This window comes from Paenibacillus xylanexedens (assembly GCF_017874615.1).
GTDB classification, from domain to species: Bacteria; Bacillota; Bacilli; order Paenibacillales; family Paenibacillaceae; genus Paenibacillus; species Paenibacillus xylanexedens.
Genome location: NZ_JAGIKV010000005.1, coordinates 1 through 57,671 on the forward strand (window position 1 = coordinate 1; position 57,671 = coordinate 57,671).

Below are 57,671 nucleotides of genomic sequence, written 5' to 3' on the forward strand. Positions count from 1 at the left end.
CACTTCCATTTTACCAAGGAAAGGCTTCTTTTTGTTTTACAATTTGGAAAACAGGTCTGTCCCTAGCCATTTTTATGACTTATGGGACAGCCCCTTCACTTCGCTCGAAGTTGATCGTCCAGGAACAGGTTCCTGGGGACCCGGGGCTGGATGCACATTGCCCTTCTGATTCACAAATCTCTTCAGATCACCCGTTAATTGTTCCTTCAGCTTGTCCACCAGCTGCGTTTCACTAATGCCTTTTGCCTGAGCAATCTCAGCCAGGGATTTCCCTCCCTGAAGCTGCTCGTGCAGTTGAGCAGGGGTGACTCCAATAAACCGGGCAATTTCGCCCTTATCTACCATGGAACGTTTGCCATGGTGGGCAAATTCACGCCGCAAATCACGCAGCGGTGTATTAATGACCTTTTTCAACTTGGTATCCATGTCTGCCTTCGTGGCTGCAGCTTGTTCCTTGGTGAGACAACCTTCTTCTACAGCTTGATCCAGACGCTGTGCAAGTGTAGGCTTCAACTTCTGCAATAACTGCTCCTCACTTAGTCCCTTACGCTCTTTCGCAATCTGGGACAACGTCTTGCCAAGTTCCATCTGTTCTTTCAGATCCCGAAGTCCAATCCCAAGCAAGTCTGCCGTCTCACCAATCATGAACAGACCGTGTCCTGCCTGCATGCATGGCTTCGCTGGTTTGCCGGAGGAAGAAGCTTTTGACGCATCATCATATTCCTCAGCACGAACGGCTGGGTCAGCAAATACCACATGTCCTGTTGCTGCTGTTATAACTACGGCTGCCAATCCGGCTGCCATCCATGTTTTCCATTTCAAATTCATTTTTTCTGCCGCCTTTCCGATGTCGAAATCCTGTGCCTTCCTAGTTTGAGCCTAAAATCCACTTTTTTATGCCATAAAATACAAAAAGTCATCATTTTTCTCACAATTGATCACAAAAAATCCTATTTTTTTCAGTTTATTTCCGCTATACTGAAAGTAACTTCATGATCTAGTCGAACAGTCCTTAGTCACCTTATCGCAGGAAGGACGAGATGTAACGATGCGGAGAGATTGGTTAGATCCGTTTAGATCCGATCTGGAGGTCGTGTTTGCTTCAGCGGAGCAACTCGTACGGGAATATCCCGAGCCCTTGTCAGGACATGCATTAGAGCAGCTTCGTTCGGTTAATCCGCTGTTACGAGATTCGGGACACAGCTACATCGGGTACATCACTCCACTTTGGATTCAACACTCAGATAAACTACCCCCAGAGAAAGCACACCAATTAAGTACAGCCTGTCTCATTCACATGTTATATTTTCTGAATCAGGACGACGTGATGGATGAACAACCGGAGAATGCCACATTGAAGTTATCCCTGGGTAATCTTTATTACATGGATGCACTTCAATCTTACGCGGTATTATTCAATCCTTCCTCCACGTTCTGGGTCTATTTCAGACAATATGTAGTGGATTGGGCCGTGAGTGTTACGGGTGAGCATTCCATTGATTATTTCCAACAGAATCCCTTGTTGATTGCGCAAAAGGCTGCCCCTCTCCTCATTGGAGCTACTGGTGCACTGCTTCTGCTGAATCAGTCCGACCGGATCATCCCGGTGTGTTCTGCCATCAACATCACACTCATGACACTCCAGATGACCGATGACTTCACAGACACGCAACAAGATGCTGTGCATGGAAACTACAACAGCTACCTCTCCCACATATCCGCAGCACTGAATCATAACTATCCAGTTCATCCTCTAAGCGACCGTATACATGACAATGTATACAATACACAACTCATGAACTCTTACGTAGACATTGCTTATCACTATAATCGTACACTAACATCGTCTAACTTAGGAATATCGCATCTCGAGGCGTTTAATTCTTACTTATGCAGCACTTTAGTACAAGCTGTTCAGGACATTACACAACGGAAGAAACAGCTCCTCCAAGGCGGGTTTCATCACTGGATTAGCGAGCAACAGTTGGGATTCTGAACATAAGGACTAAGCTGGTTCAGTTTAATTTTAAATATGAAGGGAATGTTGACGATGATGGTATCAGAGAAAACGTTGCATGAGGATATTATTGAAAAGGCTTGGACTGACGAGCACTTCAGACAACAATTGCACTCCAATCCGAAGCAGGCGCTTCGTGAAGCGTTCGGCATCGTAATTCCGGAGAACATTCAGGTACGCACTGTTGAGGAGCAGCAGAATGACTATGTGCTTGTCATACCTCCCAACCCTTCCAAAGTAAATTATGATGTGAATTGTGGGCCTTGGAGAAGTTAATTCGGGTGAGCTAATCTTGTAGTGTAAGAAATTAGGGGTAGGAACAAAAAAAGCCGCTGTATCCTTCTGTGAGTTCGTCAATCGACGAACTCGACAAAAGATACAACCGCTTCTGTTCCTACCCCTTTGGTGCTTGTAAAGCTAATCTGTCCTTGCATCGCTTCAACAATTCGGAATGTCACCATCATGCCGAGGCCTGTGCCTTTGATTTTATTGGAGAAATAAGGCTCGCCCAACCGGGAGAGTGCTTCCTCGTCCATTCCTTCTCCGTTATCCCTAACATGCACCTTAATCATTCCATCCTGCTTGTACGCCCAGATATCAATCTGGCCTTGTCCCTGCAGAGCTTCAATACTGTTCTTGATAATATTGATAAAAGCCTGCTTAAACTTCGAGGAATTGCCTCGAATATATAGATCTGGCGGAATGTCGGTGGTGATTTTACCACCTTCCAGATTAGCCATCGGTACAAGAATGCCTTCAATATGATTGAACTCATCCGAGATATTGAGCGAGATAATATGGTCAAACTCAGGTTTGGCAAAGGTAAGAAAATCCGTTATGATGCCCGAAGCCCGATCAAGTTCTTCCAGTGCAATACGCACATACCCCTTATTTTTGTTGTCTTCCTGTTCCGTCATAAGTTGCAAGAACCCTCTTGTCACCTGAAGTGGATTACGTACTTCATGGGCAACGGAAGCGGCCAGTTCGCTAATAATCTCCATCTTTTCGGATCGCTGCAACTCATTGTTGAACAGCTCCAGTTCCTTGGAATACTCTAGAACTTTAGTATGTTTTTCGGCAAAACGACTTCCGAGAATGGCAATCAACGAGATCACAAATGCAACCATGGACCATTTCCACCATAACAGATGATACGTCCCACTCCGCTGATAATACCACAACAGTTCAGCCACACTGATCAAGGCAAATGTACCGAATCCCGTTGCAAGCAGCATAGCTTCCCGATTTCGTTGCAGCGCTTTGGCGATGGTACCAACCAACAGGATTGTCAGCAGAATGACCAGCACAATGCCAACCACACGCTGTACGAGCAGATTGTAGAGGATCTCCCATTGCCCACCTGAAGTAACATAGATAAATAGAGAGAACACAGCGATAACTGAATATATGAATAGTATTTTTCGCAGTTTGGTGAAGATTCCATGCAGTCCTGGCCCGATAATCTGTTCGAAAAAATAACATAGCGCTGGCATACCCAGCAGCATCGCCAGATCAAAGACTACGGAATACAGGTCACCATATACCTGATAGAACGTATACAAAAATTGCGAGTACGTGATGATCATCGTGCCGATGGAACCCATCACAATGCATAGCGAGATCCATAATCCCTTATGGAATTTGCCAAGGAAGAACGTACAACTCAGCATCGTAATCGCTGTGAACACAAAGGTCGCGCCCAGAATTACATCAATAAGTCCGTTATGAATATATTTCTCCTGTAACGCGGCATAAGGTCCAACCTGAACAGTACCTTGTATCCCCAGACGGCCTTTTTCATTTTGCGACCATACATAGAGCGTGTCACCTGAATTTCCGCTGGATAAGGGCAGCAACACCGCATTATTATCATAATTGTAATGATAGTTCTCGTAGACCTTGCGGTCTTCCAGATAGACAACAATATGATTGCCTTTAATGTTCTCAAATCGAATGGCTGAACTTTCCTCACTCAACTCAGGGATGGTCAGGCGAGTCCATAAAGAATTCGATCGATCCGTATTGCTATACTCTAACTTATCGCTGCCCTGCTTTTCCCATATCTCGTCTGCTCCCTTAACCTCACTGATGAATCCTTGGTCGTCAACGTTCCCCCATTTTACTTCCCATCCTGTAATGGATACAGGTTGCTGAACCGCTCCTGTAGTTGCAAAGACTATCCCATGTGGCATGCCTAGAATAATCAATACACTCATCCATAAGATGACGATAGCTTTGGGCACATTTTTCATTCACAGCACCTCAAAGTTCTAATTTTCACTATCTTAGATTCTCTCATTTATCATTCGCCACCGTTTGTCACGTCACCTTCTTGAGATAAAATGAAATTTCACATTTAAGTCGATTTATAGTCTTATTTCCATTTTATTGTTAAAGTTATCCGATTAATCACGCAAGTCTTCGAACTGGTTCACTATCATTTCCCGTTCTTTCTGTTCAACTTGACTGCGAAATTCAAGCCACTGCTCTGTCTCCTCATCATCATAGATGGTCCATATGTCGGAAAAAAGGAAATCCCGTAACTGGACAACTTGCCCGGACCATATACCGCCTACCCAAAACAAACCATCCGGACGACGGATGACGGTACGGGAGAACCCGGGTGTGGACGCCTTTTGCCCGATACGGATGCGTGTGATCATATTACCCAGTGTATACCAGTCCACATGAATCCCTCCCTTACATATTCAAGCTTCATCATAACATAGGCAAAACAGGAAAAGCTGTAAAAACGGTGGCTGCGATTCAATCCTTGGCTCCGGGTGTAATGGTTTCTCAAAGCAAACAAACACGCTAAGGAGATGATTACAATGAATGAGCCCCATCGTACGGTTGAGGTGGAACATAAGGATGTTCAGCATAAATCGGATTCAAGTATGGTCGCTTCCACATTTATTAAATATGCCGCATATATCATTATCTTTTTCGGATTCTTATACTTCTTGGTTAAATATGTATTCCCCAAATTCTAAGGCATTCATATCGTAGCGAACACCCGGAGATAATAACCTGTGCAAGATTACAATACTAGCGCTTTGGGTAACTACGGGGTAAGAAGCATTTGGACAACCGACAATGAAAGGAAGTGTTACTCATGTCTGACAAACCAATTAGTAACGAAGAGAGCGACCGCTATTATGACCGTTATCAGAGGTCCCGCGATATTCCACCAGAGACGGAAGTCCCGGAAGGCGATATGGATACCTTTGATGAAGTTTCCGGCAGACGGATTGTAACGGAAGATTCGGATCTGGCACCCGTAGCCGCAACCGCTGTGGATGAGCCGGAATTGGATTCACGTTTGGCTGAGACACCGCTGGAATCTGTACCTGATGCAGATCTTCTGCAACCGAACAGTCCGGTTGATCCTGCTGCACCCGATCCGGATGCGCTGCATGGTACCGACTTGCTTAATGGTGCTGGTGCGGATGCCAAACCGGAGAACGACATTCCACCACGACATTAACAGCTGTTATGACATCCTGAATGAGGAGGTGCATACACGATGAAGGAAGATCGCCAGAAGCATGTGCATGAACCGGATAATCTCGTGACCGAACGAGATATTGACCCGGACTTCGGACTTTTCACTGAGGACTCCTTCCCCGAAGCACTTGAGGATGAGGATCAACGTGATGCGGTCGAGCATGCCATTCCCAAAGAGAAGGCTTCTCGTAAGCCCTCTTCGGATGACTAACTTATATAGATCCGTAGTAGACTTAAAAAAGATGACGTCTGTAATTTCACAGCGTCATCTTTTTTGTTACCTGTAAGTTCACTTACACTCAGTGATTTAGCATCATCGCTTAGCGGAAACCTTACTTGCCACGGGCAGTTTGTGATCCAATCCTGACCACTTTGCTACCATCGCAGTGATGATCAATGCAACTCCATTAATAATAAAAATCCAGCGTATCGGCAGCCAGCCACCAAGTACACCACCAATAATCGGTCCCGCCATCGTCCCGATCTGGGCAGCCGATTGATTCAGACTAAAAGCCCTGCCCCGGAAACTCGATGCGGTAGCCTGCACAATCATGGCGTTAATTGCCGGAAATACAGCCGCAAAGAATAAACCATACACAAATCGTAAAATGCCGAATGCGATATAACCTGTTGTAAAGAACTGCAGAAGATTCCCTACAGCCCCACCAACCAGTCCAATGATCAACACTTTACCGTATCCAATCCTTGAACCAATCCTGCCCCAACGCGGCGCCATAATAACTGTTGCTACCCCCACCGCTGAGAAAATAATACCCGAGCTCAGTGAGGCACGATCCGGCTGAACGCCCATCTCCATCACATAGACCGTCAATAGTGGCTCCAGAATCATGACGGAGAATGTACATATACCCATCATGCCAAGCACCGTCATAAACAAACGATTCGCTCTTGCTTCACGAATGTCATCCATGACGTGGGAACGCGCTTTGTTCCGGTTGAAGTTCTCTTCTTTTACCCAGAAGGTTGCGATGATTGCTGAGACTAACACAACAATAGCCGAAAATAAAAATGCATTCCGGTTGCCATAATAATGACTCACCACGCCACCAATTAACGGTCCAATAATACCACCAGTGGCTCCTGCAGTGGACATAATACCAAGTGCATAACCAGTCTTCTCTTCAGGTGTATTTGTGCCTACCAGAGCAATCGCTGCTGGAACAAACCCTGCAAGCAGACCCTGAAACAATCGAACAACAATCAGAGAATACGGGTCCTGCACGAAATAATTGATTAAATACAAGACGGCAAGGCTGTATCCCGACCGGATCAGCATGGGCTTGCGTCCGTATTTATCAGCCAGTGATCCCCAGAACGGAGACACGAGTGCACTCGCGAGAAACGTAATGCCAAATGCCAGTCCTGACCATAACTCCAGGTGATCACGAACCCCCAAGTCAGCACTTAGAAACAGGGGCAGAAATGGAATTGAGATCGAATAGGCGGTGCTGCAAAAAAATACACCAATCCACAATATGACCAGATTGCGCTTCCACGAGAAGTTCATATACCCGCACGCCCTTTCCGTTACTGACGCCGGGACTGCCGTGTATTGGAGCGGACGGAACAGACCCGTACGTCCCCGATGCGGAAGCATTTTCCTTATTTTACACCCATCATTCCATGAAGGCCATCCCTTGTTCACCACAAACACATGTATTACATTGCCATCCTGTCCACAAAAACGGTATGATAGTTGGGTAAATATCCAAATATGATTTGGAGAAAATATATAATGCAGAGATGCAAGGAGGAACGTTTTCATGTCTTTACGGTGGAAAAAAACAACCGCAGTATCGCTCGTTCTTGCGATGCTGCTTATCGTCATTAGTGGTTGCGGACGCCCTTCAACCAGTGCCGAACAAACGCCGGTCCCGGCCGCACCTGAAGGTCCAAACCCGGTAGCTACCATTGAGATGCAGGATGGTCAAAAGATCGTTATTGAGCTCTATCCCGAGATTGCGCCCAACACGGTGTATAATTTCATCTCCCTTGCGAATAAAGGGTTCTATGACGGCCTGATCTTTCACCGGGTCATTCCGGGCTTTATGGTTCAAAGTGGTGACCCAAATGGTAACGGTTCGGGCGGCCCGGGATACACGATTAAGGGCGAATTTACATCCAATGGCCACAAGAATCACCTAAATCATACTCGGGGAATTATTTCGATGGCACGTAAATCGGATAATCTTGATTCAGCAGGCTCCCAATTCTTCATCATGTTAGCAGATGCTGATTATTTGGATAATGCATATGCTACTTTTGGAAAAGTGACCGAAGGTATGGAAGTTGTGGATAACATTGCAGCTCAGGAAATAGGTGAAAATGACAAACCGGTTACTGATCAAGTCATGAAAAAGGTTACGGTAGATACCCGCGGTCTGGAATATCCAGAGCCGGTAAAAATGCCTTAATTAACTTCCTTGCCAAATGGATGATAATCCATGGTTATGACTTGTAATGAACTCTAAACAAACAAAAGCTCTGTCCTGTGCGTATCTCGCAAGGCAGAGCTTTATTTATTGATTTTAATGATAACGGTTACATATATGACTTTATAAAAAATGACCTCTTCCGGCATCATCCTCAATACATCCATCCCATCAAACGTAACCAGCCGATAATCGCAATCCATAACGGGCAGCTAAAGGCAACGCCCCATGCAAGCCCTTTCAGTAAACCACGGTTTACTTCCACGAACAACGACTCCTTTCTCCAGGGAATAGTCGCAGTATCGGTAATAGTATATGATTTTATACCCGTTTTCATTCGTCACGCAACCCTCGTTTTCCTGCTTTTGTTCCGCAGATTCATGGAATGCTTTACGGGAACCTGATATACTATGACTACTGTACGATAAATGGAACCTGATTCATGTTTGGAAAGGAGATTTTCCTATGGCAAAATCCAAAAAACGCACTCCTGCTCCCAAAACAGCAGTAGCACAGGATAAACCCACAACACTGAAGGATTTGCTTAGCAGTGATGTGCTGGAGAAGCTGAAAGCTCAGGCGGATGAAGCCAAGGCTGCCGAAGCGGCTCTTAAAGAGCAGGAACGTCAACAGGCAGAAGAAGCTCGCCAAGCGGAGCAGAAGCGCCGGGATAACGATTTCGAATATCTGCTCAATAACAGTGCAATGGACTGGAAGAAACATAAGTAAGTATCGGACATGACTTGAATGAGTTTCCAACCATTCACATGCCAAAATAATATTAGAGCAGACAGATCATGATCTGCTCACAGAACAGGGCCGCATTGCGGTCCTGTTCTTTTTGATATATACACATATGATTCACGCGTCTTGAGCCGGGTATGTTAGAAGTAGAGCGTACAACGATAATCTAACTCATGGAGGGATCAGAGATGACAGAACAACGTTTGGAAGGCAAAGTGGCGATTGTAACCGGAGGTGGATCCGGTATTGGTCAGGCTACTGCTATTCGATTCGCCGAACATGGGGCCAAAGTGTACATGCTGGATCGCACACCCGAAAATGCGGAGGAAACCAAGCAGACGATTGAAAAGGCTGGCGGAGAAGCGTATGTGATCGAATGTGATATCTCCAAACCGGATAATGTGCAGAAGGCAATCAATCAGGCCGCGGCTGAAGCGGGTAAACTGGATATCATATTTGCGAATGCCGGCATTAACGGAACGATGGCCCCGATTGAAACGATGGAAATTGAGGACTGGGACCAAACGATGGAGATCAATATGCGCGGAACCTTCGCAACCGTCAAATATGCTATTCCTCATCTGAAAGAACATGGCGGCAGCATCATTATTACCAGTTCCATCAACGGTAACCGGGTCTTCTCAGGGATCGGTTTCTCTGCATACGCTTCCAGCAAAGCGGGACAAACTGCGTTTACGAAGATGGCTGCACTGGAGTTGGCTCGTTATAAGATCCGTGTTAACGCCGTCTGCCCAGGAGCCATCGATACCAACATTGATGATAACACCTACCCGTCGGATGATCTGGAAGAAGTACAGATTCCTGTTGAATTCCCTGAGGGTCACGAACATCCGCTCAAGGGCGAACCTGGAACGTCGAAGCAAGTGGCGAACCTCGTTCTGTTCCTCGCTTCCGATGAAGCCTCTCATGTTACAGGTACACGAATCTATGTGGATGGTGCGGAATCTCTGCTCCGTGGATAAAAATATAATATAAGTTGGCCCTGCCTCATTCAGGGACAACGCCCGAATATCCCGCAAGCGATCTGATCCGGTCAGATTACTGCGGGATGTTTTATTTATAAGAAGTTTATAATCCTGCGCAGTTGCAACTACAAGGATTATCACTACACCGCGGAACTTTTACCTTTTTTCACACGATGCTTCAACCGGTCTGGAATGGCAAAGAGCAAAATGTACATTAGCGAGAACAAAACAAGCGCAAGTATCTCTTCCCCAAGGATGTACATGGGATACGGACCTAACATATCAAGCACCGAGGGTGTACTCGGCTTGTGTCTCAAGAACATGTAATTCGCGTCAAGCATGACATCTACAACGTATACGATTAGTGCTGCCACATTCACAAATATCATCGAACCTGCTACAGATCTCCAGCTAGGTCGCAGCTGTTCTACCCAGGTCATGTAGAGTAAAGCCAGAATGATACAAGCATGAGCAACGAAAAATTGAATGAATCGAAAATGTGCATAACCATAACCCAGATTAGGAGTCAGGATCGCCATAAGGGCTCCAGCAATGCCTGCAAACAGCAGTGCAGAATGTAACAGTCGACTGCGTGTTAGCAGTAACAACGCCGATAACAGCAGCGACAGACTGCATAGTTCGAGTGGCAGGGACGTCTGCAGGCTCCATATCCCTCCATATACATACCAGAGTTGCAGCACGATTTCGCAGGCAAACATGATGCAGGCCAGAACAATCCGCAGTATGCGGCGTGCCCTCTCTGACCATGATCGAAGATGGTGTCGAAGCAAAAACATCAGTACAATTAATGCTGTAATTACGCTAATCGAAACGATATGTGAAGTGGAGAACAGGATAAACGGCTCTGCATCATAAGGGTCCAGCCATGGTGGATACGCCATGCATCTCTTCTCTCCTTTACAAGGATCTCACCAACAGTATCTCTCTTTAATGTTAACTTTTTCATTTTGCCATTGAATGAAAGTACTGTCCAGTTGGAATTCTAAATAAGCATTGTAATTTAAATATCTTTATGTTAAGATAAATTTAGAACCAAAACAAACGAAAAGTTAGTAACTTTCTTAATAAAGAATAAATTAAAATAAACTCAAAAAATGTTCAACTGAACTTTCACACGATAACGGAGAGGACAGAAATAACCGGAAGAAGCAGAGCGTTCGCCTTTATCCCCGGATTTTCCCTTTCAAAAAAGGAATCAAAAAATCTGGGGATAACAGCGATCGGAAGGTTGTTCTGTCATCGGAGTGCCAGTGTAAATAATCCTTAGTTGAACGTATAACCTAAATTAGGAGGAATTATTATGCAAATCAAAGGACTTCACCACGTATCAGCTCTAACAGCACATGCCGATCAGAACTATCGTTTCTACACCAACATCATGGGTCTGCGCCTCATTAAAAAAACGGTCAACCAGGACGACGTATCCGTCTACCATCTCTTCTATGGCGATGAGAAAGGTAATCCGGGTACCGAACTTACCTTCTTCGAGATTCCGATGGCCGGACAGACTCGTGAAGGGGTGAACAGCATATCTGGAACGTCACTTCGCGTTCCAAGTGATGCGGCACTTACGTACTGGCAGCAGCGTTTTGACGAATTCGAAGTTCCACATGGAGAGATTGTTGAACGGGGTGGTCGTGCGACGCTCTCATTCACAGACTTTGAAGGACAACGTCTGATTCTGGTCTCGGATGAAAACAACACAGGTGTCGCTGGTGGTAAACCATGGGATCAGAGCCCTGTGCCTGCCGAGTATGGCATTGTAGGCCTAGGCCCTATCCATCTTACGGTAAAAGACGCCTCCCTTACCTCTCCGGTTCTTACCGAACTGCTCGGTTTCAGAGCTAAAGGAAGTTACCCTGCCTTTACTCCAGGTCAACCTGATGTACTCGTTTTTGAATCCGGTGAAGGTGGCAGCGGCTCCGAGGTGCATGTTGAGGAACGGAATGACCTTGCCCAAGAGCGTCCTGGACGTGGCAGCGTACACCACGTTGCGTTCCGAGTGGATAACGAAGAAGAACTGAAACAGTGGGTGGAACGGGTTCGTAACTTCCAATTCCCTAACTCCGGTTTTGTAGATCGCTTCTACTTCCGCTCCCTGTATTTCCGTGAAGCAAACGGTATTCTGTTCGAACTTGCAACCGATGGTCCGGGATTTGATACAGACGAAGAATTGGAGCATCTGGGTGAATCGCTTGCTTTGCCTCCATTCCTTGAAGGTCGCCGCGCCGAGATCGAAGCGAACCTGAAACCACTGGATACCATTATCCGCTAATATTCGTAACAAAAAGAAAATAAAAACGATGTTCACCAGGCAACTCTGAATACCGGATACGGTTCAGGAATCGCCTAGTGAATCATCGTTTTTTTATGTTTATGCTTGCCTTGCCCCTTCTGTAAGGTCGCAAACTTGCAGATTGTGTTTTACTTCGTCAGATACGATGTTGTGAGCGGTACAAACAGAGCCGAATCCGGATCTTCAGATACAATCTCTACATAGACAGCGTCTGTACCTTTAACATCCACATCTAGACTCATCATACCGCTTTCTGGAGTGATATTGAACTTTTTGAGTGTCGCGAGATCCTGATCATAGATATGAATCTCCTGATTTCCTTTCAGCGCGGCAAGTTCCAAGTGCAGAGAAGAATACTTTTTACCCGTATTAATCTGGATATCATCCCCCTGTTTCGTAGGATCATTATGCAGATAAACATTCTTGTAATCCTTGCCTTTATATGTGGTATCCTTAGGATCTTTGGTGTGCCAAGCGGTAGATCCCAGTACGGATGTTCCAAGTGCACTCAGCGTTACTTTTCCGTTGGTTACGGGCGCAGATCCATTCGTTCCGCCAATCAGGACGGATGAAGTTGCACTGTCATAAGTGATCTCTGTCCCAAGCAAGGATCCCACAGCACGCACAGGCAAATAAGTTGTTCCGTTGTAAGTGATAGGCAACACTGTTTTACCATTGGCATCTTTGGCTGTCACCGTGGCACCATTCATTTTTAGCGTAATCTTGCTGTTCAGATAGGCTTTAATCTGTTCCAGTCCTGTTGCTGCGAGTGCACCTGTTCCGATCCCAAGCGTTAATGTGCCTACCATCAAACCCAGTACAACCTTTTTCTTCATCAAAATCCCTCCTGAATGTTAAAATGATTTGTCCTTTATACATTTAAACGACTAAAGTGATAATGTCAATTGTTTCTCACTTTTTTAGGACACAGTGCCTATTTCCGGGCAGCACAAAACGAGGCTGTATGTCCCCATTTTTTTCAGCCTCGCCCAGTTTCCCACTGTCCATATACGGAGTAAGGAAGATATTCTTGTCAGATGTTCACTTAACTCCACACATGAGAACTTTCAATTCCCGCTGCACTACGATATCAACAGGATGATATCAATCAAAAGTTTCATAATATTCTTCTTCATACACTTCCATGCTGTACTTCAAATCTACGGCCTTCCACTCGCCATCTTGATACTCATAAGTGAATGTCAGATCACCCGCATACAAAGCCGCACCGTAAGATCCTGCTGCTGATACAACAAGCTGGCCATCCTCTACACTGTAATAGGTAACTCCACCGAATCCCAACTCTTCGTTATATACGCCGCCACTCGTATCTTCCTCGATCCGTAAAGGTTCTGCTTGAACGCCATCAACGGCGACATCAACATCCACACGGTCTGATCTAACCGTAACTTTCGACTTCACATGTTGTTTCGCAATCTCATCCAGAGATTGCATCTTCATTTCTTCCAGCGTTACCGGATTAATGATACGTGCTTGTCCCAAATAAATACCTGTTCCATGACCTTCCGTGTACAGAACAATAATTTCTTTCTGGCCGTCTCCATTCAGATCCAACTCGTGCACTTCGGGTTTGTAAGACCCGCCTTCTCCCTGCCAATCACTAAATTCTTGCACTTTGCCGTCCACTTCCAAAATCATTCCGTTATATATATATCCTGAACCCTCAACTTTCATAGGGTATAATCTGACCTTCTCATTCTCTGGAGCTACCGAAACGTATTCCTCTTTCACGGGAATGGATTCCTGTGTTGCCTTCGCTGTGTCATGCAGTTTATCTATATTGGAAGCCTCGCCCACTGCGGTCTGGCTGGATTGATCATCTATATTAAGCTGTTTTTGCGATTCATTCATGGTTCTGGCAGCCGAAGTTGTACTAATCGTAGCTACCGCCAAAATAATCATCAGCAGGATACCTGTCCAAGTTTTCAATATACTGGGCTCCTTTATCTGTTGTGATAATCCTATTATATCTTCATTTATCGCCTGCAAGTTGCGAATTTGTTAATCTTTCATAAAATAATCTTTACAAATTTTCGTTTTCACGAAAGAACGTTCGGCTTTAACCAGAATAAGCAAATTCTCATGCCAAAACTGTTCTCCAAAAACAAAAAAAATCCCGAACACAGCTTAAGGCTGCATCCGGAATGCTTTGGTTTTGTCCAATAACCGATCGGTTAATTGTCTCAGTTCTTCAGCCGAGGATGAAATCTCCTCCATGATGGCTGTCTCTTCGTGTGCGGCATCCATAATTCGTCTCGCCTCATCTGAGAACGATCCGGCTTTCCCCTGGATTTTCTTCACATGACCGTGCGTTTGCTCCACGCGACCGGTCTGTTCTGCAATCTTGGAGCCGATATCATGCGCACCCTTCATAAATACTTCCACTGTGCCTGTCAGTTCATGCAACGTCTGATCCACAGAGACGGTCCGCTCCGATTCATTAACCACGAGACCATGCTGCTCATGAGACAGTTGGGCTGTCTCCCTGATCCGCTCTTGCACACGACTAATCAGCTCATTAATACGGTGTACCGATTCCTTACTTTCGTCTGCCAGCTTGCGGATCTGCTGCGCCACGACTGCAAAACCAGAACCCTCTTCGCCAGCTCGTGCAGCCTCAATGGAAGCATTCAGGGCAAGTAACCCTGTTTCCTCTGCGATGTTTTTGACAGACTGGGTAATTACCTCGATATCGGAGGCTTCCTTCTCCAGCAACAACATAATATCGCGGGAACGATTGTGCGACTCGGCCAGCTCGTCCATCCCTTTCATCAACGATGAGAAAGTCTGTTTGGTATGATCCACCGATCGTTCCATCTGACCGGACATCTCTGTCATGTCCATGGACTGGCTATGCATACGTTGGAAATCGTTCAGCATCTCATCCGCAGTGATCAGAGATTGATGGGAAGTGACCTTCTGCTCTTCTACGCCTACTGCAATATGATCTACCGCATCTGACATCATCTCGATCTGTTCAGCGGCCTGGGTAATCGCTTCACTAAGAGACTGTGCGTTCTGTGAGGTCGTTCTTGTACTGTCAGCAATATCATTTACAATGCTTCGAAGGTTAGAAACCATTGCGCGAAAAGCATCATATAATACAGTAAGTTCATCCTGCGTGCGTCGCTGCGGAATTTCGGTTGTCAGATCCCCCGCTGACACTTGCTGTGCAGCCCGGGACAGGTGAACGATTGGACGAGTCAGCCAGCGTGAGGCAAACCATCCCAGAATCCCGTTCCAGCATACTCCCATGATCAGGATAATCGATATGTATACCCAATTCGGAATATCTAATGTAATCCAGTCTTTGACAAAAAATATAAAAAAGCCGCTAGTTCCGTAGGTAATAATCGAAATCAGTACCAAACCTGCGACAGTCTTTGCTCCTAAAGTCCATTTCATGTGCACACCCCGTAGTCCTTTTTTCCTATTTTACCAATCAAGTACCAAATTTCATGTGATATACATCACTGAAAACGTTCTATTCCCCCTCATACTTGCCGTTCATGCATGACTTCTCTACCATATAGCGCATAATGTATAAGACAAGCTTGGCCACCCCTCCCTTTCTTAAAAATTGAATAATATTCCATTTAATATCCCTAATTTTATTTATTATCGGCACAAGAGGCCAAATGATTTAGATTGGCATCCATTTTGCTTAAATGATATACTGAGTGCGCTTCAGCAACGCTGGAGCCGAACTATTTTTATTGATGCCACTGGAGGCGAACGAGATGTCTACTATGTCCACACGGACGGAGAAAGATTTTATCGGTGAAAAAGAAATCCCGGCTTATGCTTATTACGGAATTCAGACGGTACGGGCCGTGGAAAACTTCCCGATTACCGGCGTTCCGGTACACCGGGAGCTGATCACGGCTCTGGCTGCGGTGAAGAAGGCAGCAGCGATTACCAACATGGAGTTGAAGATGCTGCCGAGCAAGATTGGCGATGTGATCGTCATGGCAGCTGAAGAAATGATGAAAGGCCATCATCTGGATCATTTTATTGTAGACTCCATTCAGGGCGGTGCAGGCACCTCCATGAATATGAATATGAACGAAATTTTGGCCAACCGCGGGCTGGAACTGTTAACCAAAAGCAAGGGAGACTACTTCCATTGCAATCCCAATAATCATGTGAACATGTCCCAGTCCACCAATGACGTGGTACCTACAGCACTGCGCATTGCGGCGTACCGACTATCGGAGACGTTACTCGCTACCATGAAGAGACTACAGGATGCGTTCCGTAAAAAAGAAGTGGAATTTAACGATGTGGTCAAGGTTGGCCGTACCCATCTTCAGGATGCCGTACCTATTCGCCTTGGACAAGAATTCGGAGCTTATGCCCGTGTAATCGGACGGGATATTGAGCGTCTTGAATTCGCCAATCGCCGCTTGCTTACCATTAACATGGGTGCAACTGCGGTAGGTACAGGTCTCAATGCCAAACCCGAATATATCGTCAAGGTTACAGAGCACCTGTCTGATGTTACCGGACTTCCACTACAAACAGCTGAGGATCTCGTGGATGCAACGCAGAACACAGATGCCTATCTGGAACTTTCAGCGGCGCTGAAGGTATGTGCGGTTAGCCTTTCCAAAATTTGTAATGATATTCGCTTGATGGCTTCAGGCCCGCGTGCAGGATTCAATGAATTGCGCCTGCCACCGCGTCAGCCAGGTTCGTCCATTATGCCGGGCAAAGTCAACCCCGTTATGGCAGAAGTCATTAACCAGGTATCCTTCCAGGTGATGGGGAACGACCATACGATCTGTATGGCGTGTGAAGCCGGTCAATTCGAGCTGAATGTCATGGGCCCAGTTATTGCGTTCAACTTGCTGCAATCGCTGAAAATTATGAATAACGGCATCGATGTGTTCACGCGTTATGCAGTTGAAGAGATGGAAGCTAACCGTGAGCGCTGCGAATTAATCATGAAGCAAAGTTTCAGTGTGGTTACGGCGTTGAACCCACACTTAGGTTATAATGTGGCAGCTTCCATTGTGAAGGAAGCACTCAAGACTGGACTTTCCTTGCAAGAGATTATTCTCGAACGCGGATTGCTGACACCGGAAGAACTGGAAGAGATTCTTCATCCGGAACAGATGACTACACCAGGGATTGCCGGAGAACACTTCCTGCGTAATATGGAACGTTTGTAGGTAATCAGGAAAACTGGTTTAGCAACCCAAACTCAAATAATTAACAAGAACCCCCGCAGACCGTTTATCCGGTTTGCGGGGGTTCTTATATTCAGAGATGATAAGACGCCAGCTATTCGATTAAGCCCACCGTTTACGCTCAAGGGAAGGCAGAATTTGAAGTTCCTCCCTGTACTTGGCAACCGTTCTGCGGGAGATGACAATCCCCTCCTTGGCGAGCAGTGTGGCCAAATGATTATCCGAGTATGGACGCTGAGCCTGTTCCGTGCGAATGATTTCTTTTAATCTACGTTTCACTGCTGATGCTGATGTTTTATCCCCTGACGTTGTACTGATTCCCGAGGCAAAAAAAGCCCTGAGTTCATATACACCATGTGGGGTCTCAATGTATTTACCGTTCACCGCACGACTTACCGTTGATTCATGCATGCCAATCTTCTCTGCAATAACAGCCAGATTAAGTGGTTTTAGCGCGGATGGGCCTTTGACCAAAAAGTGCTTCTGCTCTTCCATCACTGCCGCCAGCACACGCACTAAAGTCCTGCGCCGCAAGTGTACACTCCGAATGATAGCCCTCGCCTCTGCCACACGGGTAGACCAGATTGTGTCCGGAGCCTCTTCCCTGATCCAGCGGAAGCACGCTTCATTCATCGATACCCGAGGGTTACCTGCTGCATGCAAACTATAATGGACCTCACCGTTACGCAACCCAACAATGGCATCCGGAATAATGTAATGTGGCCGTTCTGTACATCCGATGGATCGACAGGGCTTGGGGTCCAGACGTGTAATATAGTCATAGGCAGTCTGAGCTTCCCGTGAAGTCATGCCTAATCGTCTCCCTGTTCTACCTGGGTGAAAAGGAACCAGTGCTTCCAATCCCGCTTCCACCATCCACTCCGCATTCAGCGCTGCTGATGGATCACGTCTAATCTGGAGCAACAGACATTCTTGCAGATTCCGCGCCCCTACACCAGCAGGTTCCAGTGATTGGAGAAGCTCCAGTCCCGCTGCAATCTTGCTCATCGGAAGCCCAAGTGTTGCTTGCACCTCTGCCAGTTCAACCGTCAGATAACCATCATCATTAACGCACCCTGCCAAATATACGGCCATATTTTCCAATTCGTCTGGAATTGTCATCACTCGAATTTGCGCAATCAGCAATTGTTCCAGAGTAGGTTCGGCACCTTTGGCCTGAAGCAACGGATCATAGGAATCATACCTGCGCTGATCCATTCGCCGCGGAATCCGGGCGAGGAGCGCGGCTTGTTCTTCCAGTTCGAGTACTGGATTTTCCTCCGCCGCATCCAGCAAGTAACGGGTCAGATCCTGGCCAGACATGGTTAGCAATTGAAAGGATTGTTTCATCTCCGGCGTGATGGACAGCCGAATACGTTGTTCCTGTACCAACTGAACACCTAACATCCGTTTCCCTCCTTATGCGTTGCAGGGATAATAGCATAATATTCAAGTGAATGTAAGAAGTTTTTAGTTGGATCATGGGTTTCTGTCTAATATTTCTCCGATACCAGCTTCGCCTGTGTAAACAACAGCAGATAGTCTCTTCCACCTGCCTTGGAATCCGTGCCTGACATGTTAAATCCGCCAAATGGATGTGTGCCTACCAGTGCTCCGGTACATTTCCGGTTGAAATACAGATTACCCGCAAAGTATTCACGTCTTGCCTGTTCCAGATGTTCACGATTACGTGAGATCACCGCGCCGGTCAGACCATAATCTGTATTATTGGCGATATCCAAAGCATCCTGGAAAGATTCTGCTTTGATGAACGCAAGCACAGGTCCAAAAATCTCATCCTGAGCAATCCGGGCTTTGGGATCCACATCGGCAATTATAGTTGGTTCAATGAAATAACCTTCAACGTTCCCTGTACCGCCACCGTGCACAAGACGCCCCTCACCCTTGCCGATTTCAATATATTCCGTGATCTTTGCATATGCCTTGTCATCGATAACGGGCCCAACCTGACTGCCAACTTCAAGCGGACTACCCATCGTCAGTTTCTGTGTCCGTTCAATCACTTTTTGTAATACTTCATCATATACATCCTTATGAATAATGGCACGGGAACACGCCGAACATTTCTGTCCTGAGAAACCAAATGCCGAAGCGGTAATGGACTCTGCCGCGAGTTCCAGATCACTGTCACTGTCTACTACGATGGAATCCTTGCCGCCCATCTCTGCAATAACCCGTTTGATCCACTTCTGACCTGGAGCTGTACGTGCTGCACGTTCATTAATTCTCAGCCCTACATCTCTGGAACCGGTGAAACTGATAAACCGGGTGAGCGCATGATCCACGAGATAATCACCCACTTCACTGCCTGGTCCTGGTAAAAAGTTCACGACGCCATCCGGCAGGCCAACTTCTGCAAGCAGCTCCATAAACTTCGCGGCAATCACCGGAGTTGTACTGGCGGGTTTTAACACCACTGTGTTGCCGGATACCAGTGCAGCAGAGGTCATGCCTGCCATAATTGCCAGCGGGAAGTTCCAAGGTGGAATAACAACACCAACGCCCAACGGTATATAACTCAGTTCATTATCTTCTCCTGCAATCCGCACGAGGGGCTGCGGTTCACTCAGTCGCTGCATATCCCGTGCATAGTATTCCATAAAATCAATGGCTTCCGCTGTATCCGCATCCGCTTCAGGCCAAGTCTTGCCAGCTTCATAAACCATCCATGCGGAGAACTCATGCTTGCGACGGCGCATAATGGCAGCTGCTTTGTATAGATAACGAGCCCGTTCATTCGGGTCAGTATGTTTCCATGTGTGGAATGTCTGCGCCGCTGTCTGAATGGCCTTTTCGGCCAATTCCTGATCTGCCTGATGGATCGTTCCGACGACTTGATTCTTGGCTGCGGGATTCACGGAAGTTAACGTGCGGCTGCTTGTTATTTTTTTCCCACCAATAATAATCGGGTATTCCTGCCCAAGTTCAGCTTCTACCTGACGAAGTGCGTCTTCAAATGCTTCCTGGTTCGCCTGGACTGCAAAGGGTGTGAATGGTTCGTTAACAAAAGGGATATTCATCAATGATTCCTCCTTCAGGATGTGGGATTCGCTGGCTGCTCGCCTGAATTATTTTGCATGTTACTCATCACCAAATATATGTAGCAAAATCCGTGCCAACTCCGGTTGAGATTGAAATATTTTTCTCGTTAAATTCAACTACTGAAAATTCACACGGGCCACTCCGATTACAGAATAACCTTCCGATCGCTGTTATCCCCAGATTTTTTGATTCCTTTTTATAGAGGGAAAATCCGGGGATAAAGGCGAGCGCGATAATTTTCATGAAAAATAGTAGACCATCGTCAAATCTGGCACGTTTCTTGCTTGAATTAAGGATGCACAATGCTGAAGGAGGAAACGAAAATGAGTGTAGGAACGGAAATATATCGCAAAACCTTATTAACCGTGGCAGGCAACAAAGCTGTAGAGAACCTGTCCATTAGATATGGTAAGAAGCTGGCAGGCAAATTTATTGCAGGAAACACCTTGGAAGAAGCTCTCGAAGAGATCCACATACTCAATAATAAAGGCATTATGGCTACGCTCGACCATCTTGGAGAAGGCATCACCCGACTGAGCGAAGCGGCATTGTACAGGGATGAGTATGTACGACTGGTAGAAGGCATTGCACGTGAGAAAGCAGACTCCAACGTCTCGCTGAAACCGACACAAATGGGCCTCGCACTTGACCCGGAAGAGGGCTATCGAAATATCCGTACCGTTGCCGCACAAGCCAAATTGCATGATCTGTTTGTCCGAATTGATATGGAGGATAGTCCATTTACTCAAGCGACGCTGGATATTGTCCGAAGACTGCACTCGGAAGGACTGCATAATACAGGCACAGTATTGCAAGCCTACCTGCATCGCACCGAAGAAGATACACGTGATATGATTCGGGAAGGCATTCGACTTCGGCTGGTTAAAGGTGCTTACAAAGAACCCGGATCAGTCGCCTATCAGAATACTTCTGAAGTCATTCATCAATTCAAAACGATGATTCGTAATCACCTCGATCAGGGTGTGTACACTGCGGTTGCCTCGCATGATGATCACATCATTAACTGGACGAAACAATACGCCAAGGATCGGGGAATCTCGCCGGATGCCTTTGAATTCCAGATGTTATATGGTCTGCGCATGAGCGAACAGGAACGTCTCGCCAAAGAAGGTTATCGCATTCGCTGTTACGTACCTTATGGCACCATGTGGTATCCGTACTATACCCGCCGTTTGGCCGAAAAACCGGCTAATCTCTGGATGGTCGTTAAGAATATGTTCCGATAATTATTCTCCAGCTGGATCAATATATATGAAAAAATACAAAAGAAAACCATGTTGCCTCTTTTTTTCTGGGCACATGGTTTTTTCTATAGGAACACTTTACGAGAGCATCCAACTTTCCTTTTCTCCGGTTCTTCTCTTAATGTCTAAAAAATTAGCATCCCCAATTTTAAATGTCTATTTTTCTGGACACACTCATTTATTAATTAAAATTACAAGCTCATTACGGATTTATCCCTATACCCAATGGTCCGGAGTTTACGGTAATTGTGTCTGTAACGGTATTGCTATTTCCATCAATTACAGAGATATTGCCACCCGTATTGTTCGCAACGTAAACTCCATTGGTTAAAGGGTTCACGCCGACACCGGATGGTGCAGATCCCACCGGGATGGTAGTAACAACAGTATTGCCACTTCCGTCAATGACAGAAACAGTATTATCGTTGTTGTTTGACACATAGACAAGGTTAGTGTTTGAATTTACCCCCACTCCAAATGGCCCTGTTCCCACCGGAATAGTAGCTATAATGTTATCGGAAAATCCACTAATAACCGAGACGGTGTTATCACCGTTATTTACCACATAAATCCTGTTATCTGTTAAATTCACCGCTACTCCCAATGGCTGTGCGCCTACATTAACAGTATCTACAACGATATTGGTATCTCCATTAATGACAGAAACTGTGCCGTCCCCTACATTAGTAACATAGATGAAGTTTGTGATTGGATTAACCGCCACACCGAATGGTTCAGTGCCCACTGGAATGGTTGCAACAACCGTATTCGTATTTCCGTTAATGACGGAAACTGTATTGTCGCTAAAATTATTAACATAAATCAGGTTCGTGTTTAGATTCACAGCTATCCCCTCTGGCTGAACACCCACCGGAATGGTTGTGACAATAGTGTTGGTATTTCCGTCAATGACCGAAACCGTATCGTCCCCAAAATTAGTCACATAAATGAGGTTCGTGATTGAATTCACTGCTATAAATTGAGGCCCGCTGCCTACGGGGATCGTGGTCACAATGGCATTGGTATTTCCGTTAATCACACTGACATTATTACTTCCAGAATTAGCTACGTAAATTAGATTCACGGAAGTAGGTATGGTTACACCAGTTGCTCCAGTAACTCCAGTGCTTCCTGTGGCACCGGTACTTCCAGTAACACCCGTTGCTCCTGTTGCTCCAGTAATCCCGGTAGCTCCTGTCAGTCCTGTCGCCCCGGTTACCCCGGTACTTCCAGTAACGCCCGTGGCTCCTGTCGCTCCGGTAATCCCGGTAGCTCCTGTCAGTCCTGTCGCCCCGGTTACCCCGGTACTTCCAGTAACGCCCGTTGCTCCTGTTGCTCCGGTAATGCCGGTAGCTCCTGTCAGTCCTGTCGCTCCGGTTACTCCGGTACTTCCAGTAACGCCCGTGGCTCCTGTCGCTCCGGTTACCCCGGTACTTCCAGTAACGCCCGTGGCTCCTGTTGCTCCGGTAATGCCGGTAGCTCCTGTCAGTCCTGTCGCTCCGGTTACTCCGGTACTTCCAGTGACGCCCGTTGCTCCTGTTGCTCCGGTAATACCGGTAGCTCCTGTCAGTCCTGTCGCTCCTGTTACCCCCGTAATACCGGTAACTCCTGTCAGTCCTGTCGCCCCTGTTACCCCCGTATTTCCAGTAACGCCCGTCGCTCCTGTCGCACCAGTGGCTCCGGTAGCACCTGTTATACCAAATGATTCACCCAACAGCTCCTGCGATACCAAACGATGAGCCGTCACCAACTCACCTTCGGCATCTTTGCCCCACACAGAAATTTGTGCTTCTGGAGCAGCTGTGTCTGCAGTAGAAAATATAAACTCGAACGCATCAAAATTAGCCACAAAGTCTTTGGTTACGACCTGATTAGGCAATACATTAAATAACTCTTCAACATATAACGTCCGAACTCCATCTAAGAAGTACCCTGACAGAAGTACACTATACACATCAGTCAAATTCCGGTTATCAATCTTAACAGTAATAAATTGAGTGGGGCGGGTGCCTGTTACACCTGAAATATTATTTTCAATAGGCCCAGTTGATAATATGGCCATTCAGTAACCCCCTTTGTAATTTGACTTTAAATCCTTCCATCGTGTAGCTCGATTCCCATTCTTCTTCAAAGCTCAAGCTTGAGTTAGCTGCTCAATTGTTGAATAAGAATAGAGGCATTGGCATTGATCTGTGTTCCGCCTGCCAGAGTTTGCAGATCAACTGCTGATGCACTGGAATGATTCCGTAATGTCAACACATCACCGGGAGCAGCGGTAATAATGACCATGCCTGGATTCGGTTGAGTGCCAGCTCCTGAACCATATACACTGCCACCTACAGGGGCTCCGTTTTGATAAAGGGTGAATTGGTTTGCCTGCACACCTGCAACGATAAAGAACACCGCATAGTCCCCAGCATTACCAATAATAATCGCAGCGGTATTGGGCGTGTGAGTAATATTATTGAGATTTTGGTTGCTATCAAAGGTTATGTCTGTTTCGGTAGCTACAGTCTGGGCTGAAGTATTAAAAATATAGGCGTACGAGGACAACCCTTGCCCTGCTGTACCGGTTGCTCCAGTGGACCCTGTCACACCCGTAGTTCCCGTAACCCCCGTTGCTCCTGTTACTCCCGTAATGCCCGTGGCTCCTGTCACTCCGGTAACTCCAGTGCTTCCTGTTACTCCCGTAACGCCAGTGGCTCCTGTCACGCCAGTAGCTCCGGTGCTTCCCGTTGCTCCCGTAACGCCCGTGGCTCCTGTTATGCCAGTAGCTCCGGTGCTTCCCGTTGCTCCCGTAACGCCCGTGGCTCCTGTTACGCCAGTAGCTCCGGTGACACCTGTTACTCCCGTAACGCCCGTGGCTCCTGTTACGCCAGTAGCTCCGGTGCTTCCCGTTGCTCCCGTAATGCCCGTCGCTCCTGTCACTCCGGTGGCCCCGGTGCTTCCCGTTACTCCCGTAACGCCCGTGGCTCCTGTTATTCCGGTAGCTCCGGTACCTCCCGTTACTCCTGTAACCCCGGTGACACCTGTTACTCCAGTAGCCCCGGTGCTTCCCGTTACTCCAGAAATGCCCGTGGCACCTGTCACTCCAGTAGCCCCGGTGCCCCCTGTCACACCTGTAACTCCCGTGACGCCTGTTGCCCCAGTGACTCCTGTGGCTCCTGTGACGCCTGTTGTGCTCAGCGTTTCTCCCAATAACTCTTGGGATACCAATCGGTGAGCCGCGACTAATTCGCCTGCGGCACCTTTGCCCCATACGGATATTTGTGCTTCTGGAGCAGCCGTGTCTGAAGTTGAAAATACAAACTCAAAAGCATCAAAATTCCCATTATAAACTTTGGTTATGACCTGATTAGGTGATACATTGAGCAGTTCTTCTACATATAATGTTCTGACTCCATTAAGGTAATAGCCCCGAAGAAGCACGGTGAACATTTCTGTCGCATTCCGGTTATCGATTTTGACCGTAACGGATTGAGTTGGTCGAATCCCCGTTATTCCTGAAATTTTATTCTCAATGGGCCCAGTTGATAGAATGGCCATTTCATCACCCTCCTTTGGTTCTTCTTCATGCGGATGGCCTTCATATAGCATTATTCAGAAGTTTCATAATGGTGTGGACAATTCATGTTCTATACGAATAATCACTTCAACTGCCCGTGTAACATATTGAGAAATAACAGTTCTATCAGATAACCTGAATGTCATTTATAATAACTCAACCCTCACTTTAAATTACTGAAGGGCCCATACAAATTAGCATTAATTCCTTAAAATAATAGTAAAAGGAAATAAAAGAAATGAAAATTCAACATTGATCTCTTCTGTGCCGACAACATGTATGCTTCATGTCAAAAAATATATACACACCTCATTTGGAAAGTTATAATATGGGTAACCATCATTCTCCAGTCATTTCATATGTAGATCACTTGTAAGTAACTCGTGTGAAAGAAGTCGTTTCTAAAAGTTATGTTCTAACTGAGGTGATATCGATGAAACATTTACTTCCAGAATTAATGTCTTTATTACGTACGGATATGGATATTCTGGATACAGACCTCCCCACACTTACCATTCCGTCCTCAACATCGTTGGTAGATGCCTTCTGCTTATTCAACACATCTTCTTATTTATTCATTCAGGATGATGGCCCCCTATTGGGATATATCGCCGTATCCGATGTTTTGCATGCCATGATGCATGCGCATCGCCTAATAGAAGCTTATTTTGAGACCACACTGGAGACAGCGGGTTCAGCTCTGACATTAATTAATGAAGATGCCAAGGTGGCCTACTGGACAACTGGCGCGGAGCATGTTTTTTCGATCAGCAAAAAAGACATCATCGGACAACCCGCAGCGGACTTTTTCCCTCCAGATCGGCTACAGTCTCTCAAAACGTTGTATACCGGCGAAACGGTCTATCGCAAACAGCATCAGCCACGGCCCGACCTGTTCGCCCTGATTAATGCTCGTCCTGTCCAACTGGATGGACATATTGTGGGTGCAGTTGCTGCCGAAGTGGATATAACAACCGAAATCCGATTACATCAGGAACTATTACATATGACCTCCAAAGTCCAGCACCTGGAGAAAGCCGTTGCTCGCCTACGTCCCGAATTAGATCCATTTGCCAGAATCAAGGGCAGCAGCCCGGTCATCAAGCAGTGCATGGAGACCATTCGCAAGATCAGTACCACCTCAGCAACCGTACTTATTCTCGGGGAGAGCGGCACAGGCAAGGAGTTATTCGCCAAAGCCATTCATGATCTCCGTGAATTGCAGACTGCACCGTTCATCGCTATTAACTGCGGGGCAATCCCTGCTTCCTTGTTTGAAAGTGAGTTATTCGGCTACGAAAAAGGCGCCTTCTCCGGAGCGGATCCCAAAGGCAAAAAGGGCAAGATCGAGCTTGCCGAAGGGGGTACTCTTTTTCTGGATGAGATCGGTGAGATGCCATTGGAATTGCAAGTGAAACTGCTTCGGGTGTTGCAGGAGAAGAGTTACTTTCCTGTGGGGGGAACACGTATGAATCAGGCCAACTGCCGAATTATCGCAGCAACCAACCAAAATCTAATGAGTATGATTGCCCGCAATCAATTCCGAGAAGATCTCTACTATCGGCTGAATGTCATTAACCTTGTCATCCCTCCTCTGCGTATGCGCAAGGAAGATATATATGAATTAACCCAGACGTTCCTTCAAGAATTCTCATTGCTCTATAACCGTCATATTGAGTTGGTTCCACCTGAAGTGTTCAAGTTGCTGTTCCAATATGATTGGCCAGGCAATGTGCGTGAATTACGAAATGTGATCGAACGCCTGACCATTCTGACGACAGATGGTGAGGTGAAGCAGGAATATCTGCCCGATACCCTCACTTCCCTCACCATGCAAGAACAGTCCGAAATTCAACTGACATCCGGAATCCATTCACATGAGAGCAACGAATATCAGCAACGTCAGGATTCGGCGGGAGCAGGAGCAGAACAAGAACCTCGAACGGTTGCAAATGTGGACGAACTAGATACCTCGGATGATTCCGAACTTGTCTCCGGTGTTACCTACCAGCAAAAATTGGACACCTATGAGGCGCAACTTCTAATTCAATATCTGAAAGCAGCAGGTGGTAACAAACGAACACTCGCCAAGCATCTTGGCATCTCCAGGGCAACGCTCTATAATCGCATGAAGAGGCTTGGTCTATGACCAGCCTCTTCTTGTCGTTATTATCGGTATATGAATGAATCTAACCCTACAAAATCCGCGCCAAGCGAGTCAGCGCTGTTCTGAGATGGCGATAAAATGTCGCCCGACTCATGGAACACGTCTGGGCTGCGGCAGTTGGATTGCCAGCATGCGTCCAGTAGGCCGCGTATAACAGCATCTGATCCTGTGGAGATAGGCCATGTACTCTGCCTTCCAACAGATCCATGACATACAGCTGTAACTGGATTCCATCCCTTACTCCTCTAACCCTGCCAGCATATTCATGCAATTCTCCCGGGGAACGAAGATTCCCCAACATCTTGCGAACATCCTGTTCAGTCCAGATTACACCATCCACTTCCGTTGTTTCCGGCTGTATCCGATCCTCTGTTGATTCCGGATCAAGCAGAGACATGACCCACTCTCCGAATTGCCCACTACGCAAATCCAAATCAAGTATATCCGCCTGGTCCTCGAATCTATCACAGACACGGGTGCGGGTTCTTCGCATCTGGAATCCAATGCTCTGCAAAAACAGTTTCAGGTGAGGATTCGTTGCAACGAGCATCGCTCGCGCACCATCACCAAGCAGAGACAGTCGATCCAGTGCCATGTATCCCACCAGTTCTTCTCGTGTATAACCAGGCACGTCATCTCTTGCCGCAGCCAACAAAGCAAAGTGAGTATCACTCTGATCCGGGTCATTTTCAAGTTCCTGTGGTGTAAAGCATTCATACATTTCATTTGGAAAATATTTTAGTAACAACTCACTACTCTCCCTATGTACAAGGATGGTAATGAACATGGCGATTGTCTCCCCAAGCTTGTCACGCATTAATACAATTCCTTCGGGATAACGATGTGCCAGTTCATCCAGAAAGGGGCCATAGGATACCGCCTGCCATGGTTCCACGCTGTACTCGCACCATTGCTGTAACAGGCTGTGCAGAACGGGCAGATCCTCGCTTCTCATCGTTTCGAGAGGTGAGAACAAGGAATCACGGGACACATCCGCGTACTTGCGGTATTGAAGCATAGATTCCTGACACAGCAACAGCATCTTCCGGGCGATCTGGCGACGCTCATGTGGACCCGCCTGTTCATGCAGCGGTTTCAGCAACTTCACGATCTTGATACGCATGGTCTGCAACCGATGAGGCTCACGCTGGCGAAAATCTCGTAGTAGATGCACTCTGGCCATATCATGCAAGGCAAGACCATCCGGGCCGGAACGGATAAACGACATCTGTCTCAGCATGTGGTACTCTTCTTTTGTCACGGTCATATCCAGTACTGATGATAATAATTCCTGATTGGCTGTCTCAAGCAGTGTGAGTACCTCCACTACAGGATGCAGACGAGGTGTCGTAAGTTCCAATAATAATCGAGCACTGATCATATGAGACAGTTCAGCCCATTCGGACTGTGGGAGATTCCTCCTCTGATCTGCAGCTTCTACAGCAAGCGCCAGCCCCAGCGGATGTCCATCGGTCATTCTCGTAATGGTACCTGCCATCCCCTGATTCAGAAAGCCTGCCACCGTGATATATTCCGTAATCTCATCAACTGTGAAATGTTGAAGCTGCATCTGTATAAACCTCTGATGTAATCGGGGATGTGTCCGCCAGGTGGACGCCAGTTCCGGGCGTGATGCAAGAATGACAAGTATCCCTCTTAACGGAAGTTTGGATACAAAGACTTCCATGAACCAGCTTTCTAACAGAGCAAGCTCTTCATAATTATCCACGGCCAGGACCATTCTCTTCTCGATCGATGTGTCTCTCAGCAGACTCAATGGTCGCGGGTATGCTTCACTATCCATTGTTTCCAAGCCTAATGTAGAGGACAAATAATCCATAAAAACGGAAGGAGTCGCCCCACATGATCGACCATCCATCCAGATTGCCCTCGCACCTCGATCCCGAGAGACAGATAACATCTCTGAAAGCAAGGAAGATTTACCAATGCCTCCCATGCCCGTAATTGAAAATATGGTTAATGGGGCTTCCGGATGATTGAACCACCGCTCCAGTGTCGTCAGTTCCTTGGTTCGACCAATGAACCGTTTGCCATCCTCAACATATTTGTCGTATTGAGCCTCACTACTGTTTCCCATATATGTCCTCCGTACTAGATACTGGTACTTTTAATATACTTTATTTTCTCACAAAATTGAGACTATATTGAGACGCGCAATTGCATGTGAAGTGATAGAATCTTGTTGAAAGCCAATTTATAGAAAATATTCAAACCAGCGGACATGGAAACGTCTAACACGGTATATAGACAACTCCACGCTTTTTCTTAACTTAATGAATCATTCCGCCGATCAAGCACAGCCAACATGCATATGAGCATTTACTGATCTCGAATTCATGCTTCCCTTTCATACCCTACTACCAGCCGATATTCCAGGAAAGGCGGATTTGTGTGAGAATAAACCTCGATATCTGTAATCTGAGCGGACAACTTGGAATCAATCCCAAACGACTTAATGAATGGCTGCACCAAAGTGGCATTTCAATGGAGGACAATGAAGCAGAACAGGAAGGACGTCACGACCGGTCGTCACCCCCGTATCGGCTGGCTGCTCCTTCTTCATTATCACTGGCACCTTCCTCCGGTCAAACGAAGCTTTATCGGGGCCGACGCTCCACTTCCACTCTGCAACGCCTGCCTGTTTCATTACGACATACCCGGCGGATTAGTAAAAACTGCTAGACTGTGCTCAAGGTAGTGTAAGATCGATGCACAGTCTGTGTTGCATCCCTTTCACCTCATCAAGAGGATTGCCACTGTCCATTCTCAATCATCGCGTGCGCGAGCAGCGCCATCTCCAGACAGATTCTTCTCCCTTGATCCATGTAACCTGGACCCATCAGTTCTTCCAGCTTCTCCAGTCTGTTGTACAACGTTTGCCGATGAATAAATAACTGAGCGGCCGCATCCCGTTTGGAACCAAAATTCTGCAGGTAAGCATCCAACGTCTCTACCAATCGCAGGTGATGCGTTTGGTCATGTGCAATCAACATACCCAAGTGATCCTGGACAAAGGGTTGCAGGAAGGAGTGGGGTAATGCCTTTAACATTTGATATATACCCATACGTTCGTAAAAGTGAACATGTTCCATCGAATCTACCGATCTCGAAACTTCGATCACCTGATAGGCCTCCTGAAGGCTCTCCGGCAGGCTGGTCAAACGGCTGCGTAACTTGCCAAATCCCACATGAATCATAACCTGTTTCAAGTTACGACTGGCAAACCGTTTCACGTCCTGGGCAATCCCTTCCAGCAATCGCAGCAGTTGATGACGTGCAGCGGCCGTTACCGCTTCCTTCGCACAGCACAGATATACCTGGTTGTTCTTCAGCATAATCAGGCTAGGCAGATTGTTCTTCTTGAGCAGGGAACGCAGCAGGACAAGAACATCCTGATGATTCGCTTCCATTCGCTCCCGGCCTGTACCCTTCAATCGATGCTCAATCTCGATGACTCCTCCTGCAAACCAGTACTGTCCCTTCACCAGCAAACGAAGCCCCATTCGAGTCTGAGCCTGTTCCTCCTGATGGATGTTGCCATTCATCAGATCCTGGATCAGTTCATTCTGATTGCGGACCATCTTCTCTTCAAGAAACTGGGAACGAAGCGTGAGCGCTGCCGCCGCCTTCGCCGTATAATCGAGCAACAGCTTGAGATATTCCACTGGAGCAGCGGGATGCACAATCATGCCCACAGCCGAAAATACCTGGCCAAAACAGACGACCGGATGACACAGCAGAGCCTTCTCTTCGTCCATGTGGAACCATAATTCGGTATCTGAATCATTCAAATCCAGATGTTCTACCTCTTGCTCATACCAGGTATAGATGGCCTGTTCCATCTCCGGAACAAGTTCGGGCACAAAACTGCCCGGCTCCATGGACGAAATGTACACCACCGGTTTGGCAGCGTACTCATGCAGCAGGTTCAGCACAGCAGACATATCTGTACTCTGTAATGTTCGTTGCTGAAGCTGACGGGAGTATGCTTCGAGACTTTTCAGCAGTTGGTGTTGATGATTAATGAGCAGAGAGTGAATATCCTGTGTGATCTCGACAAAACGGACCGGTTGCTCAAATACGATCAGCGGAAACTGGTGTCTGTCCGCCAGTTCAATCAGTTCTTCCGGGATTCCGTATATGCTGGTACCAAACTCCACACATAACCCCGCTGCCTCACTGCCAATGAGCTGAAGCAGATACTCTTCGCGCCCTTCTTCCGATTGAAGCCACAGTCCAGTGGATAAAATAAGATCATGGGGGCTTACGAATGGAGATACATTGGTAATCTCCAATACATGAACCCAGCCAACCTGACGGTTCACTCCATCCTTCCCTGCCGCTAGTCGCGCTCGGGCAAATACCGGACGTGCAAGGATATCTTTGATCGTAAACACGCGGTCATTTCGCAATGGCGATCCCTCTTTGTGTTATTTTTTCTTACATTATAATCCATGGACAAATGTCCTGAACAGTCTTTTTCGACAATATGTTGAGTTCAATTCCTAAAGATTAGACATCAAGTAAGGTGCAAAACGATTATCCAAGTCATAAACTTGTAGTATAAGCTAACAACCAATAAATGGACGAGGTGCATGGTGATGAGAATCGGAATTCCCAAAGAAATCAAGAATAATGAGAATCGTGTAGCAATGACTCCGGCCGGGGCTGCTGATTTCATAAGAGCCGGTCACCAGGTACTGATTGAACAAGGCGCGGGGATCGGCAGTGGATTCACGGATCATGAATATCAAACTGCGGGCGCCGAGATTCGGATGGATGCCAAGTCCGTGTGGACCGAAGCCGATATGATCATCAAGGTGAAAGAACCGCTTGCCAGTGAATATGGATATTTTCGTCCGGGACTGATTCTGTTCACATACCTGCACCTCGCAGCGGAACCGGAGCTTGCCAAAGCGCTTATTAAAAGTCGGGTAACGGCTATTGCGTATGAGACGTTGGAGGTCAACAGCGCTCTCCCCCTGCTAACCCCTATGAGTGAAGTTGCAGGCCGCATGGCCTCCCAGATCGGAGCACAGTTATTGGAGAAGACGGAAGGTGGCAAGGGCATTCTGTTGTCCGGTGTACCCGGCGTCAGTCGGGGGAAAGTGGTCATTATTGGTGGCGGAACGGTGGGAACAAATGCAGCCAAAATTGCTATTGGTCTTGGCGCCGATGTGACCATCCTTGACCTGAATCTGAATCGTCTGCGCCAGTTGGATGATATCTTTGGCAATCAGATCCACACGTTGGTATCCAGCCCGTCCAACATTGCAACAGCTGTTGCGGCGGCAGATCTGTTGATCTGTGCGGTGCTGATTCCGGGCGCCAAGGCGCCAACGCTTGTCAGCGAGCAGGTGGTGAAGACGATGGCACCGGGTTCGGTCATTGTGGATGTGGCGATTGATCAGGGCGGGATCGTTGAGACCATTGATCATATCACAACCCACGATGAACCTACCTATGTGAAACATGGTGTCGTGCACTACGCGGTGGCGAACATGCCGGGCGCCGTACCGCGTACGTCCACGGTGGCGCTGACCAACGCCACCATGCCTTATGCGCTGCAGCTGGCTAACCACGGTGCAGCCGCCGCGATTCGCGGCAGTTCGTCCATTCGCAGCGCGGTTAACGTGCTGAATGGACATATCACGTATGAGGCGGTTGCCCGGGATCTCGGGCATGCCTATGTTCCTGCGGGTCAGGCGCTGGAGAATACCGCCGCTGTCCAGTAATCTTGATATGATCGTTCCACCCGGCGCCTTGTCGCCAGGCCTGTGGAACGCAATAGAAGCGCACGTCGGGCAGAAGATGTTCCCGGCTTGCGCTTCTTGTTTTTTTTCACATATTGGATAGCTCGTTTAGTTGGTATAAGGCCTTTTGGTTCCTCCGGTTTTGGCGCTTCAAACTGCTCGCTCACTGCAAACTTCGCGGAAGTTGCAATCCCGGCAGGACCGGTGGGAAGGCATTGCCGTGAAGTAGGTGACGTCCTTTGGACGGTTATAGTACTCATCCTCAACACAGGATCGCATCTCCTCGATGTAACGACCCACGTTCTCCTCCACCTTCCGGATATCCTCTTCTGTCGCTGTAAACTCTCGGTGCTTCCCGGTTAACAGGTACTCCACTCGCAGCTCAATCTGCTCCAAGGGAACCCGGTAGTGCTCTCTCACATAGGATGCGTACAACATTAGCTGATCCGAAAAGTCATCTTCCTTGCCCGTCTTCCAGTCCACAATGACAATATTGCCGTTACTGCGCCGATACAATAAGTCCATCTTCACATACACACGCGTATCGTGCAGCATCATGGTATCCCATTTCTCGATCTCCAGAATGTCCGTACTTGCCCGGGACAAGTCCTCCCACGTAAGCGTCTGGTACAGGTTACCGACACAGGCTGAAGCCCGTTCCTTAATCGTGGCGATCCGGTCATTCAACGTGTCATCCCCGTAATAGATCTCGGACAACATCGTGCGATTCTTGGGGTTCAGCCGCCACTGATCCGTGTCCATTGATTCCACATACGCCTGATTCAGCAACTTGCGTATCGTCTGTTCCAGGAAGTGTTCACGCGGTTTATCTTTGCCCTCTTCCCTGCTGCGTACCGCCGACTCACACATCCGATGCGCGAGATCCCCGAAGACAAGATACAGATTGCTGAGCTGCTTCAGACGGTACAGACGAACCTGCATCTCATCAGCAGAGTCTGTCTTCCAGCCGTTATGGGCACCGTAATAATGATAATAATATTTGCGCAGGCACTCATCGAACATACTCGCCCGCGACTGCGAATAAGACCACTGCGGGTATTGTGCCATAAGTAATCTGCCTTTCTGTATGCCGGATCTGCATAAGATCCCTTAATGCTCACAGTATAAAGCCCGGGCAACCTTGCCGCAAGCGCGCTTCCGTTATTTTCTTCTAACGCAACCGTTTCCGATTCGATCCGTATCGTTTATATAGTAACATCACCAAAAGATGAAATTGCGGAGCAGAACGCATAATATACTCTATAGAGGGCAGCGAATCCAAGACCGGGATGTTAGTACGGGTCTAGCCTGGAGCCAGTGCGGGGCCAGTGCGGGCCCGGCGCTAACGAATCTCACACACCTTATCACGTGGATCATGAGGTTTTACGGAATCTAACGAACCCCAGACAAGCTAATTAGTCGTATTTCGGTTGTAGAACGTGTTTATTGCAAGCAAATGAGTCAATAGCGTGTCTCTGATTCGTTACATTTTCAGATCTGGCGATTTACGTGAAATAAGACTTACTCGGTTCGTTAGAAAAAGATTATATGAAAAAAAATTGTACAGGCATATCCTAAAAGGAGGCACCACCCATGAATCGACCGGATTGGTTCCAGGCGGAAGAAGCATTACAACAGATCCAAGTCATCGGAAGCGACCGGAATGAGCTCGTAAACATCATCGGCGATGTAGAAGGATTAAATTGCATTGGCACAGGTACAGACGCGGCTGTATTTACGTATGACGGCTTGCCGCAGTATGCCTTCAAGATGTACTCGGATCATGCCTTGGACAAACTCGAAAATGAAAAACAGGTATACGAGCAGCTCAAAGGTCTGCCATACTTCCCTACCTATTACGGCAGCGGCCGGAATGTACTCGTGATCAGTTTTGAACCCGGGGATACACTGCTGGAATGTTTGGAAAAGGGAATCCCCGTCCCCGAGCAGGTGATGCTCGATGTGGACGCAGCGCGAGAAGCCGTTCGCAGCCGCGGGCTGAACCCTCGCGACATTCATCTGAAAAATGTAATTCTTCAGGATGGACGCGGGAAAGTGATTGACGTATCCGAGTATATTCAGGACGGCAATGACAATCGCTGGGAACATCTGGTTTGGGCTTATCACAACATCTATCCACGGATCAAAGGAACGCCCATATCTCCACGCATGCTGCAAACGATCAAATGGGGATACAATCAGTTCGATCATGCCAACGTCAAAATGGACGACCTCGCCAAGAAAGCCAATCGTCTGTTCTCCAGGTTTATGAAATGAGCACGTTGTACACATAGATGATTGTCTTGTTATTATTCAATCAAAACAACCCGGATGAATGCCTTGAATCGGCCTTTATCCGGGTTATTCTTTGTAGATGTGAGTATGAGTATGGTTATTAGTACGGCAATCACTGTCGTGTGTTCTGCTTCTGCTTCTGTTTCTGCTCACAGTTGTGATTGCGAGTTGCATATAGTTACAATCATCGTTATGGACATTTTATTCGTGACTACTGCTAAACTGGTCGTGCTCAACCTTCTTTTCTCCCCCGTCCCTGCGAGGGGGTCATGCCCTTGTACTGTTTGTATAACTTCGTAAAATAATTGGCGTTGTCGCAGCCGACTCTGGCGGCAATCTCCGTAATGGTCAGACTACTGCCTTGCAGCAGTTGCTCTGCCTCACTCATCCTGCACCCGTTTACGTATTCCACAAAGGTGCGTCCGGTCAGCTTTTTAAACATTTTGCAGAAGTGATACGCATTCAATCCCACATGACTTGCCGCTTCCGTAACAGACATCTTACCTGTGGGGTCCGCTTCAATCTGTGCAATTAACTGTTTGAAACGTTCGCGGTTTGGAAAATACGATCCGACCGATTTTTCCGGTAGCTGCTGCGGCATAAAGGTTCGCGCAAGCAGGGTGAACAAGGCATGCAGTTTGGACTTCACCACGAGCTGATAAGCCGGGGGCTGTAACGCCATTTCCTCCACAGCTTCATTCAGCAAAGAATAATAGCCTGTGCAGGTTGTGTTTTCCTCTGCCGGTTTGACCGGAAATCTCACTCTTCCTTCCAGATACGGCGCGACATATTGCTCATGCACAGGATCATGAGTGAAATCATGGAACAGTGCACGGTTGACCACAACGGAATCATAATGCACATCCCCCTCATCCAGAGCATATCCGACATGCAATGTACCTCCAGGAATGATGATGACCTCACCTGCTCCAACCACATAAGGTTTGCTATCAATATGAAACAGCGCACTGCCCTTGCGCATGATAATCAGCTCAAAATGTTCATGCCAATGCAAATACAAAATGCATTCTTCAGCTTTCATATCTGAACACCGATTTTGGAACAGCTGAAATGGATGTGATTTATGGTCAATTCGGGTATTTTCGTGAAGCGCTTTCAGATCCAGCACGACTTCTTCCCCCTCTACACAAGATCCGACTATTATTACACAAGATTGTTTAGAGCCATCCCTTTAATCCACGGCTATAATGAGTGTGTCACGAAGTACTATAAGCCAATATTGGAGTGAAATACAACCATGAATAAATCATTACGCATCGGTACCCTTGTAGGCGGGCAGGACGCCGTCCGCGTTATCCCGCAGATCATGCAACACGGCTTTGAATCATTTAACCTGACCTTCTGGCAAACGACTGGTGATCTGGACCTGGCAGAGACAGCCAAACGTGTCCGTGAAATCGTGGACGAACAAGGTATTGTCATCTCCGCGGTGAGTGTATTTGGTAATCCGCTAACGGGAGCCGGAGACAACGCCGATACATTGGCGAGCTGGGAGCGAGTGATCGATCATGCACAACTCTTTGGTGCAGATATCGTCTCCGGGTTCACTGGAAGATTGACCGATCAACCCATTAACGAGTCCATCCCCCGGTTCAAGGAAGTATTTGGTGAACTGGCACGTCGGGCAGCAGACCGGGGTGTACGCATTGCTTTTGAAAACTGTGATATGGGTGGCACCTGGCAGACAGGCGACTGGAACATTGCCCATAACCCGACGGCTTGGGAGATGATGTTCGATGCTGTTCCGGATGAAAATGTCGGGCTGGAATGGGAGCCTTGCCATCAAATGTCCAGCCTGATCGATCCTATTCCACAGCTACGCAAATGGGCTCATAAAGTCTTCCACGTACATGGCAAAGATGCCACGATTGCTTGGGATATTGTCAAGGAATATGGCGTGCACGGCCCACGTGAATTTGTCTGGCACCGCACACCCGGCTTCGGGGATAACAACTGGGCAGACATTATCACCATTCTGCGTCAGAACGGTTATCAGGGCACGATTGATATTGAAGGCTGGCATGATCCCGTCTACAAAGACGAACTTGAAATGACCGGACAGGTGCATGCATTGCGATATTTGAAACAATGCCGTGGTGGCGATTTTGTGCCCAATCCGGTATAGGAAACCATGCGAGCTGTATAACACAATCCACATGCGAAGGAGATGAGAACATGACTCATCCTTATCGGGTAATTATTGCTGGCTGCGGTGCTATGGCAAACACATGGGCGGACTATGCCTTGCAAAGGCCAGATACAGAAATCGTGGGACTGGTCGATCTGTATGAACAGACAGCCCTTGCTTTTGCTACAAGACATGGCCTCACCTGCCCCACGTTCACCGATATCCGTGAAGCCATTCAAACGACTGGTCCAAATATCGTATTTGATGTCACGATTCCGGCGAGTCACTACGGCATTGCCATGACAGCGCTGAAGGAAGGATGTCACGTATTTGGCGAGAAACCACTGGCAGAGTCCTTCTCAGACTGCACAGATATTGTGCAAACCGCTCGCAGCACAGGACACATTCAAGCCGTCATGCAGAATCGCCGTTTTGATCCGCGTATCCGCGCCTACCAGCACCTCATTTCCGGCGGAGCTATAGGGCAGGTAGGTTACGCAGGAGCCGACTTTTTCATCGGGCCACACTTCGGCGGATTCCGTGATCTGATGGATAGTCCGCTGCTGCTCGATATGGCGATACATACGTTTGATCAGGCACGGTATATTCTCGGAGCCAACCCAGTATCGGTGTACTGCCATGAGTTCAACCCTCCAGGTTCCTGGTATCAGGGCAATGCGATGGCGTTATGTATATTTGAGATGTCTGACGGGTCCGTATTCAACTATCGCGGATCCTGGTGCGCAGAAGGTGTACCCACATCATGGGAAGCAAGCTGGCGAGTAATCGGTGAAAAAGGTACCGCCATCTGGGATGGTCATGATGACATCTATGCTGAAGTAGTTACTGCGCAAAGCCTGGATGCTGACGGCAAACCATCCTTTTTCCAGCCAAGTGAGCGGATTGAAGCGGAACTGCCTGTCATGGACAAAACAGGACATCACGGTTGTCTCGAAGACATGTTCGCCGCACTGGAATCAGGACGACTGCCTGAGACCGATTGCAGCGATAACCAGTTCAGTATGGCCATGGTCCTCGCTTCCCTGGAAAGCGCCCGCACAGGCCAGAAAGTGTTCATCGCCGATCTACTGAAAAACACATAGCGAAGCGCCTGTGTTTTTCTTATTAAACAAAGCCCAACTGCAAAGTTTAGCAGTTTGGGCTTTCTTGTTTTTTTTGCCTACTTCCCTCTCCTATACAAGGTACAAAAAAGTTTCTGACAAACACGAAGTAGTGTAGGGGACGAAATCGATTCTGAAGAAGCAAAGCGTTCGCCTTTATCACCGGATTTCGACTTTACAAAAGTCGATCAGGAAATCCGGGGATAACAGCGATCAAAAGAACGATTCGTAACCGGAACGGCTGCTTCACGAGCAGTAAGAACTCTTTTTTTATAATGTATCTTTTATAGAATTCCTTTTTTCATTGCCTTATACACCAACTGCGAGAACAGGCTGTTGGACCAGGCAAACCATGGTCTGGTGAACGTGTTGGGATCATCGGCGTGGAAGCCTTCATGCATATATCCAGTACCCGCATCTGTGTTCTCCAGTAATTCAATCATCGCCAGTATTTCCTCGTCATTGTCTGCGGTCAGACCCTGCATGGATAGCGCCATGTGCCAGATGTATCCCGGAGGAGTATGGGGGCTGCCAATACCTTTGGCTACCTTCCCTTCATAATAGAACGGATTTTCCTTACTCAGAATAAATCGACGTGTGTTCTGATACACCTTGTCTTCAATTGAAGCATACTCCATATACGGTATGGACATCAGTCCAGGTGTGCCCGCATCATCCATCAGACAAAAGTTGCCGTAACCGTCCGTCTCATAGGCATAAATCTGCCCATACTCTGGATGACGGTAAGTACCGTACAAGGAAATGCCATGTCGTATTTCTTCTTCCAAACGAGCCATCCGGCTTACCAGTTGTTCATCCCTGAACACCCACTTCGCGATTTCCCCCATTTGGCGCAAGGTTACCGCAGCAAACATGTTCGCCGGAATATTATAATTAAAATCACAGGCATCATCACTCGGACGAAATCCGGACCAGATCATCCCCGTATAATTCACCGGCATGCCCAATCCTTCATTACGCAGCGTATCATGGGCTGGACAATTACGGCGCATGAACCGGTAAGATGAACGTTCTGCATGATGCTGTTCTATCTCCCACAGGTGTACGATACTCTCCATCACTTTCTTGAAGCGCTCATCGAATATATCCGTAAGTTCCGTCTCCCGCCAATATGTATAAGCTAGCTTCATGGAGAAACAAAGAGAATCCAGCTCAAACTTCCGTTCCCACACCCAAGGTGACATCTCCGTCTCATCATTGGCATCCCAATGCCATCCATTCGCTGTTTCATTGAACGCATTGGCATAGATATCCATATCAGCGTAGAACGTATGACGTTTGATCAGCCCTCCGATGATACGCTGCAACTTCTCGTCATCCTTCGCAAGTGGAACATAATGCATGACTTGCTCTACGGAATCTCTTAACCACATGGCGGGAATATCTCCTGTAATCACAAAGGTTGTCCCATCCTCCAGTAGCTTCGTGGTCGTTTCCAGCGTATTCGGAAAACAATTGCGAAACTGATTCAGCAATCTCGGTCGATGTTGCAAACGCTCGTCCGCCTCAGTCAGAATATCCTGCACAGCTTGCGGTAATTCCAGTTGCGGCATAGGGATTTTCGGTAATCTGAACTGTTCCATGGATGTCGTCTCCTTATAACTATATTGTTATTTTTGTTATGATAATTTATAATAACATTATTATTTGTAAGTGTACTGTGTCAGAAGATGATCGTCAAATGAAGGAGTAATGATATGTCACGCAAAGTATCCATTCAGACGCTGGCTGACCAGCTCGGATTATCCAAATATGCCGTCTCCCGCGCACTCAGTGGCAAGACGGGTGTCAGTGAAGCAACACGCGCACGGGTTCTGGAACTCGCTCGGGCACTGGGGTATCGCCAAAGTACTCCAGGTACTAGCAATAGTTCTGCTACTGCAAACCATGCAGATCCGTCCGATCCACCGTTTGTTCTCATTTGCATGAATCAGCTCAACCGCGGTGAACCCCACTACTGGCAACGTGTTCTGTCAGGCATGATCTCCGCCTGTAATGAGCGTGGTTGGCATCATGCCATTGTATCTCCCTCACTCGGAGTGACGGACGAGAACACCTCTCCCGAAAAAGCTATTGCTCCTCACTTGGACTGGGAACGTTGTGCCGGGATTATTGTCATGGGGGCTTTCCCGCATACGGTTCTACAACGACTCTCTCAGACGGGTCGGCCTATTATTTTGGTAGATCATCAGGAGCCCCTGCTGAATTGTGATACAATCAGCCATGATAATCTGGAAGCTGGCATCACCGTGGCTAGATATCTAATGTCTATGAATTGCCGAAGGATCGGCCTCATCACAGATGATGGTCGTGCTGCGAGCTTCGCCCAGCGGAAGATCGGGATTGAGTTGGCCCTGAACCATTTCCATGTGGACACCAGTCATACGACCAGCTTCAGAGAATGGAATATTCCGTATGAGAACGAGGAATGGGTTAACCAGTTGGCTACCACCATTCAAAACATGCCAGATGACAAACGTCCCGATGCCTGGATTGGTGTTAATGATGATATTGCTTTGCAATGGATGCACAAATTACAGGAGATGGGTATCTCCACGCCTAAAGATTGCCTTGTCATCGGTATCGACAATGTACACTCTGCGGTTACGTCCTCCCCGCCCCTGACCACAGTTAATCTGTGTAAAGAGGAACTTGGACAGCGTGCCGTTGAAGCTTTACAACGCCGGATCGAACGCCCGGGGACGCCGAAGGAAACCGTTATGTTATCGACCACGTTGATTCCAAGGGAATCGGCATAATTCGGAAAAGGTAACCGCTCTTTTCTGAAGATGAATTCTTTAGGTACTTGCTGTCCCCGTAAGTCTAGTGCAAACGAAAGAGGCCCCGCATATTATGCAGGGCCTTTTTCGTATATTAGGCTTATATCCTTATATTCCTGTACATTCACACTTAAATCTACTGATTCATCCACCCATCCTTATATCATCCATTCGAAGCTTCATTTACTTCATGTCTTGAATTGTACTACTGGTTATTTCAGCCAAGGCAGGCTATCGTACGACGGAAGATCCACTTCCCAATTCACATCGCGATACTCACGATGAACAACCGATCGTTTCAAGGTGAATTTTGTACCTTTTTCTTCGTTAAAACCACGAATTTTTAATTGCAGATCATCTTCAACGTATTCACCGTTATTATTAGGTTGATCCGGATAACCGTTCACTTCAACAGGATACTCTTTTCCATCCGAATCTACTGCAACCCAGCGATCACCCATGAAAGCATTTCGGAACGTCCCACTCCCCTTCAGAACTAGTGAATACCCTTCCTTTACATCAATCTTCGGAGGATCATACGATTCCATCAGTGGCTCGTACTCAAAATCATAAAACAATATTTCATCTCCAAGCTGTTCAAAATGTACAAAAGTATAAAAATTAACGTCCTTACGCATCCTCTTCAGATCAACTTCCACTGATTTCTCTTCCTTCACCGGGAGGGTGTAACCATCCAAAACAAAGCGAATGTTCTTCGCATCTACCGTAACAAATGCAGGGTCCCATGTCTCCGACAACTTCAACGGCCCACCATTTCTTAAGTCACTCAGATCTTGGAGTCGAAACTTGGCTTGACGCGAATCTGGTCTTATCCCATTGAAAATTCGGTATTCATTTGTTTCAGGGATTTCAAGATGATAGATGATGCTCATATAGTTCGCCCAATCCTCATTAACTTTGGCACGAAGTTCATCATCCAGACTCACATTCAGGTCAAGCCGGGTTCCGTTTGGCGTGCGTACAAGCTGTGTCATATCAAGCTTTAGTCCTTCTGGCGTCGTATATGTGTTATCCATAGAATTTTCAACAGCCAATGATTTGGCTTTGGTCATATCGATATTGAATTGGAAGCTCCAATCCACCGTAACATCTCTATCTTCGTAGGATTTCTTCTCGTAATCATAATATCTGCCCACATTTAGATTACGCAGTTCACCCCGCACGACCACCTGATCCGGAATTTCATCATGAAACTGGAATAACAATCGTTCAGTTACGGAACCCTTAGTTCTGGTATCTCTTGCAAGAGTGGCAATCTGTCGTCCCTCTTCATCCGTAACATGAATTCTCCCCATCGCAGACAGTGACCGTGATAACCCTAATCCATCAGGTGTTGTTTGTTGCATGGTCATTACCATATGAGATCGGTCTACAAGCACGTCTTCAATTTTAAGCGTGTAGCCCTGGTCATTGATATTGATATCCGGATTAAACACAAGTCCGAGAGGTTTAAGACGTTTGTAATCATCCGCAAAATAGGAATATTTCAATTCTTCAGGCACAGGGATGTTCTGTAGTGGCGGGCGATCCACAGCACTCACTGAGGGGTAGGGCGGCTCTGCTGTTCGGTCAAAAGCCAACCAGGCCCCTCCCGCAAGGATCAAAACTGCCGCTGCGGCGATTCCAGTCCGGCGCATCCAAAACGTTCTCATGGATTTTTTCGCGAATGGATACTGATCTTCTCCATTTTCCATGGACACCCCATCCAGCTTCTGCATGACCTTAAGCGTAAAATCCGCATCCGGCTCCTCACGGTATAGGTGCTCCTCCCACAACCGATCCTCATCCTTTGAAATAGGCTTCATACGTAGCTAAACCTCCTTTGCGTTCCATTTGCTTCCTCAGCGTTTTTTTCCCGCGATAAAGGGCGTTGCGCACTTTGGTTGAACTCATGCCTGTAATGTCTGCAATCTCTTCATAGCTCAACTCGTTTGTGTACTTCAGTAATAACACCAGGCGATACGATTCAGGTAACTGTTCGAGTTGGCGATATATTTCACGTTGCATCTCTTTATGTAGCACACGCTTTTCCGGTGTTTCATTACTGACAGGTTCGATCCCCTGATCGACCGGAGACATGACGGGTTTCTTTTCCCGTATAAAATCCCTCATCCGATTCACCGCAATGGTGTACACCCACGACGAGAAACTGCTTCCCTCCCGCCGCGACGGGAGATAACGATAGATGCGAATGAACGTATCCTGAGCGAGATCCTGTGCATCCGGATGACTCGCGCCCATTCCGCGCATGATGCCGTAGACTTTATTTTTATATCGATCCACAAGCACGGAGAACAACTGCTTATCCCCTGCAACAATGCGCTGAATAAGCTCCTCCTCCGGTATCTGTTGAGTCATGTAATCCCCCTTCTCTACAGCTTCCATGCATGGTTCTGTACTATATAGACGGAAGCCGTTCCCGAAACCTCTCACTTTATCCAAAAAAAAGAATTCGCCCTTTTCGGCGAAGCCGATTGGGTGAACTCTGCTTACCAACATTCTGTAATTGCCGCTGCACATTCTCTACAGGTTTGGTGGTGAACTTTATGGCAACCCGAATCACACATTCCGTGGTAGCCTCTTCCTGCTATCTTTCTCTCCTGTCTTACTTGCCTCTTAATCTTCCCTGTTCTTCTCCGCAACAAAATCAGCAAGCTGGGAATAGATCGCCACAATCTCATCCATCGACATGCGAACGAGTCCACTGGACGATGGAGCGACGAACTCCTGAATTTCCTTGACGACCGGGTCGTCCTGGAATCCCCATTGTACTTTGGCACGTTTGCTGTACTGGGTGTATACACCTTTTCCGACAAAACAAGCGATGTCCGGTCGGTATTTCTCCAGCTTTTGGCGTAAAATCTGTCGTCCTTCAGCGTACTCTTCCTTCGTAATATCCTCCATACCTCTGGTGGGACGGGCCACAATATTCGTGAATCCATATCCCAGCTTCAGCAACTCTCCATCCTCCTGTGCATCATATAAACGCGGGGTTAATCCCGACCGTTCAAGAATGCGCCAGAACCGGTTTCCTTTGTAAGCATAATGATGACCTGTCTCTCCAGACGTAATGCTCGGATTGAAACCAATAAACAATATCGATAAACCAACATCCAGATGATCTGGAATCATGATGCAACACCTCCTGATGTTTTTTAGCCAATTCACACGTTCGGTTGTGTATAAAATGATATAATAAGCAAAGCATTTTCGAAATCGGATTGAAATTTTCATGAAAAAGGAAGCTGAACTAATGATTGCAGACATCATGCTTGAAGTCGTCCTGCCCGTCTTTCTCCTGATTGCCGTCGGGTCCTGGATGCAAAAGGTGTTCAAGTTGGACTTGTACACGCTCGCCAAAATCAATTTCTATTGTATTACCCCCGCAGCCGTCTTTATGAGCATGTATCACTCGGATATGTCGGGCGAACTGCTCGGGACCGTGACACTCTTTTACGGGATATATGTATTGATTCTCTATATTGTAGGTTCTGTATTTGCGCGCTCGCTTCGGATGAATAAAGGCATGAAGGCTGCCTTCAACAACAGTATTATGCTGGATAACGCAGGCAACTATGGACTGCCTATCAATGCACTGGTATTCCGCGGCGATCCACTCGCCTCTTCCATTCAGGCACTGGTCATGTCTTTGCAGGCATTACTGACATTTACCTATGGCGTGTTGTCCATCCAGGGCGCGAAGCTCAAAGGTAATTACCGTGCGGTGATTATTGGATTTCTTAAAATGCCTGTTCCATATGCGCTCTTGCTGGGGATTCTGTTACACATGTGGAAGGTTCCCTTGCCTACGTTCCTGTCCATGCCGCTGACCTATGCGCAGCAAAGTATGGTTGCCGTGGCGCTTCTGACACTCGGGGCACAGATTGTAAAATATCCAATTCAACTGTACCGTCTTGATGTGTATATTAGCACATTTTTGCGTCTTCTGATTGGCCCGGCTATCGGAATTTCAATTGTGCTTCTGCTTGGGTTGGAAGGTATCGCTGCACAGGCACTTATTATCGCTTCCGGTATGCCGACGGGTGTCAACTCATCCATTCTCGCAGAAGAATACGATAACGAACCCGATTTTGCAGCCCAGACGGTGCTGATCTCAACGTTGCTTAATATCATCACAATTACGGCACTGATCTCTTATGCCAAAACGTTCTGAAATGAAAAATAAGTCCATGACCCATGAGCAGGGTTGTGGACTTATTTTTGCGGTGCTGAAATTATGATTCAAACGTCGTTCGTTCCGGGAACTTGCCGCCTTCCCTGAATAAACATCGTGCCAGTCGCTGCGCAGCTCGGTTAAAGAAAAAACTCGGGCTTACCCCATCCACCTGGACAGGTTCCAGTTCCTTCACACTTTCCTTGATCTTATTCATCTCAATGAGACCCATCTTTCGCTCATTCGGTCCGAATCGATAAATAACCTTCTCATCGTCCTCCGTCTGTTTCACCAGCAGAATCATGGATGCCATACAGGTTACCCCCTATCGTTACGTTATGAGATTCCATTAATCACTTGCCTACTATAATTATTACCCAGATTCTAAGGGAAGGATATAGGACTTAAGTTAGTTATACCTAAATTAAATATCCTGATATAAAGATTCTCTGAAATGAGTCGTTAGGCTCACAAACACCGTGTTTACACTATCCCAATGGATAGTCACTGTCATGAAAGTGCGTACTGCCCAAGTCGTTTTTCTCCGTTTATACTTGCCCTAACCTTATCTTGAATTCCAAAGGAGAGAAACTTATGACTACAGCTCAAATATATAGCCACGGGGTCCCGTGGGAAGAGGCATTAGGTTCAAAAAAAGGACAAAGCGGAGGTTCATTCTGCTTTGTCCTTTTTGCGTTTTTCTGTCATTGAGGCTTTTTTAAGCAAATTATGGGCAAGGCAAAGCCACCCGACCTCCAGGCTTACTTTTTGTAAGCCGCGAAGCAGGAATCTTCGGAATCCCCGGTTGTTCTTGATTTGCCCAAACACGCTTTCTGGCTCCGTCATGCGCCGGACCGAAAGGGTGTATCCTTCCTCGCTACGCAGTCGTTCCCGCATCTCGTTTTTTTGCCGCATATAGGTCAGGCTGATCGCGATCTCCCGATTACCTTTGGCTTTGGTGCAGGTTGCTTTCAGAGGACATGCACTACAATCTTCACTTCGATAATGGCGGGTACGTATCGAGTAACCACTTTCCGTGACCGTCTCGCTTTCATACCGAAAACGTAACGTCTTCCCAGCCGCACAAGTCCATGTATCTTCCGTTTCGTTGTAGCTCCAGTTGTCCACTTTGCCAATCGCTTGCTGAAAGGCCCTCGTTTTCTCCTTGTGGTACGTCCCGTATTTGACGATCGCCTGAATGTTTTGCTCTTCGAAATAGCTGTAATTTTCTTCGCTTCCATATCCTGCATCGGCAATGACGGTCTTCGGTCTTTTGCCGAGCGTTTCTTCTACATGATCGAGATGAGGCTTCAGACATTTCGTGTCTGTGGGTCGCTGGTGCACCGTGTAACCCAAAATAAATTGGTTTTCCGTTCCAATCTGCACATTGTATCCTGGCTTCAATTGACCATTTCGCATATGATCTTCTTTCATTCGCATGAACGTGGCGTCCGGATCGGTTTTGCTATAGCTATTGCGCTCCCCTGCGGTTTGGATCTGGTGCTCATACTTTTGTAGCCGCGGCAGCAAATCTTTGCGTAACTGTCGCACGGCTTTCTTTACGATTTTGTTTTTCGGTTTTTCTTGTAAAGATTTCTCCAGTTGCTGAACGGCTTTTTCCAGCTTTTCTGCCGTGAGTGCGGAAGCTTCCCCGAGCTCAGGGAGGTCTGTACCCGCGTGGAGTGCATCTTCTTCACTTTCGGCCGCTTCGATGGCTTGGAACAGGGTATGTACTTTGTCTTGCAGCTTGGCCTGGTATTTGACGACAGCCTTTTTCCAGACGAAGGTGTACCGATTCGCATTGGCTTCAAGCTTGGTTCCATCCAAAAAGTAGTGATCCAAGGACACGTATTGCTCCTGAACCAGCAACTCCAGCACATGGGTAAACACGGTTTCCAGCACTTCTTTCATCCGCTCCGAACGGAAACGGTTGATGGTACGGAAATCCGGTTGTTGCCGCCCGGCGAGCCACATGAACATGATATTTTCGCGAACGGCCTTGGCGATTTGCCGGGAAGAATAGATGCGTTGAGTGTAGGCGTAGATGATGATTTTGGTGAGCATTTTGGGATGATAACTATGGCGTCCGCCGCCAGGGTAAGCGGCGTCGAAAATGGAATCGCTTAGGCGGTTTACTGCGTCATTCACCACACGAACGAAGTGATTTTCGGGGATATCTGTCTCCAAATCCATTGGCAAGAAAAGTTGATCCATGGTATATTGAATGTACAAAGAAACCGTCTCCTTTCAAATGGTGGGTCGCACTTCCATTTTACCAAGGAACGGTTTCTTTTTGTTTTACAATTTGGAAAACAAGACTGTCCCTAGCCATTTTTATGACTTATGGGACAGCCCCTTCTTTATGAATTCTTATTCTTATTATTTGACTTTCACCGTCAGCGTATTACCAGATGAAGTGAGGGATGCCCCAAGCCCTTCTACCAAAACTCTGAGGGGAATGTACGTCGTTCCCTTAATTTCTTTGGGTGCTGCCTGTAGGGTGACTTCTTTCCCGTTCACCTTCACCTTTTTACTGCCCAAGGTAAAGATTAGCTTGTACTTGTCTTTTGTAACGGTAATGGTTTGAGTCTTACTATCCCAAGACGTTTTGGCTTGCATTACTTTGGCCATCTCACGTAGTGGTACGAGATTCGTGTTATTCATTACAATAGGAGATTCAGTGAAAATAACCTTAGAACCATTCACCTTCACCTGAACAGCAGACTTGATATATTCTGGTTTAGGAGTAGCTTTCTTTTGGGTTGCAGTTGAAGACTTGTTACTTTTCTTGGTACTTCCTGAACTGGATGAACTTGAAGAGGAAGATTTGGAATTCGAAGAAGAACCTCCGTTGTGATAATGATATTCCCCTTGTTTCAGCCCCCATTTTGCACAGTTGGTACGACAGGTGTGCCCTCCACTCGAATCTGTTCTTCCTGGGTGAGCAGACGCCACGGTAGCAAAAATCATGAAAATGGCAAGTAAACTGCTTATTACTTTGATACGCATACGGATAACCTCCAGCAATTAGTTTGGCCAGAGTATCATACCATAATAACCCATACAATATAGGTTAATAACATAATTTATTTTCATATAACAGTTCACAAACGCGGGTCTACTCGCTCTGACTCCAGCGAAAGCGTCGCCAGCACACAACTTTCTTCCTCTTATTCCCCTTCGCCCCACACCTCTTGCAATGCAAAACGGAAAATCCGGTCCAATTCTTCAAATTGAATAATCTGCTCATTCTCCATCTGTCCCGCCAGTCTGTCAAAATGCTCGATCTTCTCCGCCAAAAAAGCGTGTATTGCTGGCAACTGCGGCTCCAGATCCAGTTCCTCGCCCGCCTTTTTCCGGCGTAGTAACTCATGAATCTCCGTATATAGCGGTGTAGTCGCAGGTACAAGTTCTTGCACCAACTCTTCAAATGCCATCGGTGGCATTGCATCATAACGTTCGATCCAGCCACAAGCGAGCAATGGACGAAGAACATAGAAATACTTTTTAATCCTCACTCGTTCCCCTTGTAAATAATCCCGGAAGTTGCCCTTTGCCATGTTCAGATAATGATACATGCAGGACTTGGGCGAGAAGGTTAACGGCGACAATGCACGAATATGCTGTGCAACGTTATACTGTTCATCATACTGAATGGGGGATTGCAGCCACTCCAGCAGTGGTGGATTGGATTTGCGAAACAGCTTCAACGCCTTGCGCAGATCCCAACCATTGATATCGAGCTGGTCACTGATCGGGCGTTCAATAACATCCCTTTTCTCCTCAATCGACAAGTACCATTCCAGCGGTCTTACATACAGAAAACGCACATCATAATCACTATCCTGTGAAGGAAACCCCCACGCCCGACTGCCAGATTCACAGGCATAAATGATCCGTACCTGCTCCTCCTGTTCAATCTGCTTCAGCTGTTGTCTGATCGTATCTTTCATTTCTTCATGAACATAGGTCATGTCCGTCGCCTCCAATTTCCCCAAATTAAATATCCATCGCTCTCACCCGGTTCGCGAGTGTATCATATCCTGCCACAGTCTCGGCAATATACGTCAGTACCGTTTCACTCCACCCGTAGATGTAAAAGGTTTTGCCATCCCGTGGCGGTACCATGGCCTGCTGATAAGGTGCTATATCCACAATAAATGCCTTCAACTCCGGATTCATCATCCGGCGATATCGCTCAAGCTCGGCATATAAAGGGCTGCCTTCATTCTGCTGTTCATCGGTGATCATAATGATCTGATCCACTTTCTCTCCGATATCCCGAAGTTCCCGCACTGGTCGACCCGTGTCTGTTCCACCTTGTGCGCGAATACGGTGAGCTTGGGAAAGAATGCTCTCATCCATCTTGGGACGAGCATCCTCAACCATATGGTCGAATAACCAGAACAGGGCGTTACCTCGTGTTTGTTTATAAAGCGCCAGTGCCAGCACCGAACCAATCCGCAAATAATCCCCTTGCATGGAACCGGAACGATCCAGAAAAATAGCCGTTCTTCCCGGCAGCGTTGGCAAGTTGTCAATGGAGAGCTCCACCGCTTGCCGCAAAGCATCCCGCAACTCTTCCCTCGCAATCGTTTCATATGCACTGGCGAATCGGAAAGGCAATATGCGCGACTTACGCAGGGCTTCTGCATCCGTTAGACGACCTGTTACGTAATCGATATTTTTCGATTTTTCAAAAACACCTGCCCGATCCATTGCATTCAGGTGACGCAACAATGCAAAGGTCGGCATCTGTGACATTAACGCCTCCCACACCGTACGTGTCGGTTGCATGATCGAGGTGACCACCGAATACGGGAGTTTACCTTTCTCGATCAGATGCATCCGACTTGCCGGGTTTGGGGTAGCTTTCAGCTTTTCCAGCGCCTGCAACTGCGGAAGTTCCGTAAGATCCACCTCATGCCCGCGCAAATAACGGAATAAGGCTTGCTGCTTCAGATCTATCGGCTTGGGATGTGCTGTAGCGATCATATCACCCAGACTGTATCCACGCCCACGCCCGTTGTATTTGATCGCCCAATATTCAGTAATGCCGTTCAAAAATTGACTCACCTGACGCTTCACCGCTCGACCACCCTGTCCCCGACCTGTTCCTCTTAGAATCGTCAGAAAATCGGCCAAGTCAGCCGGTGTCTGTACGACCTTGGAGAACACCTTTGCAAACTGATCCGCGTCCACTTCGGACAGCAGTGCCAGCCCGTATAGAGGCTGTAACCGCATCAAACCTTCATTACGAGCATAGACCAGCGCCCGCGCCATAAACCCTGCATCGACCTCAGCCATCTCCTGATGACTAACCATTGCATCGTCCATCAGTTGCTGTGTGTCTGCATAGAACGTATTGTTCAATGTATTGGTCATCAACATCTGTATATATTGTTCCTCCACCAATCGCTCATAGGAACCGTAGCCCCCATGATTACGTGTCGTTGGCTGAGGTTGATTGAATAATTGTTTCGCTCTGCTCATCACTCATGACCTCCTGGTGTGAGTCTATTTGCTGTTCTTTCATAATAAAATGTTCCGAGGAAAAAGGTGGGAAGGTATAATACCCGCTCTACCGCTGAGCTACACCGCCATGTACGGCGGCGATTGGATTCGAACCAACGACCTGGTCGATTAACAGTCGAAGTAACCCTCCCTGGCGCCTCGGAACCTTGATCCGCAGAGTTTATTGCTGCCCCGCTTCACAACCTCATTATGCCTCACACATCTACACGCGAACATGGTAAAAGTATGACGACCTTCATAACTTTAAAATGAAACCTGCCACTCATCCTGCTACAATGAAGGGATAACAAGGAGTGAATGTTCATGGCAAGAGAGAGTTTTGACAAAGAAATTCAGTTCTTACGCATGTTATCCCTAACAAGCGGTGCGTATAACCGTAAACAGTATGCCGAGCGGCTTGGCATATCCGTACATACCTTTGATAAAACCAATCGCAGATTAAAAGAAATCATGCAGACCGTCGCTGACCAGCGGTCAGGTGCCGAAGAAAGCCGGGAAATGGCAGATCTCGTCCGCTTCCAATACGGGGAGTCGGCAGAGCCTATGCTGCTCTTCCTCTTCCGCGCCAAGTCGATGAAAGAGACTGAAGTTCAGCGGCTTTCTGTCCTTTTGCATACCTTACAACATAAAACTTTGACCGCGATGGAACTGCTGGATGCCTGCTGTGCTGATCTGCCGGAGGATCTGGCGTTACCTGACGAGAAAACCATTCGCTCTGATCTGAAGTATCTGGAAGAGGTTGGGGTTATTCGAAAAGAGCCAGGTGGCAGGCCATATCAATATGCTTTACAACAGGACGTCCTTACCGAATTAACAGTGGAGGAACAGCTGGAGTTGTATGATTTTGTGGATATGATGGCGAATACCCAGGTTCCTTCCGTTCAGGGATATTTATTGCGGGACAGTTTAAAAAAAGCCATTACGGCAAGTTTCCCGCAAGAAGAAGCTACCGAGCCCTATATCTATAAGTATCACTATTATTCTCGTATCCTGGACGAAGCTCATCTCTACACGCTGCTTAGTGCGATTCGTCAGCGCAAACGTGTGCAGTTCCTATACTATTCACCGAAAAAACCATCCAGCTACAGTTCACAGAATACGAATCCACGTTTTGAACGGGAAGCAGGCGGACGATCCAACCGGATCGTGCCCCTTGAAGTGATTTATGACCATCAGTATGGTCGTTGGTATGTAATTGGATATCAGGGCCGTCGTGGCTTTGTGAAATTCCGGATGGAAGGCATAACCCAACTGGAAGAACAGGATTCAGTAGAAGAGGAATACATGATCGAGTTGAAGCAGCAGTGGACCGACATTAGTCGCTACAGTTGGCTCGTCGATACGGGGAATACCGTGACGGTTCAATCACGCTTTTTCCACCCGGAGCGTGGTCAGCGCAACTTCATTCTGGATCGGGTTCGTCTGCAAGGTCAATGGGGCAAAATCATCCCCGAAACGGATCATACGTTTCTCTACGAAATCCAGGTCAACGGTACCACCGAGATCAAACCGTGGTTACGGAGTTTTGGCTCAAGCTGCGAGATAATTGCACCTCAGAGACTACGCCAGGAGATGATCAAGGAATGGAAGGAGATTGCGGAATATTATGAACCTGTTCGAGAAGATGTTCAATTACCAGATGATGACGCGATTGAATGAAACCGGACTGTTCACCTGGACCTCACAGGAACGAGCCTGGCTTCGCATGATGCTGAATCACCCTGCTGCAAGAGAAGCGTTGAGCCCTGTAACGTTGGATAAAATGCACAACATGCTGAATAGTGAGCAGGACCTGAACCTTCAGGATTACCTGACCGAAAAAGCCAAAAGTGAAGAAAACAGTGTCTCTCATCCACTTCTTAGACAATTACGGCTAATCATTCTGCATCATCAGGGATTTCGCATGACAGGTCGCGTCCGCAATGGACGCACGAGCCATGATGAATTTGGTTTCCCGTACAAACTGGAGTATTCCATGGTCAAAAAAGAATGGTACGTGCTCTGGTATGCGCCTCGCTTCGACAAACTCATGTCAACCAAGCTGCACAGCATCGTTACCGTGGAAGCCGAACCGGTTGAACCGGATACCGCTTCGGGTTACACTGCCCGAATTGCTGCGATAACAGAGAAGCGCAAAACGACCATCACTATCGAAGTACTGCCCGAGTTCAATCAGGAGCTGTCCCGAATCCTCTACGCCTTCTCCTGCTTCGAGAAACAAGTAGAGTATCTTGAAGCCGAGCAGACATATCGGATCGAGCTGACCGTTCCGCGCAATGAGATGGATTACGTCTTATCTAAAATGCGTTTTCTCGGCAAACGGGTTCGAATTGCTGATCACACAGTGCTGCGGGAGCGAATGTCCGAAACAGCTGGGAAGGCATTGGCCCGTTATGCGGAAAAAGATCCTGATATGCATTCCGGACGCGCAAATGAAGTTCAGCACCGCCAACGTGAGGAAGGCTCTCTTGCAAAAGCCGATGGCCAATGATTTTGTAAGATTGGGTTAACCATAACTATTGCTCAAAAGCCAAATCCAATATATCCATATACGAAAAAAGGTCTGGATCATCTCATCCAAACCTTTTTTTGCGATACTTGCTTGCTCATAAAAATGTCATAAACTTATCAGCGGAAGTAACTCTATTCGTTCCACTTACGTCGCTCCACCACTGCTAGCTGCCGAGTTCCGTCTTTTGTTAATCGCGTGCACGCCCATGACCACTGCAATTAATTCATACGTGTCCAGTTGTTCCGACTGGTTATCTAATACAAATGCCCCTGAACTAAACCAGCCGCTGGTGCGACGGAAACTGGCCACGATGCGGCCACCACTGCCACTTATATCATATTCCTGCGAAAATGCTGGGGCAGACACATCATATGTACCTCGTGATCCTGCGTCATATTCATACTTTTTACTAAAAAAACTAAATCTGGCCCGAAGCACACCCAGATGTCTCCCATCTGCTGCAGTGATATCCCAACGATTCGTTAACATGCGAAATTTACCGCTGCAGACCAATCCACTGTTATCCGATACATCGAGCGAAGAACCAAAGACACTTTTCAAATCCAGATGCCCTGCCTGTTCCTGATTTGGATTCATAATCTCGGTGTAACCTGCGTTAAAAAAGTTATCCCTGAAGTATAATTCCATAACGCTTCCTCCTTTCGCTTACATATCCTTTTGTTTTCTTTAAACTAATCTCGCATCGAGCACACAATATATCTATATATACGTATAATTAATGGTAATGGATTCAAAAAGTGGATTATTATTGAATGTAAAAAACGAGCAACCCTGGTTGCTCGCATCACCTTCAAGTTATCCTGTCATCAGACTTCGACTTTTTTGTTGTTCAGGTAAATGGTAGCCCATACCAGGATGACCGCCACAATGACTTCAAAAACAATGCTTCCCCACATGCCGTCCGACCATAATACGCCATTGGCTGTGATTGCAATACCTGTACTTTCTTCCGTATACCGGAACAGCTCATTTGGACTGAAGCGTCCTGTCGTAATGATATTTTCCAACCAGCCAAGCAGATTAACGAGGACAAAGAATGCAACGATTCCAATCCATGGCCCCGTTCTCCAACGGAAGCTGCCTGCAATCGAGATCGAAAGGAAGATAATGACGGTCATGAATACCATAACCCATGCGCTAAACAGCAACAAACTAATATAATCCGAAACATGCAGACCCGAAAGATCAATATTGCTAGCCATGTTCATTCTGAGCTTCATTGAAATATAGATGTAGGCATGAGTCGCGAATATAATGACTAACCCCAACCCGCAAAGAGCTCCAAAGATCAAAGGAGACAACACATGTGACAGGCCCGTTACGGGTAACAGACGGCGATTATAAGAGCGGATATTGGACGTGTATGTTTTGATCATTTTCACATAAATAGCCACACCTACTCCAACATAACCCATAATACCAATTACAACCCCTGTGACCTCAGACATGAAAAGGGAAAGCCCCACTTGCGCGATAATCAAAATAACTAGCCCCGCCAACAGTGTATTCCAGTTCCTTCTAAAGTCATACTTCAATAATGTTATCATTCCGCATAGACCTCCTTGAACATCTCATCCACACTTTTCCCATATTTCAGACGGAGCGTTTCCACTTCTTCCCGCATCACCAGCTCGCCCTCGCGAATAAAGACAACTTCATCAAAAATCCGTTCGATATCATTCACAAGATGCGTTGAGATGATGAGACTGCTGTCTTCATCATAGAACTTGACGATCGCATCCAGAATCTTGCCTCGTGCAACCGGATCCACTCCGCCAATCGGTTCATCCAGCAGATACAGACGAGCCTTACGAGAAAGTGCCAGTGTTAGTTGTAGTCGTTCATTCATCCCTTTCGACAGATGCCGTACCCGGTCACTCTCGACAAGGTTCATGAAGTCCAGCATCTCCCGTGCCTTCTCCTCATCAAAATCAACATAGAAATCGCGATAGTACGCAATCGCATCCCGGACTCTCATCCACTTTTCGGTTAATGGGCGATCCGGCATAAATGAAACCAGCGCCTTCGTCTCCAGCCCAACAGGCTTACCTGTAACTTGAATCGTTCCGCTGCTCGGATGCAACAAACCTGCAACCAGCTTCATGAGCGTACTTTTTCCACTACCGTTGCTACCCAGCAGACCTACGATTCGTCCTGGAGCAATATCCAATGTAATATTACTGAGCGCTTTCTTATTGCCATATGTCTTATTGATCTGGTTCAGTTCAAGGATGTTACTCATGCGTTGTTCCTCCCTTTCCTTCCGCAACGGCATCGGCTACGATGGATAAGATATCCTGCTCTTCGATCCCCAGTTCCTGCATTCCGGTCAGAAAGCGTTCCAGCAGTTCACCGGCCATCTCTTTTTTGATCGTCATAATCTTCCGCTCCTCACTGGTCACATATCTGCCCAAGCCCCGTTTGGTTTCGACCACTTCTTCCCGCTCAAGCTCCTGAAATGTCCGTTGTACTGTATTTGGATTGATCTGTAGTTCAGCCGCCAGTTCACGAACCGAAGGAATTTTGTCCCCTGCCTGAAGTGTCCCGGTTACAATCTGTCTCTTGATGTACTGCATGATCTGCAGATAGATTGGTAAATTGTTATCAAATTCCATAGTCACAAAGCTCTCGCTCCTCTCTGTACTGGTGTGTTAGTTACATAGTACACTAGTTAAATAGTGTTGTAAAGCCCATTTGTTAAAATATATATTCTCTCAATTGATGGGCCAGCTTCGACTATTGATATCCATACAAAAAAAGAGCAGATCGTGAAGATCTGCTCTGCATAACTTTATTAATCGTATTGTTATCTATTTTACACGATATCTAAAGGTACCTTACCTTTAGGCGCAGGGAATGCCTCATCCAAACGAGTGAGTTCCTCTGGTGTCAAAACGATATTCACTGCTGCTGCATTGTCTGCCACATGATTCAGCTGCACCGCCTTGGGAATCGCCAGCACATCTCCATCCCTGATCACCCAGGCTAATGCGATCTGCGAAGTCGTAACTCCTCGACCCTGTGCAATCTCCTGAATGACTGGATGCTCCAACAATTCAATTCGAAGTCTGCCACCCTGTGCCAGTGGACAATACGCCATTACAGGAACGCTCCGTTCCCGCATCCAGGGAAGCAGATCATGTTCAATACCACGCGAAGCTGCATGGTAGAGCACCTGATTCACCATGCACTGAGCACCCTCCGGCAGGCTCCATAACTCCTGCATATCCCTTGTATCCAGGTTTGATACACCCCAGCGAATGATTTTACCGGATTGCTTTAATTGCTCCAAAGCCTCAACCGTCTCTTCGAGCGGTACTCCTCCACGCCAGTGAAGCAAATACAGATCCAGACGATCTGTACCAAGACGCGTGAGACTACGCTCACAAGCGGTAATCATCTGTTTGTGATCCGCATGATGGGGATACACTTTGGATACGAGAAAAACTTCATCACGATAGCCCGCGATGGCCTTTCCCGTAACAACTTCTGCCCCGCCTTCTGCATACATCTCCGCCGTATCAATCACGGTCATTCCCAGTTCAATACCGGAACGCAGTGCGCGTACTTCTTCTTGCTGGCTGGATTGCTTCTCTCCCATGTTCCATGTGCCTTGTCCTATCGCAGGCAGGGCAGTTCCATCCGGAAGCAGAATCGTGCGTGTTTGATTACCATGCATCATCTATATTCCTCCATTCTGAAGACTCTATGGACATTCTGACCTCTCTAACGACGACTATACGAATCATAAATCATATTATCACTCACATGTCTCCAGTGGCTCATCATCATGATATACAATTGATCCAGCGGCACTGTGAGGCTACTTTGGGCAACGCTGATGGTTGCATCGACCATATTGCTGTTGACCGTCATCAATTTGCGTTTCATCCCGTTCTGGCGATCCAGAAAGGCTTTCTCGTCCCGCAACTTGACCCCGATCATTTTCTGTCCCATTAATTCATACATAA

General features: G+C 47.1%; 52 protein-coding genes and 1 tRNA gene (1 of these 53 running past the window's edge). 21 read left to right on the forward strand and 32 right to left on the reverse strand.

The features are described 5' to 3' along the window. Positions 1-72: 72 nt before the first annotated feature. Complete coding sequence (locus J2Z28_RS07795) at positions 73-828, reverse strand: hypothetical protein (RefSeq protein ID WP_211081823.1); 756 nt, start codon at positions 826-828, stop codon at positions 73-75. A gap of 220 nt (positions 829-1,048) precedes the next feature. Between J2Z28_RS07795 and J2Z28_RS07800 the strand changes: the two genes are divergently transcribed. Continuing rightward, positions 1,049-1,996, forward strand: coding sequence for a hypothetical protein (locus tag J2Z28_RS07800; protein ID WP_211081824.1), 948 nt, complete (start codon positions 1,049-1,051; stop codon positions 1,994-1,996). A gap of 54 nt (positions 1,997-2,050) precedes the next feature. Beyond that, a complete protein-coding gene (locus J2Z28_RS07805) occupies positions 2,051-2,293 on the forward strand; it encodes an NHLP leader peptide family RiPP precursor (protein WP_084174472.1) in 243 nt (80 codons plus the stop codon). A gap of 77 nt (positions 2,294-2,370) precedes the next feature. Here the strand turns inward: J2Z28_RS07805 and J2Z28_RS07810 are convergent, their stop codons facing one another. After that, on the reverse strand, positions 2,371-4,269 hold the full coding sequence (locus J2Z28_RS07810; protein WP_211081825.1) for a sensor histidine kinase: 1,899 nt from the start codon (positions 4,267-4,269) through the stop codon (positions 2,371-2,373). 153 nt (positions 4,270-4,422) lie between these two features. Then, positions 4,423-4,704: a hypothetical protein gene (locus J2Z28_RS07815; RefSeq protein ID WP_036611533.1), complete on the reverse strand. Its 282-nt coding sequence runs from the start codon at positions 4,702-4,704 to the stop codon at positions 4,423-4,425. A 144-nt stretch (positions 4,705-4,848) separates the two neighbouring features. Here J2Z28_RS07815 and J2Z28_RS07820 point away from each other — a divergent pair, with 144 nt between their 5' ends. The 3 genes from J2Z28_RS07820 to J2Z28_RS07830 all read left to right on the forward strand — a co-directional run bounded on the left by J2Z28_RS07820 (position 4,849) and on the right by J2Z28_RS07830 (position 5,735). Then, a complete protein-coding gene (locus tag J2Z28_RS07820) occupies positions 4,849-5,010 on the forward strand; it encodes a hypothetical protein (protein ID WP_017690239.1) in 162 nt (53 codons plus the stop codon). A gap of 122 nt (positions 5,011-5,132) precedes the next feature. After that, on the forward strand, positions 5,133-5,504 hold the full coding sequence (locus tag J2Z28_RS07825) for a hypothetical protein (RefSeq protein ID WP_036611534.1): 372 nt from the start codon (positions 5,133-5,135) through the stop codon (positions 5,502-5,504). 39 nt (positions 5,505-5,543) lie between these two features. Further along, positions 5,544-5,735: a hypothetical protein gene (locus tag J2Z28_RS07830; protein ID WP_036611535.1), complete on the forward strand. Its 192-nt coding sequence runs from the start codon at positions 5,544-5,546 to the stop codon at positions 5,733-5,735. Positions 5,736-5,837: 102 nt separating this feature from the next. Here the strand turns inward: J2Z28_RS07830 and J2Z28_RS07835 are convergent, their stop codons facing one another. Continuing rightward, positions 5,838-7,052 carry an MFS transporter gene (locus J2Z28_RS07835; RefSeq protein WP_211082029.1) on the reverse strand — a complete coding sequence of 405 codons (1,215 nt, stop codon included), beginning with the start codon at positions 7,050-7,052 and terminating at the stop codon, positions 5,838-5,840. 256 nt (positions 7,053-7,308) lie between these two features. On the opposite strand from J2Z28_RS07835, the gene J2Z28_RS07840 reads away from it, so the two are divergent. The 3 genes from J2Z28_RS07840 to J2Z28_RS07850 all read left to right on the forward strand — a co-directional run bounded on the left by J2Z28_RS07840 (position 7,309) and on the right by J2Z28_RS07850 (position 9,704). After that, positions 7,309-7,959 (forward strand): peptidylprolyl isomerase, encoded by a 651-nt coding sequence (locus tag J2Z28_RS07840; RefSeq protein ID WP_211081826.1) that lies wholly within the window; start codon positions 7,309-7,311, stop codon positions 7,957-7,959. Between the two features lie 483 nt (positions 7,960-8,442). Beyond that, positions 8,443-8,706: a YqkE family protein gene (locus J2Z28_RS07845; RefSeq protein ID WP_211081827.1), complete on the forward strand. Its 264-nt coding sequence runs from the start codon at positions 8,443-8,445 to the stop codon at positions 8,704-8,706. Between the two features lie 203 nt (positions 8,707-8,909). Beyond that, a complete protein-coding gene (locus tag J2Z28_RS07850; RefSeq protein ID WP_211081828.1) occupies positions 8,910-9,704 on the forward strand; it encodes an SDR family oxidoreductase in 795 nt (264 codons plus the stop codon). A 143-nt stretch (positions 9,705-9,847) separates the two neighbouring features. On the opposite strand, the gene J2Z28_RS07855 is transcribed toward J2Z28_RS07850, so the two are convergent. Next, a complete protein-coding gene (locus J2Z28_RS07855; protein ID WP_211081829.1) occupies positions 9,848-10,609 on the reverse strand; it encodes a YwaF family protein in 762 nt (253 codons plus the stop codon). 419 nt (positions 10,610-11,028) lie between these two features. Here J2Z28_RS07855 and J2Z28_RS07860 point away from each other — a divergent pair, with 419 nt between their 5' ends. Next, positions 11,029-12,003: a ring-cleaving dioxygenase gene (locus J2Z28_RS07860; protein ID WP_211081830.1), complete on the forward strand. Its 975-nt coding sequence runs from the start codon at positions 11,029-11,031 to the stop codon at positions 12,001-12,003. Between the two features lie 149 nt (positions 12,004-12,152). On the opposite strand, the gene J2Z28_RS07865 is transcribed toward J2Z28_RS07860, so the two are convergent. The 3 genes from J2Z28_RS07865 to J2Z28_RS07875 all read right to left on the reverse strand — a co-directional run bounded on the left by J2Z28_RS07865 (position 12,153) and on the right by J2Z28_RS07875 (position 15,450). Then, positions 12,153-12,860, reverse strand: a complete 708-nt coding sequence (locus J2Z28_RS07865) for a stalk domain-containing protein (RefSeq protein WP_211081831.1) — start codon at positions 12,858-12,860, stop codon at positions 12,153-12,155. Between the two features lie 268 nt (positions 12,861-13,128). Then, positions 13,129-13,974 carry a hypothetical protein gene (locus tag J2Z28_RS07870; protein WP_211081832.1) on the reverse strand — a complete coding sequence of 282 codons (846 nt, stop codon included), beginning with the start codon at positions 13,972-13,974 and terminating at the stop codon, positions 13,129-13,131. A 198-nt stretch (positions 13,975-14,172) separates the two neighbouring features. Continuing rightward, complete coding sequence (locus tag J2Z28_RS07875) at positions 14,173-15,450, reverse strand: methyl-accepting chemotaxis protein (protein ID WP_036612082.1); 1,278 nt, start codon at positions 15,448-15,450, stop codon at positions 14,173-14,175. A 335-nt stretch (positions 15,451-15,785) separates the two neighbouring features. Here J2Z28_RS07875 and J2Z28_RS07880 point away from each other — a divergent pair, with 335 nt between their 5' ends. After that, entirely contained in the window at positions 15,786-17,219 is a 1,434-nt protein-coding gene (locus J2Z28_RS07880; RefSeq protein WP_036672373.1) for an aspartate ammonia-lyase, read from the forward strand. A 120-nt stretch (positions 17,220-17,339) separates the two neighbouring features. Here the strand turns inward: J2Z28_RS07880 and rpoN are convergent, their stop codons facing one another. Then, on the reverse strand, positions 17,340-18,644 hold the full coding sequence (gene rpoN, locus J2Z28_RS07885) for an RNA polymerase factor sigma-54 (RefSeq protein WP_211081833.1): 1,305 nt from the start codon (positions 18,642-18,644) through the stop codon (positions 17,340-17,342). An 86-nt stretch (positions 18,645-18,730) separates the two neighbouring features. Then, positions 18,731-20,278: an L-glutamate gamma-semialdehyde dehydrogenase gene (pruA, locus tag J2Z28_RS07890; protein ID WP_211081834.1), complete on the reverse strand. Its 1,548-nt coding sequence runs from the start codon at positions 20,276-20,278 to the stop codon at positions 18,731-18,733. 345 nt (positions 20,279-20,623) lie between these two features. Between pruA and J2Z28_RS07895 the strand changes: the two genes are divergently transcribed. Beyond that, a complete protein-coding gene (locus J2Z28_RS07895; RefSeq protein ID WP_211081835.1) occupies positions 20,624-21,547 on the forward strand; it encodes a proline dehydrogenase family protein in 924 nt (307 codons plus the stop codon). A gap of 220 nt (positions 21,548-21,767) precedes the next feature. Here J2Z28_RS07895 and J2Z28_RS07900 read toward each other — a convergent pair whose 3' ends face one another. After that, positions 21,768-23,627, reverse strand: coding sequence for a YVTN family beta-propeller repeat-containing protein (locus J2Z28_RS07900; protein ID WP_244988176.1), 1,860 nt, complete (start codon positions 23,625-23,627; stop codon positions 21,768-21,770). A gap of 83 nt (positions 23,628-23,710) precedes the next feature. Continuing rightward, positions 23,711-25,111 carry a collagen-like protein gene (locus J2Z28_RS07905; RefSeq protein WP_211081836.1) on the reverse strand — a complete coding sequence of 467 codons (1,401 nt, stop codon included), beginning with the start codon at positions 25,109-25,111 and terminating at the stop codon, positions 23,711-23,713. 452 nt (positions 25,112-25,563) lie between these two features. Between J2Z28_RS07905 and J2Z28_RS07910 the strand changes: the two genes are divergently transcribed. Further along, the gene (locus tag J2Z28_RS07910; protein ID WP_211081837.1) at positions 25,564-27,279 is read left to right on the forward strand and encodes a sigma-54 interaction domain-containing protein; all 1,716 of its coding nucleotides are present in this window, start codon (positions 25,564-25,566) and stop codon (positions 27,277-27,279) included. A 46-nt stretch (positions 27,280-27,325) separates the two neighbouring features. On the opposite strand, the gene J2Z28_RS07915 is transcribed toward J2Z28_RS07910, so the two are convergent. Beyond that, positions 27,326-29,395 (reverse strand): nSTAND1 domain-containing NTPase, encoded by a 2,070-nt coding sequence (locus tag J2Z28_RS07915; protein WP_211081838.1) that lies wholly within the window; start codon positions 29,393-29,395, stop codon positions 27,326-27,328. 314 nt (positions 29,396-29,709) lie between these two features. Here J2Z28_RS07915 and J2Z28_RS07920 point away from each other — a divergent pair, with 314 nt between their 5' ends. Continuing rightward, complete coding sequence (locus J2Z28_RS07920) at positions 29,710-30,000, forward strand: hypothetical protein (RefSeq protein ID WP_211081839.1); 291 nt, start codon at positions 29,710-29,712, stop codon at positions 29,998-30,000. Between the two features lie 59 nt (positions 30,001-30,059). Here J2Z28_RS07920 and J2Z28_RS07925 read toward each other — a convergent pair whose 3' ends face one another. Continuing rightward, positions 30,060-31,730 (reverse strand): PucR family transcriptional regulator, encoded by a 1,671-nt coding sequence (locus tag J2Z28_RS07925; RefSeq protein ID WP_211081840.1) that lies wholly within the window; start codon positions 31,728-31,730, stop codon positions 30,060-30,062. A 189-nt stretch (positions 31,731-31,919) separates the two neighbouring features. On the opposite strand from J2Z28_RS07925, the gene ald reads away from it, so the two are divergent. Further along, a complete protein-coding gene (gene ald, locus J2Z28_RS07930) occupies positions 31,920-33,053 on the forward strand; it encodes an alanine dehydrogenase (RefSeq protein ID WP_211081841.1) in 1,134 nt (377 codons plus the stop codon). 168 nt (positions 33,054-33,221) lie between these two features. On the opposite strand, the gene J2Z28_RS07935 is transcribed toward ald, so the two are convergent. Further along, positions 33,222-34,139 (reverse strand): PD-(D/E)XK nuclease family protein, encoded by a 918-nt coding sequence (locus J2Z28_RS07935; RefSeq protein WP_076251295.1) that lies wholly within the window; start codon positions 34,137-34,139, stop codon positions 33,222-33,224. Positions 34,140-34,664: 525 nt separating this feature from the next. Here J2Z28_RS07935 and J2Z28_RS07940 point away from each other — a divergent pair. Further along, a complete protein-coding gene (locus tag J2Z28_RS07940; protein ID WP_076329467.1) occupies positions 34,665-35,348 on the forward strand; it encodes a serine/threonine protein kinase in 684 nt (227 codons plus the stop codon). Positions 35,349-35,598: 250 nt separating this feature from the next. On the opposite strand, the gene J2Z28_RS07945 is transcribed toward J2Z28_RS07940, so the two are convergent. Continuing rightward, positions 35,599-36,495 (reverse strand): helix-turn-helix transcriptional regulator, encoded by an 897-nt coding sequence (locus J2Z28_RS07945; protein ID WP_211081842.1) that lies wholly within the window; start codon positions 36,493-36,495, stop codon positions 35,599-35,601. A gap of 129 nt (positions 36,496-36,624) precedes the next feature. On the opposite strand from J2Z28_RS07945, the gene J2Z28_RS07950 reads away from it, so the two are divergent. Continuing rightward, entirely contained in the window at positions 36,625-37,512 is an 888-nt protein-coding gene (locus tag J2Z28_RS07950) for a sugar phosphate isomerase/epimerase family protein (RefSeq protein WP_076214488.1), read from the forward strand. Between the two features lie 50 nt (positions 37,513-37,562). Further along, positions 37,563-38,618: a Gfo/Idh/MocA family protein gene (locus J2Z28_RS07955; RefSeq protein ID WP_211081843.1), complete on the forward strand. Its 1,056-nt coding sequence runs from the start codon at positions 37,563-37,565 to the stop codon at positions 38,616-38,618. A gap of 302 nt (positions 38,619-38,920) precedes the next feature. Here the strand turns inward: J2Z28_RS07955 and J2Z28_RS07960 are convergent, their stop codons facing one another. Next, complete coding sequence (locus tag J2Z28_RS07960) at positions 38,921-40,240, reverse strand: glycoside hydrolase family 125 protein (RefSeq protein WP_211081844.1); 1,320 nt, start codon at positions 40,238-40,240, stop codon at positions 38,921-38,923. Between the two features lie 114 nt (positions 40,241-40,354). Here J2Z28_RS07960 and J2Z28_RS07965 point away from each other — a divergent pair, with 114 nt between their 5' ends. Then, on the forward strand, positions 40,355-41,416 hold the full coding sequence (locus tag J2Z28_RS07965; RefSeq protein ID WP_211081845.1) for a LacI family DNA-binding transcriptional regulator: 1,062 nt from the start codon (positions 40,355-40,357) through the stop codon (positions 41,414-41,416). Between the two features lie 233 nt (positions 41,417-41,649). Here the strand turns inward: J2Z28_RS07965 and J2Z28_RS07970 are convergent, their stop codons facing one another. The 3 genes from J2Z28_RS07970 to J2Z28_RS07980 form a co-directional block, all read right to left on the reverse strand. Then, positions 41,650-43,263, reverse strand: a complete 1,614-nt coding sequence (locus J2Z28_RS07970) for a hypothetical protein (RefSeq protein WP_211081846.1) — start codon at positions 43,261-43,263, stop codon at positions 41,650-41,652. Next, positions 43,241-43,816 (reverse strand): RNA polymerase sigma factor, encoded by a 576-nt coding sequence (locus J2Z28_RS07975; protein ID WP_062832928.1) that lies wholly within the window; start codon positions 43,814-43,816, stop codon positions 43,241-43,243. The genes J2Z28_RS07970 and J2Z28_RS07975 overlap by 23 nt, the downstream gene beginning before the upstream one ends. Positions 43,817-44,074: 258 nt before the next feature. Further along, positions 44,075-44,590, reverse strand: coding sequence for a mismatch-specific DNA-glycosylase (locus J2Z28_RS07980; RefSeq protein WP_211081847.1), 516 nt, complete (start codon positions 44,588-44,590; stop codon positions 44,075-44,077). Positions 44,591-44,711: 121 nt separating this feature from the next. Between J2Z28_RS07980 and J2Z28_RS07985 the strand changes: the two genes are divergently transcribed. Further along, positions 44,712-45,632 (forward strand): AEC family transporter, encoded by a 921-nt coding sequence (locus tag J2Z28_RS07985; RefSeq protein WP_211082031.1) that lies wholly within the window; start codon positions 44,712-44,714, stop codon positions 45,630-45,632. A gap of 61 nt (positions 45,633-45,693) precedes the next feature. On the opposite strand, the gene J2Z28_RS07990 is transcribed toward J2Z28_RS07985, so the two are convergent. From J2Z28_RS07990 to J2Z28_RS08020, 6 genes are all read right to left on the reverse strand, one after another. Then, positions 45,694-45,945 (reverse strand): RNA-binding protein, encoded by a 252-nt coding sequence (locus J2Z28_RS07990; RefSeq protein WP_211081848.1) that lies wholly within the window; start codon positions 45,943-45,945, stop codon positions 45,694-45,696. Positions 45,946-46,304: 359 nt separating this feature from the next. Next, the gene (locus tag J2Z28_RS07995) at positions 46,305-47,864 is read right to left on the reverse strand and encodes an IS1182 family transposase (protein WP_211081849.1); all 1,560 of its coding nucleotides are present in this window, start codon (positions 47,862-47,864) and stop codon (positions 46,305-46,307) included. Between the two features lie 147 nt (positions 47,865-48,011). Then, a complete protein-coding gene (locus J2Z28_RS08000; RefSeq protein ID WP_211081850.1) occupies positions 48,012-48,641 on the reverse strand; it encodes a copper amine oxidase N-terminal domain-containing protein in 630 nt (209 codons plus the stop codon). Positions 48,642-48,802: 161 nt separating this feature from the next. Continuing rightward, positions 48,803-49,606, reverse strand: coding sequence for a nucleotidyltransferase domain-containing protein (locus J2Z28_RS08010; protein WP_211081851.1), 804 nt, complete (start codon positions 49,604-49,606; stop codon positions 48,803-48,805). A gap of 25 nt (positions 49,607-49,631) precedes the next feature. Continuing rightward, complete coding sequence (locus J2Z28_RS08015) at positions 49,632-51,125, reverse strand: TROVE domain-containing protein (RefSeq protein ID WP_211081852.1); 1,494 nt, start codon at positions 51,123-51,125, stop codon at positions 49,632-49,634. Between the two features lie 114 nt (positions 51,126-51,239). Further along, positions 51,240-51,338, reverse strand: a tRNA-Asn gene (locus J2Z28_RS08020). Positions 51,339-51,470: 132 nt separating this feature from the next. Here J2Z28_RS08020 and J2Z28_RS08025 point away from each other — a divergent pair. Together J2Z28_RS08025 and J2Z28_RS08030 are read left to right on the forward strand one after the other, a co-directional pair. After that, positions 51,471-52,826, forward strand: coding sequence for a helix-turn-helix transcriptional regulator (locus tag J2Z28_RS08025; protein ID WP_211081853.1), 1,356 nt, complete (start codon positions 51,471-51,473; stop codon positions 52,824-52,826). After that, positions 52,774-53,658 (forward strand): WYL domain-containing protein, encoded by an 885-nt coding sequence (locus J2Z28_RS08030; protein WP_211081854.1) that lies wholly within the window; start codon positions 52,774-52,776, stop codon positions 53,656-53,658. Before J2Z28_RS08025 ends, J2Z28_RS08030 begins: the two co-directional genes overlap by 53 nt. A 165-nt stretch (positions 53,659-53,823) precedes the next feature. Here the strand turns inward: J2Z28_RS08030 and J2Z28_RS08035 are convergent, their stop codons facing one another. The 6 genes from J2Z28_RS08035 to J2Z28_RS08060 all read right to left on the reverse strand — a co-directional run. Next, a complete protein-coding gene (locus J2Z28_RS08035; protein WP_091034173.1) occupies positions 53,824-54,327 on the reverse strand; it encodes an LURP-one-related family protein in 504 nt (167 codons plus the stop codon). Positions 54,328-54,506: 179 nt separating this feature from the next. Then, complete coding sequence (locus J2Z28_RS08040; RefSeq protein WP_211081855.1) at positions 54,507-55,247, reverse strand: hypothetical protein; 741 nt, start codon at positions 55,245-55,247, stop codon at positions 54,507-54,509. Then, the gene (locus J2Z28_RS08045) at positions 55,244-55,942 is read right to left on the reverse strand and encodes an ABC transporter ATP-binding protein (RefSeq protein ID WP_074093792.1); all 699 of its coding nucleotides are present in this window, start codon (positions 55,940-55,942) and stop codon (positions 55,244-55,246) included. The genes J2Z28_RS08040 and J2Z28_RS08045 overlap by 4 nt, the downstream gene beginning before the upstream one ends. Continuing rightward, complete coding sequence (locus J2Z28_RS08050) at positions 55,935-56,321, reverse strand: GntR family transcriptional regulator (protein ID WP_026081254.1); 387 nt, start codon at positions 56,319-56,321, stop codon at positions 55,935-55,937. The genes J2Z28_RS08045 and J2Z28_RS08050 overlap by 8 nt, the downstream gene beginning before the upstream one ends. A 194-nt stretch (positions 56,322-56,515) precedes the next feature. Beyond that, on the reverse strand, positions 56,516-57,379 hold the full coding sequence (locus J2Z28_RS08055) for an aldo/keto reductase (protein WP_415841480.1): 864 nt from the start codon (positions 57,377-57,379) through the stop codon (positions 56,516-56,518). Positions 57,380-57,426: 47 nt separating this feature from the next. After that, positions 57,427-57,671, reverse strand: partial view of an STM3941 family protein gene (locus J2Z28_RS08060; RefSeq protein ID WP_211081857.1) — the 3' portion only. It continues 313 nt past the right edge of the window; the window shows 245 of its 558 coding nt (coding positions 314-558); its start codon lies off the right edge, out of view — the gene reads right to left on this strand; it ends in the stop codon at positions 57,427-57,429.

Bases quoted from the DNA above. Each gene is read 5' to 3' on its own strand.
- J2Z28_RS07795 (WP_211081823.1), bottom strand. From the start codon at position 828: ATGAATTTGAAATGGAAAACATGGATGGCAGCCGGATTGGCAGCCGTA.
- J2Z28_RS07800 (WP_211081824.1), top strand. From the start codon at position 1,049: ATGCGGAGAGATTGGTTAGATCCGTTTAGATCCGATCTGGAGGTCGTG.
- J2Z28_RS07805 (WP_084174472.1), top strand. From the start codon at position 2,051: ATGATGGTATCAGAGAAAACGTTGCATGAGGATATTATTGAAAAGGCT.
- J2Z28_RS07810 (WP_211081825.1), bottom strand. From the start codon at position 4,269: ATGAAAAATGTGCCCAAAGCTATCGTCATCTTATGGATGAGTGTATTG.
- J2Z28_RS07820 (WP_017690239.1), top strand. From the start codon at position 4,849: ATGAATGAGCCCCATCGTACGGTTGAGGTGGAACATAAGGATGTTCAG.
- J2Z28_RS07825 (WP_036611534.1), top strand. From the start codon at position 5,133: ATGTCTGACAAACCAATTAGTAACGAAGAGAGCGACCGCTATTATGAC.
- J2Z28_RS07830 (WP_036611535.1), top strand. From the start codon at position 5,544: ATGAAGGAAGATCGCCAGAAGCATGTGCATGAACCGGATAATCTCGTG.
- J2Z28_RS07835 (WP_211082029.1), bottom strand. From the start codon at position 7,052: ATGAACTTCTCGTGGAAGCGCAATCTGGTCATATTGTGGATTGGTGTA.
- J2Z28_RS07840 (WP_211081826.1), top strand. From the start codon at position 7,309: ATGTCTTTACGGTGGAAAAAAACAACCGCAGTATCGCTCGTTCTTGCG.
- J2Z28_RS07845 (WP_211081827.1), top strand. From the start codon at position 8,443: ATGGCAAAATCCAAAAAACGCACTCCTGCTCCCAAAACAGCAGTAGCA.
- J2Z28_RS07850 (WP_211081828.1), top strand. From the start codon at position 8,910: ATGACAGAACAACGTTTGGAAGGCAAAGTGGCGATTGTAACCGGAGGT.
- J2Z28_RS07855 (WP_211081829.1), bottom strand. From the start codon at position 10,609: ATGGCGTATCCACCATGGCTGGACCCTTATGATGCAGAGCCGTTTATC.
- J2Z28_RS07860 (WP_211081830.1), top strand. From the start codon at position 11,029: ATGCAAATCAAAGGACTTCACCACGTATCAGCTCTAACAGCACATGCC.
- J2Z28_RS07865 (WP_211081831.1), bottom strand. From the start codon at position 12,860: ATGAAGAAAAAGGTTGTACTGGGTTTGATGGTAGGCACATTAACGCTT.
- J2Z28_RS07875 (WP_036612082.1), bottom strand. From the start codon at position 15,450: ATGAAATGGACTTTAGGAGCAAAGACTGTCGCAGGTTTGGTACTGATT.
- J2Z28_RS07880 (WP_036672373.1), top strand. From the start codon at position 15,786: ATGTCTACTATGTCCACACGGACGGAGAAAGATTTTATCGGTGAAAAA.
- rpoN (WP_211081833.1), bottom strand. From the start codon at position 18,644: ATGTTAGGTGTTCAGTTGGTACAGGAACAACGTATTCGGCTGTCCATC.
- pruA (WP_211081834.1), bottom strand. From the start codon at position 20,278: ATGAATATCCCTTTTGTTAACGAACCATTCACACCCTTTGCAGTCCAG.
- J2Z28_RS07895 (WP_211081835.1), top strand. From the start codon at position 20,624: ATGAGTGTAGGAACGGAAATATATCGCAAAACCTTATTAACCGTGGCA.
- J2Z28_RS07900 (WP_244988176.1), bottom strand. From the start codon at position 23,627: ATGGCCATATTATCAACTGGGCCTATTGAAAATAATATTTCAGGTGTA.
- J2Z28_RS07905 (WP_211081836.1), bottom strand. From the start codon at position 25,111: ATGGCCATTCTATCAACTGGGCCCATTGAGAATAAAATTTCAGGAATA.
- J2Z28_RS07910 (WP_211081837.1), top strand. From the start codon at position 25,564: ATGAAACATTTACTTCCAGAATTAATGTCTTTATTACGTACGGATATG.
- J2Z28_RS07915 (WP_211081838.1), bottom strand. From the start codon at position 29,395: ATGGGAAACAGTAGTGAGGCTCAATACGACAAATATGTTGAGGATGGC.
- ald (WP_211081841.1), top strand. From the start codon at position 31,920: ATGAGAATCGGAATTCCCAAAGAAATCAAGAATAATGAGAATCGTGTA.
- J2Z28_RS07935 (WP_076251295.1), bottom strand. From the start codon at position 34,139: ATGGCACAATACCCGCAGTGGTCTTATTCGCAGTCGCGGGCGAGTATG.
- J2Z28_RS07940 (WP_076329467.1), top strand. From the start codon at position 34,665: ATGAATCGACCGGATTGGTTCCAGGCGGAAGAAGCATTACAACAGATC.
- J2Z28_RS07950 (WP_076214488.1), top strand. From the start codon at position 36,625: ATGAATAAATCATTACGCATCGGTACCCTTGTAGGCGGGCAGGACGCC.
- J2Z28_RS07955 (WP_211081843.1), top strand. From the start codon at position 37,563: ATGACTCATCCTTATCGGGTAATTATTGCTGGCTGCGGTGCTATGGCA.
- J2Z28_RS07960 (WP_211081844.1), bottom strand. From the start codon at position 40,240: ATGGAACAGTTCAGATTACCGAAAATCCCTATGCCGCAACTGGAATTA.
- J2Z28_RS07965 (WP_211081845.1), top strand. From the start codon at position 40,355: ATGTCACGCAAAGTATCCATTCAGACGCTGGCTGACCAGCTCGGATTA.
- J2Z28_RS07970 (WP_211081846.1), bottom strand. From the start codon at position 43,263: ATGAAGCCTATTTCAAAGGATGAGGATCGGTTGTGGGAGGAGCACCTA.
- J2Z28_RS07975 (WP_062832928.1), bottom strand. From the start codon at position 43,816: ATGACTCAACAGATACCGGAGGAGGAGCTTATTCAGCGCATTGTTGCA.
- J2Z28_RS07980 (WP_211081847.1), bottom strand. From the start codon at position 44,590: ATGATTCCAGATCATCTGGATGTTGGTTTATCGATATTGTTTATTGGT.
- J2Z28_RS07985 (WP_211082031.1), top strand. From the start codon at position 44,712: ATGATTGCAGACATCATGCTTGAAGTCGTCCTGCCCGTCTTTCTCCTG.
- J2Z28_RS07990 (WP_211081848.1), bottom strand. From the start codon at position 45,945: ATGGCATCCATGATTCTGCTGGTGAAACAGACGGAGGACGATGAGAAG.
- J2Z28_RS08000 (WP_211081850.1), bottom strand. From the start codon at position 48,641: ATGCGTATCAAAGTAATAAGCAGTTTACTTGCCATTTTCATGATTTTT.
- J2Z28_RS08010 (WP_211081851.1), bottom strand. From the start codon at position 49,606: ATGACCTATGTTCATGAAGAAATGAAAGATACGATCAGACAACAGCTG.
- J2Z28_RS08015 (WP_211081852.1), bottom strand. From the start codon at position 51,125: ATGAGCAGAGCGAAACAATTATTCAATCAACCTCAGCCAACGACACGT.
- J2Z28_RS08025 (WP_211081853.1), top strand. From the start codon at position 51,471: ATGGCAAGAGAGAGTTTTGACAAAGAAATTCAGTTCTTACGCATGTTA.
- J2Z28_RS08030 (WP_211081854.1), top strand. From the start codon at position 52,774: ATGAACCTGTTCGAGAAGATGTTCAATTACCAGATGATGACGCGATTG.
- J2Z28_RS08035 (WP_091034173.1), bottom strand. From the start codon at position 54,327: ATGGAATTATACTTCAGGGATAACTTTTTTAACGCAGGTTACACCGAG.
- J2Z28_RS08040 (WP_211081855.1), bottom strand. From the start codon at position 55,247: ATGATAACATTATTGAAGTATGACTTTAGAAGGAACTGGAATACACTG.
- J2Z28_RS08045 (WP_074093792.1), bottom strand. From the start codon at position 55,942: ATGAGTAACATCCTTGAACTGAACCAGATCAATAAGACATATGGCAAT.
- J2Z28_RS08055 (WP_415841480.1), bottom strand. From the start codon at position 57,379: ATGCATGGTAATCAAACACGCACGATTCTGCTTCCGGATGGAACTGCC.